This window comes from Candidatus Enterococcus moelleringii (assembly GCF_017377575.1).
In the GTDB taxonomy this organism is placed as follows: Bacteria; Bacillota; Bacilli; order Lactobacillales; family Enterococcaceae; genus Enterococcus_A; species Enterococcus_A moelleringii.
In genome coordinates, this window is the sequence record NZ_JAFREM010000014.1 from 1 (window position 1) to 57,671 (window position 57,671).

54 protein-coding genes and 1 pseudogene (1 of these 55 running past the window's edge) are annotated in these 57,671 nt (G+C 41.5%); 43 read left to right on the forward strand and 12 right to left on the reverse strand.

The window, feature by feature from the left end; all coding sequences use genetic code 11:
• The first annotated feature begins 78 nt into the window (after positions 1-78).
• The 7 genes from JZO70_RS08915 to JZO70_RS08945 are packed head-to-tail and all read left to right on the forward strand — an operon-like array spanning position 79 to position 4,833.
• Positions 79-489, forward strand: a complete 411-nt coding sequence (locus JZO70_RS08915; RefSeq protein WP_207673213.1) for a PTS sugar transporter subunit IIA — start codon at positions 79-81, stop codon at positions 487-489.
• Complete coding sequence (locus tag JZO70_RS08920; protein ID WP_207673214.1) at positions 490-960, forward strand: PTS sugar transporter subunit IIB; 471 nt, start codon at positions 490-492, stop codon at positions 958-960.
• 16 nt (positions 961-976) lie between these two features.
• On the forward strand, positions 977-1,741 hold the full coding sequence (locus tag JZO70_RS08925; RefSeq protein WP_207673215.1) for a PTS mannose/fructose/sorbose/N-acetylgalactosamine transporter subunit IIC: 765 nt from the start codon (positions 977-979) through the stop codon (positions 1,739-1,741).
• The gene (locus JZO70_RS08930) at positions 1,734-2,540 is read left to right on the forward strand and encodes a PTS system mannose/fructose/sorbose family transporter subunit IID (RefSeq protein WP_207673216.1); all 807 of its coding nucleotides are present in this window, start codon (positions 1,734-1,736) and stop codon (positions 2,538-2,540) included. Before JZO70_RS08925 ends, JZO70_RS08930 begins: the two co-directional genes overlap by 8 nt.
• 14 nt (positions 2,541-2,554) lie before the next feature.
• Positions 2,555-3,319, forward strand: coding sequence for an alpha/beta hydrolase (locus JZO70_RS08935; RefSeq protein ID WP_207673217.1), 765 nt, complete (start codon positions 2,555-2,557; stop codon positions 3,317-3,319).
• A gap of 19 nt (positions 3,320-3,338) precedes the next feature.
• A complete protein-coding gene (locus JZO70_RS08940) occupies positions 3,339-4,010 on the forward strand; it encodes an alpha/beta hydrolase-fold protein (protein ID WP_207673218.1) in 672 nt (223 codons plus the stop codon).
• A gap of 22 nt (positions 4,011-4,032) precedes the next feature.
• Positions 4,033-4,833: an SDR family oxidoreductase gene (locus JZO70_RS08945; protein WP_207673219.1), complete on the forward strand. Its 801-nt coding sequence runs from the start codon at positions 4,033-4,035 to the stop codon at positions 4,831-4,833.
• A 67-nt stretch (positions 4,834-4,900) separates the two neighbouring features.
• Here JZO70_RS08945 and JZO70_RS08950 read toward each other — a convergent pair whose 3' ends face one another.
• Positions 4,901-5,782 carry a MurR/RpiR family transcriptional regulator gene (locus JZO70_RS08950; RefSeq protein WP_207673220.1) on the reverse strand — a complete coding sequence of 294 codons (882 nt, stop codon included), beginning with the start codon at positions 5,780-5,782 and terminating at the stop codon, positions 4,901-4,903.
• Positions 5,783-5,958: 176 nt separating this feature from the next.
• Between JZO70_RS08950 and JZO70_RS08955 the strand changes: the two genes are divergently transcribed.
• Both JZO70_RS08955 and JZO70_RS08960 read left to right on the forward strand, forming a co-directional pair.
• Positions 5,959-7,803 (forward strand): beta-glucoside-specific PTS transporter subunit IIABC, encoded by a 1,845-nt coding sequence (locus JZO70_RS08955; protein WP_207673221.1) that lies wholly within the window; start codon positions 5,959-5,961, stop codon positions 7,801-7,803.
• Positions 7,804-7,819: 16 nt separating this feature from the next.
• A complete protein-coding gene (locus JZO70_RS08960) occupies positions 7,820-9,367 on the forward strand; it encodes a glycoside hydrolase family 1 protein (protein ID WP_347565117.1) in 1,548 nt (515 codons plus the stop codon).
• A 187-nt stretch (positions 9,368-9,554) separates the two neighbouring features.
• Here the strand turns inward: JZO70_RS08960 and JZO70_RS08965 are convergent, their stop codons facing one another.
• Positions 9,555-10,445, reverse strand: a complete 891-nt coding sequence (locus JZO70_RS08965) for a LysR family transcriptional regulator (protein ID WP_207673222.1) — start codon at positions 10,443-10,445, stop codon at positions 9,555-9,557.
• Positions 10,446-10,564: 119 nt separating this feature from the next.
• Between JZO70_RS08965 and JZO70_RS08970 the strand changes: the two genes are divergently transcribed.
• From JZO70_RS08970 to JZO70_RS09005, 8 genes are all read left to right on the forward strand, one after another.
• Positions 10,565-11,491: an oxidoreductase gene (locus JZO70_RS08970; protein ID WP_207673223.1), complete on the forward strand. Its 927-nt coding sequence runs from the start codon at positions 10,565-10,567 to the stop codon at positions 11,489-11,491.
• Between the two features lie 250 nt (positions 11,492-11,741).
• Positions 11,742-13,580: a beta-glucoside-specific PTS transporter subunit IIABC gene (locus JZO70_RS08975; protein WP_207673224.1), complete on the forward strand. Its 1,839-nt coding sequence runs from the start codon at positions 11,742-11,744 to the stop codon at positions 13,578-13,580.
• Positions 13,580-15,031 (forward strand): glycoside hydrolase family 1 protein, encoded by a 1,452-nt coding sequence (locus JZO70_RS08980; RefSeq protein WP_207673225.1) that lies wholly within the window; start codon positions 13,580-13,582, stop codon positions 15,029-15,031. The genes JZO70_RS08975 and JZO70_RS08980 overlap by 1 nt, the downstream gene beginning before the upstream one ends.
• 18 nt (positions 15,032-15,049) lie before the next feature.
• Complete coding sequence (locus JZO70_RS08985) at positions 15,050-15,916, forward strand: PRD domain-containing protein (protein ID WP_207673226.1); 867 nt, start codon at positions 15,050-15,052, stop codon at positions 15,914-15,916.
• A 158-nt stretch (positions 15,917-16,074) separates the two neighbouring features.
• Positions 16,075-16,776, forward strand: coding sequence for an AzlC family ABC transporter permease (locus JZO70_RS08990; RefSeq protein WP_207673227.1), 702 nt, complete (start codon positions 16,075-16,077; stop codon positions 16,774-16,776).
• Positions 16,773-17,102, forward strand: coding sequence for a branched-chain amino acid transporter permease (locus JZO70_RS08995; RefSeq protein WP_207673228.1), 330 nt, complete (start codon positions 16,773-16,775; stop codon positions 17,100-17,102). The genes JZO70_RS08990 and JZO70_RS08995 overlap by 4 nt, the downstream gene beginning before the upstream one ends.
• A 518-nt stretch (positions 17,103-17,620) precedes the next feature.
• Positions 17,621-17,905 (forward strand): hypothetical protein, encoded by a 285-nt coding sequence (locus JZO70_RS09000; RefSeq protein ID WP_207673229.1) that lies wholly within the window; start codon positions 17,621-17,623, stop codon positions 17,903-17,905.
• A 484-nt stretch (positions 17,906-18,389) separates the two neighbouring features.
• Positions 18,390-19,745 (forward strand): MATE family efflux transporter, encoded by a 1,356-nt coding sequence (locus JZO70_RS09005; RefSeq protein ID WP_207673230.1) that lies wholly within the window; start codon positions 18,390-18,392, stop codon positions 19,743-19,745.
• A gap of 396 nt (positions 19,746-20,141) precedes the next feature.
• Here JZO70_RS09005 and JZO70_RS09010 read toward each other — a convergent pair whose 3' ends face one another.
• The 3 genes from JZO70_RS09010 to JZO70_RS09020 form a co-directional block, all read right to left on the reverse strand.
• Positions 20,142-20,234 (reverse strand): type I toxin-antitoxin system Fst family toxin, encoded by a 93-nt coding sequence (locus tag JZO70_RS09010; RefSeq protein WP_207673231.1) that lies wholly within the window; start codon positions 20,232-20,234, stop codon positions 20,142-20,144.
• Positions 20,235-20,329: 95 nt separating this feature from the next.
• Entirely contained in the window at positions 20,330-20,920 is a 591-nt protein-coding gene (locus JZO70_RS09015; RefSeq protein WP_207673232.1) for a DUF2922 domain-containing protein, read from the reverse strand.
• 59 nt (positions 20,921-20,979) lie between these two features.
• Positions 20,980-21,366 (reverse strand): hypothetical protein, encoded by a 387-nt coding sequence (locus tag JZO70_RS09020; protein ID WP_207673233.1) that lies wholly within the window; start codon positions 21,364-21,366, stop codon positions 20,980-20,982.
• 236 nt (positions 21,367-21,602) lie between these two features.
• On the opposite strand from JZO70_RS09020, the gene JZO70_RS09025 reads away from it, so the two are divergent.
• Positions 21,603-22,733, forward strand: a complete 1,131-nt coding sequence (locus tag JZO70_RS09025; RefSeq protein ID WP_207673234.1) for a hypothetical protein — start codon at positions 21,603-21,605, stop codon at positions 22,731-22,733.
• Positions 22,734-23,114: 381 nt separating this feature from the next.
• Here the strand turns inward: JZO70_RS09025 and JZO70_RS09030 are convergent, their stop codons facing one another.
• Complete coding sequence (locus JZO70_RS09030) at positions 23,115-24,470, reverse strand: TGS domain-containing protein (RefSeq protein ID WP_207673235.1); 1,356 nt, start codon at positions 24,468-24,470, stop codon at positions 23,115-23,117.
• Positions 24,442-25,503, reverse strand: a complete 1,062-nt coding sequence (locus JZO70_RS09035; protein ID WP_207673236.1) for a hypothetical protein — start codon at positions 25,501-25,503, stop codon at positions 24,442-24,444. Before JZO70_RS09035 ends, JZO70_RS09030 begins: the two co-directional genes overlap by 29 nt.
• 580 nt (positions 25,504-26,083) lie before the next feature.
• On the opposite strand from JZO70_RS09035, the gene JZO70_RS09040 reads away from it, so the two are divergent.
• The 8 genes from JZO70_RS09040 (at position 26,084) to JZO70_RS09080 (ending at position 39,193) form a co-directional block, all read left to right on the forward strand.
• The gene (locus JZO70_RS09040; RefSeq protein WP_207673237.1) at positions 26,084-27,412 is read left to right on the forward strand and encodes a serine/threonine protein kinase; all 1,329 of its coding nucleotides are present in this window, start codon (positions 26,084-26,086) and stop codon (positions 27,410-27,412) included.
• A gap of 13 nt (positions 27,413-27,425) precedes the next feature.
• Positions 27,426-28,166, forward strand: coding sequence for a vWA domain-containing protein (locus JZO70_RS09045; RefSeq protein ID WP_207673238.1), 741 nt, complete (start codon positions 27,426-27,428; stop codon positions 28,164-28,166).
• A gap of 104 nt (positions 28,167-28,270) precedes the next feature.
• Complete coding sequence (locus tag JZO70_RS09050; RefSeq protein ID WP_207673239.1) at positions 28,271-29,272, forward strand: protein phosphatase 2C domain-containing protein; 1,002 nt, start codon at positions 28,271-28,273, stop codon at positions 29,270-29,272.
• Positions 29,273-29,292: 20 nt separating this feature from the next.
• Complete coding sequence (locus JZO70_RS09055) at positions 29,293-30,303, forward strand: DUF6273 domain-containing protein (RefSeq protein ID WP_207673240.1); 1,011 nt, start codon at positions 29,293-29,295, stop codon at positions 30,301-30,303.
• A gap of 2 nt (positions 30,304-30,305) precedes the next feature.
• Entirely contained in the window at positions 30,306-31,394 is a 1,089-nt protein-coding gene (gene grpE, locus JZO70_RS09060) for a nucleotide exchange factor GrpE (RefSeq protein ID WP_207673241.1), read from the forward strand.
• A 36-nt stretch (positions 31,395-31,430) separates the two neighbouring features.
• A complete protein-coding gene (locus JZO70_RS09065; protein WP_207673242.1) occupies positions 31,431-32,906 on the forward strand; it encodes an Hsp70 family protein in 1,476 nt (491 codons plus the stop codon).
• Positions 32,907-33,143: 237 nt separating this feature from the next.
• Positions 33,144-33,980 carry a transglutaminase domain-containing protein gene (locus JZO70_RS09070; protein ID WP_207673243.1) on the forward strand — a complete coding sequence of 279 codons (837 nt, stop codon included), beginning with the start codon at positions 33,144-33,146 and terminating at the stop codon, positions 33,978-33,980.
• Between the two features lie 2,318 nt (positions 33,981-36,298).
• On the forward strand, positions 36,299-39,193 hold the full coding sequence (locus JZO70_RS09080; RefSeq protein WP_207673244.1) for a homing endonuclease associated repeat-containing protein: 2,895 nt from the start codon (positions 36,299-36,301) through the stop codon (positions 39,191-39,193).
• A 189-nt stretch (positions 39,194-39,382) separates the two neighbouring features.
• On the opposite strand, the gene JZO70_RS09085 is transcribed toward JZO70_RS09080, so the two are convergent.
• On the reverse strand, positions 39,383-40,270 hold the full coding sequence (locus JZO70_RS09085; RefSeq protein ID WP_207673245.1) for a helix-turn-helix transcriptional regulator: 888 nt from the start codon (positions 40,268-40,270) through the stop codon (positions 39,383-39,385).
• 173 nt (positions 40,271-40,443) lie between these two features.
• Here JZO70_RS09085 and JZO70_RS09090 point away from each other — a divergent pair, with 173 nt between their 5' ends.
• Positions 40,444-41,046 carry a short chain dehydrogenase gene (locus JZO70_RS09090; RefSeq protein ID WP_207673246.1) on the forward strand — a complete coding sequence of 201 codons (603 nt, stop codon included), beginning with the start codon at positions 40,444-40,446 and terminating at the stop codon, positions 41,044-41,046.
• Positions 41,047-41,186: 140 nt separating this feature from the next.
• The gene (locus JZO70_RS09095) at positions 41,187-41,588 is read left to right on the forward strand and encodes a hypothetical protein (protein WP_207673247.1); all 402 of its coding nucleotides are present in this window, start codon (positions 41,187-41,189) and stop codon (positions 41,586-41,588) included.
• A gap of 59 nt (positions 41,589-41,647) precedes the next feature.
• Here JZO70_RS09095 and JZO70_RS09100 read toward each other — a convergent pair whose 3' ends face one another.
• A complete protein-coding gene (locus JZO70_RS09100) occupies positions 41,648-42,100 on the reverse strand; it encodes a GNAT family N-acetyltransferase (protein ID WP_207673248.1) in 453 nt (150 codons plus the stop codon).
• Positions 42,101-42,263: 163 nt separating this feature from the next.
• On the opposite strand from JZO70_RS09100, the gene JZO70_RS09105 reads away from it, so the two are divergent.
• From JZO70_RS09105 to JZO70_RS09130, 7 genes and pseudogenes are all read left to right on the forward strand, one after another.
• Positions 42,264-42,695, forward strand: a complete 432-nt coding sequence (locus tag JZO70_RS09105; protein WP_207673249.1) for a type II toxin-antitoxin system HicB family antitoxin — start codon at positions 42,264-42,266, stop codon at positions 42,693-42,695.
• A gap of 290 nt (positions 42,696-42,985) precedes the next feature.
• The gene (locus JZO70_RS09110) at positions 42,986-43,330 is read left to right on the forward strand and encodes a type II toxin-antitoxin system RelE/ParE family toxin (protein ID WP_207673250.1); all 345 of its coding nucleotides are present in this window, start codon (positions 42,986-42,988) and stop codon (positions 43,328-43,330) included.
• Entirely contained in the window at positions 43,323-43,619 is a 297-nt protein-coding gene (locus tag JZO70_RS09115) for a helix-turn-helix domain-containing protein (protein ID WP_242703869.1), read from the forward strand. Before JZO70_RS09110 ends, JZO70_RS09115 begins: the two co-directional genes overlap by 8 nt.
• Before the next feature lie 12 nt (positions 43,620-43,631).
• Positions 43,632-43,742, forward strand: a pseudogene (locus JZO70_RS22415) (type II toxin-antitoxin system HicB family antitoxin); the annotation flags it as partial.
• Positions 43,743-43,900: 158 nt separating this feature from the next.
• Entirely contained in the window at positions 43,901-44,092 is a 192-nt protein-coding gene (locus JZO70_RS09120; RefSeq protein ID WP_207673251.1) for a type II toxin-antitoxin system HicA family toxin, read from the forward strand.
• A gap of 21 nt (positions 44,093-44,113) precedes the next feature.
• Complete coding sequence (locus JZO70_RS09125) at positions 44,114-44,536, forward strand: hypothetical protein (RefSeq protein WP_242703870.1); 423 nt, start codon at positions 44,114-44,116, stop codon at positions 44,534-44,536.
• A gap of 60 nt (positions 44,537-44,596) precedes the next feature.
• Positions 44,597-44,806 carry a helix-turn-helix domain-containing protein gene (locus JZO70_RS09130; RefSeq protein ID WP_207673252.1) on the forward strand — a complete coding sequence of 70 codons (210 nt, stop codon included), beginning with the start codon at positions 44,597-44,599 and terminating at the stop codon, positions 44,804-44,806.
• Positions 44,807-44,842: 36 nt separating this feature from the next.
• Here the strand turns inward: JZO70_RS09130 and JZO70_RS09135 are convergent, their stop codons facing one another.
• On the reverse strand, positions 44,843-45,385 hold the full coding sequence (locus tag JZO70_RS09135) for a helix-turn-helix domain-containing protein (protein ID WP_207673253.1): 543 nt from the start codon (positions 45,383-45,385) through the stop codon (positions 44,843-44,845).
• Positions 45,386-45,562: 177 nt separating this feature from the next.
• Between JZO70_RS09135 and JZO70_RS09140 the strand changes: the two genes are divergently transcribed.
• The 4 genes from JZO70_RS09140 (at position 45,563) to ppnP (ending at position 50,068) form a co-directional block, all read left to right on the forward strand.
• Entirely contained in the window at positions 45,563-46,345 is a 783-nt protein-coding gene (locus tag JZO70_RS09140; protein ID WP_207673254.1) for a glycyl-radical enzyme activating protein, read from the forward strand.
• Positions 46,346-46,372: 27 nt separating this feature from the next.
• Positions 46,373-48,775, forward strand: a complete 2,403-nt coding sequence (hypD, locus tag JZO70_RS09145) for a trans-4-hydroxy-L-proline dehydratase (RefSeq protein WP_207673255.1) — start codon at positions 46,373-46,375, stop codon at positions 48,773-48,775.
• Between the two features lie 64 nt (positions 48,776-48,839).
• Entirely contained in the window at positions 48,840-49,724 is an 885-nt protein-coding gene (locus JZO70_RS09150; protein WP_207673256.1) for a sulfite exporter TauE/SafE family protein, read from the forward strand.
• A gap of 32 nt (positions 49,725-49,756) precedes the next feature.
• Positions 49,757-50,068 (forward strand): pyrimidine/purine nucleoside phosphorylase, encoded by a 312-nt coding sequence (gene ppnP, locus JZO70_RS09155; protein WP_207673257.1) that lies wholly within the window; start codon positions 49,757-49,759, stop codon positions 50,066-50,068.
• Positions 50,069-50,110: 42 nt separating this feature from the next.
• Here ppnP and JZO70_RS09160 read toward each other — a convergent pair whose 3' ends face one another.
• Both JZO70_RS09160 and JZO70_RS09165 read right to left on the reverse strand, forming a co-directional pair.
• Entirely contained in the window at positions 50,111-50,794 is a 684-nt protein-coding gene (locus tag JZO70_RS09160) for a response regulator (protein WP_207673258.1), read from the reverse strand.
• Positions 50,791-52,320: a Spo0B domain-containing protein gene (locus JZO70_RS09165; protein WP_207673259.1), complete on the reverse strand. Its 1,530-nt coding sequence runs from the start codon at positions 52,318-52,320 to the stop codon at positions 50,791-50,793. The genes JZO70_RS09160 and JZO70_RS09165 overlap by 4 nt, the downstream gene beginning before the upstream one ends.
• A 231-nt stretch (positions 52,321-52,551) precedes the next feature.
• Between JZO70_RS09165 and JZO70_RS09170 the strand changes: the two genes are divergently transcribed.
• The 4 genes from JZO70_RS09170 to JZO70_RS09185 form a co-directional block, all read left to right on the forward strand.
• Entirely contained in the window at positions 52,552-53,820 is a 1,269-nt protein-coding gene (locus JZO70_RS09170) for a 2-hydroxycarboxylate transporter family protein (RefSeq protein WP_242703873.1), read from the forward strand.
• 198 nt (positions 53,821-54,018) lie between these two features.
• Positions 54,019-55,194: an NAD(P)-dependent malic enzyme gene (locus JZO70_RS09175; protein WP_207673261.1), complete on the forward strand. Its 1,176-nt coding sequence runs from the start codon at positions 54,019-54,021 to the stop codon at positions 55,192-55,194.
• A gap of 150 nt (positions 55,195-55,344) precedes the next feature.
• Positions 55,345-56,769, forward strand: a complete 1,425-nt coding sequence (locus JZO70_RS09180; protein WP_207673262.1) for a DUF2142 domain-containing protein — start codon at positions 55,345-55,347, stop codon at positions 56,767-56,769.
• 414 nt (positions 56,770-57,183) lie between these two features.
• Positions 57,184-57,671 carry the 5' end (the start) of a hypothetical protein gene (locus tag JZO70_RS09185; protein WP_207673263.1) on the forward strand. Its footprint extends 670 nt past the window's final position, so 488 of the gene's 1,158 nt are visible here — the first part of the coding sequence; the start codon lies at positions 57,184-57,186; its stop codon lies beyond the right edge, outside the window.

A 57,671-nucleotide genomic window follows, 5' to 3' on the forward strand; every position in this document is an offset into this window, starting at 1 on the left:
ATGTCACAGCCTCTTTTTTTTTGGCATGAGAATTGCTTTTATAAAGATGAACAGAGAAATAGAAAGGAGTGTAGCAGATTGATAGGAATTATCGTTGTAACGCATGGTGATTTCGGCCAAGCAATGATCAAGAGTGCAGAGATGATCGTCGGCGAAGTCAAAGATGTAAAAACTTGTTCGTTAAGAAGAGACAGCAAAGCGGATGAATTTAATCAGATGCTGAAAAAGAATGTGGAAACCTTCGATCACTGTGAAGGTATCATTATTTTCTCCGATTTATTTGGCGGAACCCCTTCAAACATTTCCATGCTATTTAACAAGGATGTAAAGGTGCGCACAATTACAGGCCTTAACATGCCGATGCTGGTCACCTGTTTGATGGAAAGGGAAATGTTGGAATTAGATGATCTGGTTGAAGAAGTAATGAAGCAAGGACAAGAAGGAATTAAGAATACTACCGAATTAGTAAAAGAAAGAAGGAAAAATTAAATGGCTGATATCAAAATAACTAGAATCGATTTTCGTTTAATCCATGGTCAAGTAGTGACGAAATGGATGAAGTCTTACCCAGCTCAAAGGATTGTGATTGTCGACGATGTTTTAGCGGAAGACGAGTTCATGTCCGAGATCTATATGATGGCAGCACCAGCTGGAGTAAAAGTGAATATTTTCTCTTGTGAAGAAGCAAAGGAAAAGCTGGAAGCAATGGACCAAAGCGTGTTTTTATTATTCAAAAATTTAGTCAGCTTCCAAAAGGTATTCAATGACGGATTACAGATTGAGAAACTGGTTGTGGGCGGAGTGCCGAGTGAACCAGGGACACGCTTAGTTTTCAGTGGTGTTTATTTAGACGATAAGGATTTTGAAATCTTGGATGATATCACTAAACGAGGGATAAGCGTGACCTTTGCTTCAACACCTGATGACAGCTCACTAAATTATTCACAAATAAGAAAATAGAGGAGGAGTTTTAAAAATGGATGCACGAACGGTTATTTTAGCAGCGGCAATGGCATTTTTATACTGGTTTGGGAAATCATATATTGGCTATTCTGCTGCACCGATTGTCGGAGCGCCCTTTATTATGGGCTTGGTCGCTGGAATCATCCACGGAGATGTCCAGCAGGGGATTATGATTTCTGGCTCGATTATGTTGATTTACTTAGGGGTTATTTCACCAGGCGGGCAATTGCCTTCAGACAGTGCACTAGCAGCGGCTTGTGTATTGCCAATTGCTCTAAACACTGGTATATCTACCGAAGTTGCGGTAACCTTGGCAGTTCCTTTAGGTATCTTAGGGGCATTCTTGTATAATTCGAAAAAAATCTTGAACGTTTGGTTTGTGGAACGTGCCGATAAACGGGTTGAGGAAGCTGATATCAAAGGATTGTGGCGTTATGCGACACTTTATCCTCTTCTACTAGGAATTCCAGTGTTCTTCTTACCAGTATTTTTAGTTGGATTATTTGGACAAGACATTGTTCAACCAGTACTAAATGCTATTCCTGAATGGTTGATGCATGGGCTAGAAGCAGCTGGTGGAATGCTGCCTGCAATTGGGTTTGCAATGATTTTATACATGTTAGGCAGAGCAAAATATATTCCTTTCTTCATCATCGGATTTTACATGGTACAGATTCTTGAAGTATCTACACTAGTATCAGCAATCATTGCTGCAAGTGTTGCCTTTCTAGTTGTTGTTCTACGAAGAGAGTTTAAGGAGGACCTGCAAAATGAGTAATGAAAAACAAGTAATCACAGATAAAGATATTAAAAGAGCTTACCTTAGATGGTGGTTGTCAGCTGAAACCAGTGCTAATTATGAAAGAATGCAGGGACTCTCTTGGTGCGCGAGTTTAGCACCAATATTACAAAAACTCTATCCTAAAAAAGAAGATCTAGTTAGCGCGCTGAAACGACATGCGGCCTTTTTCAATACACAAGCTATGTGGGGAAGTTTGATTTTCGGCAGTACCATCGCCTTAGAGGAACAAAAAGCCTCAAGTGGAACCATTCCTGACGAGATGATTACAAGTTATAAGACTGGGTTAATGGGGCCAGTTGCTGGACTTGGAGATACGATTGACTACGCAACGATTTTTACAATTATGTCTGCGATTTTCTGTAGTATTGCCACCGAAACAGGAAGTATTGTTGCTCCATTATTGATGCTGCTATTTTCAATTTTCCACTTCTTTGAAGGATATTTCTTTAATCAAATCGGCTATAAAACAGGTAGAAGTTCGATTCAAAAGATTATGAAATCAGGTGTTCTGAAGGAAGCAGTTACGGGTGCAACGATCATGGGATTTATGATGATGGGTTCACTCTCCTCAAGTTTAGTTAGGGTTCAGACAGTCTTTGAAACAGAGGGATTTAATTTACAAGAAACGTTGGATGGGATTGCTCCAGGAATCCTGCAAATTATTTTAGTCTTCATTATCTATGGGTTGATGAAAAGAAAACAAATTACACCTGCAAAAATTGTAGTCGGTATTATCGTGGTATCAGTCTTGCTGTCACTAATCGGAGTTTTATAGGAGGGAGTAAATTAATGGGTTTTATGAAAGTCGAGTTCTATTCTGAAGCTTTAGAACAAACGGTGCCAATTAACGTGGCACTCCCAAAGATTAATAAAGACAATCTCAACAAAAAATACCAGGTTTTATATCTTCTGCATGGAGCCAGTGATGACTACAGCAAATGGGCCCGGCGTGTACCAATTGAGCGAGTGACCCGGGAAAAAGAATTGATTGTAGTCATGGCAGATGCCGGCTTAAGCTTTTATTCCAATACAGCTGACAGCTATAATTACTGGGATTTCTTTTCCTCGGAGCTAATTAATTTTGTCGATGGGCATTTTCCAACTGTTTCCGACAGAGAACATCGTATGGTAGCGGGACTATCCATGGGCGGCTTCGGCAGTCTAAAGCTAGGCATCTTAAATCCAGAAAAATTCTCAAAAATTGGCAGCTTCTCGGGGGCCGCTATGCCAGACGAACTATATACCAACTCATTTTCTGAGCATAAATTTATTCAAACCAAAAACACCGCAGCTAACTTTATTGAGAACGGCTTTGGGCCAGCTAGTGAATTTAACGAGTCGGCGAATGATCTGCTTTATCAACTAAAAAAAGCCAAGGACTTGCCCAAAATGTATATAAGTTGTGGAGATAGTGATTTCTTAATTGAGATGAATCGGGCCTTCCACCAGACATTGAACGAAATGGAAATCCCTCACACCTATGAGGAGTGGCCGGGAGATCATGACTGGGACTTCTGGGAAGAAAGCCTGAAACGATTCGTCAAAACAATCTAAGCAGGGGGGAATAAAGACGATGTACGCAAATTACTTTTTTTACTCCACAACGTTAGGGCGAGATGTCTCACAAGATATCTTTATTCCAGAGAATGTTGAGGATTTGGAACAAAAAAATATTGTCTATCTGCTCCATGACAGTGGCAAAATCTATAGTCAAATTGCCAGAGATTATCAGCTAGATAACCTCCTGTCACAAGCAGTAGTAGTAATTCCAGAGGGCGGAAGCAGCTTCTTTCTAGATTTAAAATACGACAAGAAATACGAGAGCTTTTTATCTGACGAGCTGCCAAAACAATTAGAAAGTGCTTTTTTACCTCTAGGTTTGAAAGACTATACTGTTCATTTAGTGGGAATCGGTTCAGGCGGCTTTGGAGCATTGAACTTGATGTTCAATCCTAAACTGACTATTACAAGTACAACCAGTATTTTTGGCAAACATGATCTAGAAGCAAATCTCAAAACATATCCAAAATTACGTAATGGATTGATTGAAAAACCAGATTTGTTGGAAAAAATGACGGACAGACAAACAGCTGCAAGTGTCTCGTTGTTCTCGGATGAAGAAAACAAGTACGATCAACACTTGACCGAACAACTCGTACAAAACAAGGTATCGGCTACCATCCATACCGAGTATCAAAACACAACTCAAGACATCAATCGTATCTTAAAGCAGCTGCAATTCTAATTTGAAAACAGGAGGTGATTTCTTGAAGGACTGGATTAATTTAGAAAAAGCCGTTGTCATCGTCACAGGCGGATCTTCAGGCATCGGTGAGAGCCTGACTATCGGCTTAAGCGAATTAGGAGCAGCAGTAATTAATGTGGATATTAAACCGTGTGAAAATCAGCATCCTAATGTTCACTTCATCGAAACCGATGTATCCAATAAAAGTTCAATTGAACAGATGGTGACGGAAGTGGTAGCGAAGTTTGGCCGAATAGATAGCCTGATCAACAATGCAGGAATCAATCTGCCAGCCTTACTGGTAGATGCCAAACAACCAACAAGCCAATACGAGTTAAGTGAAGAAATCGTGGATAAGTTATACGCCATAAATCAAAAAAGTGTCTTTTTAGTCAGTCAAGCAGTTACCCGCGTGATGCTGCGGCAGGAAAAAGGCGTCATCATCAATATGTCTTCTGAAAGTGGACTAGAAGGCTCTGAAGGTCAAAGTTTTTACGCGGCAACCAAAGCAGCGATCAACAGCTTTACCCGATCATGGGCAAAAGAACTAGGTAAAAAGGGCATTAGAGTAGTCGGAATTGCTCCGGGAATTATGGAAGCAACAGGCTTACGAACACAAAGCTACGAAGAAGCATTATCTTACACTAGGGGGATTACGGTGGAACAATTAAGAGCCAACTATAGCAATGTCGGACAAATCCCTCTTGGCAGGAGTGGAAAGCTGAAAGAAGTAGCCGACTTAGCTTGCTTCTTATTATCTGATCGAGCCAGCTACCTGACAGGTGTGACGATTAATATATCAGGTGGAAAATCTAGAGGATAAAATAAGGCAATGAAACGACCGAAGAGTTCGTTTCATTGCCTTTTTTGCATGTCTCTTCTCATCAGCTTTACACATCTTCCACCAACGGTCGGACCTTCGAACGAAAATCAGTAGCTCTCATTTTCCGTTGAATCGTCTGCTCGATATTCTGATCGTAGTTTCGGGCGAAGAGGCCAGCGTATAGGATATCTAAAATCATAAGAATTGATACCCGTGAGGAGAAGGTGCTGATTTTTGAGAACATTTTTTCCCGCGTAACGATTTTAAGGGTTAAATCGCATAAATCGCTGATACTGTTGTGCCCAACGCTGGTAATACAGATCATCGGTGATCCAGTTTGTTTCAGCACTTGACAATATTCGATAATTTCTTTTGTCTCCCCAGTATAAGAAATAATTAGCGAAGCTCGTTCAGGGTTTGAATTGGTTGACCGAACCATCAGTTCCTGATGATTCTCAGCAATAGAAACTTCCTTATTGATTCGTCGCATATCCAGCATAAAATTATAGGCAAGGTGCTGGTTTACGCCAGAACCGTAAATGTCGATAAACTTGGCCTTGTCCAATAGTTCGATGGCTTTCTCGTAGATGGCTTCATCCACTAGCGAATCGGTTTCCTTAATCGCATCCGTAATCAGTAGAGACAAGTTGGAAGAAATTTCAGGAATACTATTGTCTTTTTTAAATGGGAAATTCGCATCGACAGCCAATAAAGGTGCTTCACTAGCTCGTACCGCCGACAAAAATTCAATTTTAAAATCGTTATAGCCTTGGAAGCCTAATTTTTGTGCTAATCGAACAACAGTCGATGGACTGGTAAAGGTTTTTTGTGCAATGTCTTTAGTGGTGGCATTGATAATGTCGTTGGGATTATCCAGCAAATGCTTTATAATAATATTTTCAGAATTAGAGAAAAAGTGACTTTGATTCATTTTATTTAATATATCCATGAGAACACCCCCAGCTCATTATAGCATTTTTTTCTTCCAAAAATGAAACGCCTTTGCAGGATTAAATCTAAAAAGCAAAAAGTATGAAACGCTGCTCCAATAACGATGGAAGCCCTTTACTTAAAGTGTGTTCCGGTCAATAATGAGAGCATATTAAGAAGGGCGGAGACTTAAAAATGAAAAATGAAGAACTAGCTAAAAAGATATTATCTCTAGTTGGTGGCGAGCAAAATGTTCAGTCAGTTGTTCATTGTGCGACAAGATTACGTTTCAAACTGAAGGACGAGGACAAAGCACAAACAGAAGAACTGAACAACCTGGAGGGTGTAATCACGGTCATGCAAAGCGGCGGTCAGTACCAGGTAGTCGTAGGAAACAATGTTCCTTATGTGTACAAAGCTTTATTGAAGGTTAGCAACTTAAACAGTGAGGCAGGCAGCAACGATTCAGCAGATGATGAAGGAAAAAGTGTCTTCAGCAGAATCATCGATGTCATTTCAGCAATCTTCACTCCGATTTTAGGGGCAATGATTGGCAGTGGAATCATCAAAGGTCTGCTGATGGTTGGGACAATGTTCTTAGGCATGGATGCTGCTTCAGGGACGTATCGAATTTTAGCGGCGGCTTCAAATGCTATTTTTTACTTCTTGCCAATTATTTTAGCCTACACAGCTGCTAAGAAATTCGGAGCAAATCCAATTATCGCAATGGTTATCGGTGGGGCACTGATCTATCCAGATATGCTTGCAGCCTTCACAGAAGGAAGCTCCCTGTACTTTCTTGGTATTCCGGTAATTTTGATTAATTACAGCTCATCGGTTATCCCGACAATTTTAGGAACCTGGGTGCTATCGCGAGTAGAAGCAATCTTGGAAAGATTCATTCCAGATATCATTAAGAGCTTTGTGATTCCATTGATTTCGTTACTAATCGTTGTACCAATTGTTTTCCTAGTAGTTGGACCGATTGGCAACTATGTTGGATTAGGAATTGCTGGGGCTTATAAAGCGATTTATTCATTCAATCCGGTGATTGCTGGCTTTGTCTTAGGTGGTTTGTATCAAGCTTTTGTTGTATTCGGTGTTCATTGGGCGATTGCTCCGGTTCAAATCAACAACGTTGCGGTTTACGGCTTTGATACGATTACTGCGATGTATTTACCATCAAAATACGCGCAAGCTGGTGCTACTTTGGCAATCGGCTTAAAGACAAAAAATAAAAAGTTGAAATCCGAAGCTCTGGCAACAGCAGCGACCACGGCAATTTTTGGAATAACTGAGCCAGCGGTATATGGTTTTACCTTGAAATACAAGAAAACCTTTATCATTGCTTCCTTGGCCTCAGCAGTAGGTGGTGCTTTAGCAGGATTATTCCGCTCAGCCGCTAGTGCCTATGGTGTGTCTAATGCCTTAACCTTGCCGGTCTTTTTAGAGCACGGCTTAGTGGGAATGCTTGTGGCGATTATTGCAGCCTTTGTCATCTCCTTAGTGTTGACTTTCCTGTTTGGCTATAGCGATGCGCCAGAAGTAACTGTCGATGAAAAGGAAGAGATCGTTTTAACTAAAACAGCTGTCAGCGGTGAATTAATGGCGCCTGTCAAAGGTGCTATTGTCCCTCTAGCAAACGTAAAGGATGAGCTATTTTCAACTGAAGCAATGGGCAAGACCTTGGCGATTGAACCAACAGAAGGCAAAGTTTTTTCGCCCGGTAAAGGGGTAGTTTCTATGCTTTATCCATCGAAGCATGCAATTGGTTTGCTGCTGGATAATGGACTGGAAATCTTGATCCATATCGGCATTGATACCGTCCAACTTCAAGGCGAGCATTTTACGTCATTAGTCAAGGAAGGCGATGCTATCGAAAAAGGACAATTACTAATTGAGTTCGATGTAGCAGCGATAAAAAAAGCCGGCTATCCGGTCACCACTATGATGGTTATTACGAATGCTACTTCTGAAGTAGTCGAAGTAAATAAGACTGATCAAGTTGACATCACCGATGCAGTATTGCAAATAAATTAGAAGGCAGGCTATCAGCGTGAATAAACAATTTCCAGATACATTTTTATGGGGCGGCGCAACTGCTGCTAACCAATATGAAGGCGGCTATACTGAAAGTGGTCGAGGACTGGCAGCTTCTGATATGATTACCAGCGGGAATTATGAATCTCCCCGGAAGATTTACTACGCTATGCCGGATGGACAAGAAGGTTATATTACATTAGGAGAATCGCTGCCGGAAGGTGCCGAGCCAATACTAAAGGATCATCAGTTTTATCCTAGTCATCAGGCAACTGATTTTTATCATCATTTTCAAGAAGACATTGCTTTGATGGCGGAGATGGGCTTTAATTGCTACCGTATGTCGATCTCCTGGACGCGAATTTTCCCAAATGGCGATGAAGATCAGCCAAATGAGGAAGGCTTAGCCTTTTATGATCAAGTCTTTGATGAATGCTTAAAGCATGGCATTGAACCAATTGTTACAATTTTACACTTTGACATGCCTCTGGGCTTGGCGAAAAAATATGGTGGCTGGTTGAACCGCAAGATAATCGATTTTTACCTCAAATATTGCGAAGTATTGTTTACCCGCTATAAAAACAAAGTGAAGTATTGGATCACTGTCAATGAAATAAATGTATTAGGCGGCTTTTGGACGTTGGGAACTTATAAAAAGGATAAGGTTCAAAAAGAAATCAATGGTCCGGTGATCCCTACCAATAACTATTTGCCAGAAGAGGCAGCCGAAAAATATCAAGCCCTGCATCACCTGATGGTTGCCAGCAGTTATGCCAACAAAATAGCCCATGAGATCAATCCAGAAAATAAAATTGGCAGCATGCTGGCTTTGTCTGGAATTTATCCTAAGACCTGTCATCCTGATGATGTACTGGGTGCCTACCAATTTCGCAGAAGAGCGTTGCTTTTCTCGGATGTCATGATGAGAGGCTATTATCCGGCTTACGCAAAAAGTATTTTTGATGAATATGACTTCCAGCTGATCATGACTGAAGAAGATCAGAAAGTATTGAAGAATTATCCGTCAGACTTTTTAGCCTTCAGTTATTATCGGACGACCGTTTTTGATAAAGATGCTGAAACGACTACCACAACCGGCGGACAGCAGGGACAGCCAAACCCTTATCTGGAAAAAACACCCTGGGGCTGGCCGATTGATGCCACTGGATTCCGCTTTGTACTGAATGAATTATACGACCGTTATCAGAAACCCCTGTTGTGTGTGGAAAACGGGATGGGTAATATTGATACGATCGAAAACGGCACAATTCATGATGATTACCGGATTGATTATTTGAGAAATCATATCGCTGCCATGCGAGATGCCGTGACGATCGATGGTGTCGACCTAATGGGTTATACGCCATGGGGCTGTATTGATTTAGTATCAGCTGGAACTGGCGAAATGCAAAAGCGCTACGGTTTTGTCTATGTAGATGTTGATGACAACGGAAATGGGACTTTAAATAGAATCAAAAAGGATTCCTTTTACTGGTATCAAAAGGTAATTGAAACCAACGGTGCACAGCTGCCGGAATTAGTTTTTGCCAACGAAAGAAAATAGTCACCTACTAGAAGCAGAAGATCGAGCCAGCTATCTAACAGGTGTGATGATTAATATTTCGGGCGGGAAATCTAGGGGGTAAGTGAATAGCTTACAATCAATGTGCATTGCCAGCCAATATTCAAAAAATGGAAAAAGCATTCTCGCAGTTGGAACTGTAAGAATGCTTTTTTTGTTCGAGACTAACTCATGTCGTTTTTTCAGTATACAAAAACTTCAACTTCCTTATCTCCTCAAAAAGATAAGTCAGTGGCTCATCAATCAACAAATCCTTTCGATAGGTTAAATTAATCTCTTTATTGAAATTCAAATCTTCCACCGGCTTGATAGTGACTTTTTCCGATTCCCCTTGAAGCATAGAACCAGCAATCAAGGAAATGCCCAGTTGCCTTTCTGAATAAGCGAGACAAGCATAATGACTGACCAGTTCGCAAATGATATTGGGTACTACTTTGGCCTTTTGCAGCTCTTTATTGATAAAGTCGCCAATCAGCAGATTCTTAGCTAACAAAATAAGAGGCATGTTATTTAAATCTTCCAAATGAATTTCTGGTTTTTCTGAAAGCTCAAAATTATTGGGAATAATAGCAAATAGTTCATCGGTAAATAATGGCTCGGTTACTAAATCGCTGCTGGCTGAATGAGAATAAATAACACCAACATCCAATTGTCGATCGGAAACTTTCGCGATTGTTTGCGAGGTTGAGTGCTCAGAAATACATAGTGAAGTATCGGGATAGGCATCAGTAAATTTTTCAAAAGGGGTCATAACTAAATGGCTGCCAGAGACTCCTAAGCGGATTTGATCTCGTTGTTCGGTTTGGAAATACTTCATCTCAAGAATCGTGCTGTCAAGCTCCTTTTGAATAGCATAGGCATGCTGCAAAAAGACCTGACCTGCTTTAGTCAGTTGAATTCTTCGACCAGCTTTGCGAAAAAGTGTAACGCCCAGCTTGTTTTCCAGCAGCTTCATTTGTTGACTTAAAGAAGGCTGTGAAATGGATAGACGTTCAGCGGCTCGGCCATAATGCAGCTCATTTGCTAACATAATGAAGGATTCGATTTGTCGAATGTTCATAATAATCCACCTCCTAATAGGTTATTTCTATTGTAATCATAGGTTTTATCCTATTGATTGTCAAAGCGAAGTTACATAGTATGGTGACACAAACGACAATTCAGATAGGAAGCGATGGGATGGAGATAGCAATTGCTGGAGCTGGAGCAATGGGCAGCCGTTTTGGCTATATGCTGCAAAAAGCGGGCAATCAAGTAACGTTTATTGATGAATGGAAGGAACATATAGATAAAATAAATCGCGATGGACTGCTGGTAGAGACAGAAAGCAGCAAAGAATATTGTCAGATACCAGCCGTTTTTCCAACTGAGGCTGCAGGAAAGTTTGATCTTATCATCTTATTCACTAAAGCCATGCAGCTGGAGGATATGTTGCAGAAAATCAACCACCTGCTGTATAAAGACACCGCAATACTGTGTTTAGCCAATGGCTTAGGCAACCTGGAAATCATTGAAAAATACAGTGGGGATAGCGCAATTTATATTGGCGTCACCCTATGGTCTAGTGAATTAGAAGCAGCTGGACATATTCGTGCCACCGGTTCTGGCTCAATAGAATTGCAGCCTATAAATGAAACGTCTAAGGAACGAACATTGGAACTGTTGGCTACGTTAAATCTTGCCGGGCTTAATGCAGATCTCAGCGAAGATGTACTGCTGTCTATCTGGAAGAAAGCCGCATTCAATAGTGTCTTGAATACCTATTGTGCCATTTTAGATTGCAATGTTGGTGAATTCGGTGCAAGCCCTCAGGCAATGATACTAACTGAAAAAGTTGTAGCCGAATTTGTACAAGTTGCTGAAAAAGTGGGTGTTCCACTTACAGCTGATTCAGTCCTAGAAACGGTCAGAAATGTTTTTTCTCCGGAAGAAAGCGGACATCACTATCCGTCGATGCACCAGGATCTGGCAAAAGGAAGAAAGACAGAAGTGGATTATCTAAATGGAGCAGTAGCGAAAATTGGTGCCAAGGCAGGTGTTAACACACCGGTCAACAGTCTCTTAACTGCTATTATCCATGCGCAAGAAGATATCAAGGGCTTATAGGCTCATTAGATTTGTAGAATAAAATAACAGAGTAAAGTAGTCTTTTAGTATTTGGTAAAAAAAGTTTTAGAATGTTGTTGACGTTTACAAAAAAATGTTCTATTCTTTAGTTAATCAAATATCAGGCATGTAACTGGTAAAGCAGGCAGAACCGAAACAGACTAGTGTTATCATTAGTCTCTTTCGGTTCTTTTTTTTAGCCTTGATCACACTAAGAAACCTGCAAAAAATTAAATTGGAGGAAAAAGTTATGAATGAGAAAAAGGTTGCTGAGCAGATACTAAAAGCTGTGGGGGGCGACAAGAATGTTTCCCACTTAGAACATTGTTCAACGAGACTAAGATTTACCTTAGTCAACGATGATCAGGTGAACGTTGAAGAGTTAAAGCAGATTCCAGAAGTTTTGGGTGTCAACCAGACGGCACAATGTCAGGTAATTATCGGGAATTCGGTAGTGGAAGTCTACAATGAATTGAAAAAAATGCTGACACAGAAAGATCCCAGCGCAGACAATAAAAAGGATAAGAAGCTAGGCACCGTTCTTTTAGATTTTGTCATCAGTATTTTTCAGCCGCTGATTCCTGCAATTGCCGGCGGCGGAATTCTTAAATCCGTTTTGATGCTTTTGAATATGCTGGGGGTATTGGAAAGCACCACTCAAACCTATCAGATTTTAAACTTTGTCGGGGATGCACCACTGTATTTCCTGCCGTTGTTAGTAGCGATTACCACCGCCAATAAATTAAAAGTGAACTCCTTGGTAGCGGTATCTGCTGTAGGTGGTCTGCTGATTCCTGGGTTGGCAGCCATGTTAGGAGAAGGCGCAGCATTGTTTTCTTTCCAGCTGCAAAATGTCAACTATACGTATCAAGTATTTCCGGCGATTCTATGTATTCTTTGTTACGCCCAGTTAGAAAAGTTCTTTACCAAAATCAGTCCTAAGGTGATTCGGACTTTCTTTGTTCCGATGATGAGTTTATTGATTGTGGTGCCGTTGACTTTATTGGTGCTTGGCCCATTGGGATACAACTTCGGTCAAGGTTTTGCCAGCATTATCATCGCCATCTTCGAACGTTTCGGCTGGATTGCCGTAGCCATTCTAGCAGCTTTCTTGCCATTCATGGTAGTAACGGGAATGCACAAGGCGATGCTGCCTTATGTGATTACTTCATTAGGTCAATCAGGCAGTGAATTGATTTATTGTTCGGCTTCTTTAGCTCATAACATTGCGGAAGCAGGCGGCTGTTTTGCCGTGGCACTTCGGACAAAAGATAAGGGGTTAAAAGCAACAGCCATCTCATCTGGTATTTCTGCATTATTCGGAATTACGGAACCAGCCCTTTACGGTGTGACCATTTTGCACAAACGAGCATTGTACGGGGTAATGATTGGTAGCTTTATTGGAGGAGCCTACCTTGGAATCACAGCAGTTGAAGCTTATGTTGCGGTGGGTCCTGGTTTAGCAAGTCTATCCATGTTTATTTCGGAAACGTTACCGAATAACTTAATGAATGCGGTCATCGGACTAGTCATCTCCTTTGTTGCATCATTCGCAGCAGTAGCCGTGATTTGGAAAGAAAGTACAGTGGAAGAAGCCGTTAAGGATCCAGCAGAAGAATTAGCTTGTGATGAAATTTTAACCGCACCACTGGAAGGTCAAGTGATCCCGATTTCTGAAGTAAAGGATGAAGTTTTCTCCAATAAGTTATTAGGAGATGGTTTTGCGATTATTCCTACAAAAGGGGAAGTCTATGCGCCGGCTGACGGGGTGATTGAAATGATCTACGATACCAAGCATTCACTAGGTTTGAAAACCGCTAGCGGTGTGGAGATTTTGTTCCATATCGGTATTGATACTGTCAATCTGAAGGGTGAGCATTTTGAACCGATGGTTGAAGTGAAGCAGCAGGTGAAGCAAGGGGACTTGCTGTTGAAGTTTGATTTAGAAAAAATTGTCGCTGCTGGTTTTGATCCTGTGAGCGTCGTAGTGATTACTAATCCTAAGAAGGTTCAATTGAACTTTTCAAATACAGACCAAGTGAAAAAAATGGATTCTGTTTTAACGTTGAGTGAAGGAGTAGGAGTTTAATGTCATTTAGAGAAGATTTTTTATGGGGCGGCGCGATTGCGGCCAATCAAGTAGAAGGTGCCTGGAATCTTGACGGTAAAGGTATGTCGGTGGCAGATATTGCCAGCTTTAAACCCAATCTTAGTATTGAAGATTATGCTGGACATAATACGATTACCAATCAGATGATTGCTGATGCGATAGAAGACCAGACTACCAGCATTTACCCAAAACGCAGAGGGATCGATTTTTACCATCATTATCCAGAAGATATTGCGTTATTTGCAGAAATGGGCTTTAAAACACTGCGGCTTTCAATTGCTTGGAGCCGCATCTTTCCCAACGGCGAAGAAGAAGTGCCCAACGAAAAAGGATTAGCGTTCTACGAAAATGTATTCAAGGAATTGAAGAAATGCAATATCGAACCGATCGTCACCTTATCTCATTACGAAATGCCGCTGGCACTTAGTACTAAATACAATGGCTGGGTAGATCGACGACTAATTGACTGCTTTGTGAACTATGCCAAAGTTTGCTTTGAACGGTTTGGAAAATATGTCAAATACTGGCTTACTTTTAACGAAATCGACAGTGTCGGTCGCCATCCTTTTACAACGGCTGGGATTATTCCAGAAAATTGCGGCGATCGTTTGGAGCAAGCGGTGTATCAAGCGCTGCATCATCAATATGTCGCAGCTGCTTTAGCAACAAAAGACTGCCATGAATTAATTCCCGGCAGTCAGATGGGGTGTATGTTGACCAAGCTGACTACTTATCCCAACACCTGTCATCCGGCTGATGTCGAGCTGGCATTATTAAGCAACTTGAACAACCATGCTCATGCCGATATTCAAATTTGCGGCGAATATCCACCTTTGTATCAGGCACAGCTGAAGGCAAAAGGCATTCAGCTGACTATGGAACCGGATGATCTAAAGATACTAAAAGCACATACGGCAGACTACTTAGCTTTCAGCTATTATATGTCCCGCACAGAGTCGGCGGATCCTGAAAAAGAAATCACCTCCGGCAATACCGTTACCGGAGTGAAAAATCCTTATCTGGAATCCACCGAATGGGGCTGGCAAATTGATCCAGTCGGTTTACGGGTTTCCTTGCTGGAATTGTATGATCGCTATCGCGTACCGCTGATTATTGTCGAAAACGGGATGGGTGCCAAGGACACTGTTGAAGAAGATGGCAGTATTCACGATCCTTACCGCATCAACTATTTCCGCGAGCACCTTTCGGAAATGAAAAAGGCAGTTGAGATGGGTGTGGATTTGTTCGGCTATACCAGCTGGGCACCGATTGATCTTATCAGCGTGTCAACGTCACAAATGAGTAAACGTTATGGCTTTATCTATGTCGATCAAGAGGACGACGGCAGCGGAAGTCTTAAACGAAGCAAGAAAGATTCATTTTATTGGTATAAACAAGTCATTGCCTCCAACGGGGAGGACTTAGAGTAAAAAATAGGAGCGGTTCTTATGTTCATAAAAAAGGTACTAAATGCGAATTCAATTTTAGCAGAGGACCAAGATCGCAAGGAATTTGTCTATTTTGGCAAAGGAATCGGTTATGGGAAAAAGGCTGGCGATCAGGTTCTGAAGGATAATGTGAATCAGGTTTTTATCCCAATCGACAACAATCAAACCAAAGAATACCTCTATTTGCTGGATTCGATTCCACCAGTCTTTTTGGAGATCACACAAGAAATCGTAAAACATGCGGAAGAGGAACTAGGTACAAAATTGAACCTAAGTATTTATTTCACCCTCAGCGATCATTTGAATTTCGCAGTTGAACGTCTGAAGAATGATATCAATATTACCAATCGGGTATTTTGGGAGATTAAGAACTACTATCCTAAAGAGTTCAGTATCGGTGAATATGCAATCAAGCTGTTAAAACGCCATTTAGGAGTTGTTTTGCCTAAAGAAGAAGCAGCCAATATTGCATTTCATTTGATCAATGCCCAAACCGAGGAAAATCAGACAAAAGACGGGATGAATTATGCCAAGCTGATTGGCGGGATTGTCAATTTTGTCCGCTATTCTCTAGGAACAACCATTGATACCGAGAGTGTCCATTACCAGCGATTCATCACCCACGTGAAATTCTTTGTGGAACGCTATTTTGAAGATTCAATGCTGAATGAAGAGAACGATGCCCTGTTTGAACAAATTGTGCTGTTATACCCGAAAGCGATGGAGGTGGCTTTTAACGTAAAGGACTACATTGAAAAAATCTACTCTAACAAGCTGACGAAGGATGAACTAACCTATTTAGCTGTTCACATTAACCGCCTGTTAACCTATGACGAAATCGATCGCGCGAAAGACCATAACGAGTAGGAACAACCCAAGGATTTTTCCTTGGGTTGTTTCAATAGTATAGACTTTGAAATCAGCGGTGCCCTATGATTCACAATTTTTATTGCACCGATAGGTTTTGACTTATTGATCTTAATAACGTTTTTAGTATGATTGTTGATGAAAGAAGGGATCGAAAAATGACTGATACAAAAAACCGCGCGCTAAAAACCGCATTTCCACTAACTGTACCTATCATGGCTGCCTTTGCCTTTCTGGGTCTTTCTTATGGGATCTTGATGAACCAGGCCGGCTTCAACTTTGTCTATCCGTTTGTCTGCAGCTTGTTGATCTTTGCCGGTTCGATTGAGTTCATGACGATTGGCATGCTGGCTACCACGTTCGATCCAATCAATGTGCTGCTGCTGACATTAATCGTTAATGCGCGACATGTTTTTTATGGGATTTCCAGCTTGGAGCGATTTAAAAGCTGTGACTGGAAAAAGTGGTATCTGATTTTTGGCATGTGTGATGGTACCTTTTCGATTCTTTCAAATGCCGAAATACCGGATGATGTGGATAAGGATTGGTTTATGTTTTTTGTGACAGGCTTGATTCATTTGTACTGGGTGATTGCGGCAACCATCGGCGGAATAGTCGGTTCCTTTATTACTGTAGAGATCAACGGATTAAGTTTTGTCATGACAGCCTTGTTTATTGTGCTGTTTCTTGATCGGGTGTTTAAGGAAGAAGATCATTTCAGCAGCTTAGCCGGGGTAGTCATCAGTATCATCTGCCTAATCATTTTTGGCAGTGAGCACTTTATCTTGCCGACGATGCTGATGCTGCTGATAGTTATCATTGGAAAGACAAAACAAAAAAGGAGGGAACGATTGGTTTGAGTCTAATACAGCAAGCACTGACGATTTCGATGGTGGTTCTAGGAACACTCATCACAAGAGGCCTTTCCTTTTTTATGTTCCCAGCCAATCGCAAAACGCCGGAGATTATTATCCAAGTGGGAGAGTTGCTGCCGGCAGCGATTCTAGGTATGTTAGTCATTTATTCTTTGAGAAATGTCAACGTAGCAGATCTGACGGAGCTTTTGCCAACAATTCTTGCCGCAGCGATTGTTGTCGTTGTACACACTGTGAAAAGAAACATGATGCTTTCGGTTTTCTCAGGGACATTTGTTTACATTGTTTTGGTCAATTTTGTCTTGGTATGATAGTAACACAGTTAGAAAACTAATATTTTATATACTTAAGGATTGTGGCATGCTATGAGGGTAAGATCTAACTAGTTTGTTAAATAGCGACGTACAGCTGATTGAATTAGTTCATAGTTCAGACAGAGTATTAAAGAGTTCAAGTAGAGCTGAACAATGAAATGAGTCAATGATTATTCGTATTCCTTGATTGTCGCTTCGCGAAGCAAAAAGGATATTTTTGTAATGTTAGTATCAGCTTATAGGAAGATTATGGAAACCATACATCCTCTTGTCCAACGAAGCAAATAGAAAACATTTGGATGCATCTATCCAATAACTTTTAAAAAAACATTCCCTCGGTATAATAAGGACATATCAACGAGAAGTTCTCCTGTCGAAGCCAATCAGACAACGTAATTAGCAGATGATTTAAGCTAAGCATCTGACAACTTTCAGCTTCTCCGTATTCACTCTATTAGAAAACTACCAACCAGTGCTTGAAGCAGCAGTCAATAAAGCTAAAGGAGATGTTTTAAATGTCGATTAATCAAGAATCCGCTCATGCAGAATTCTGGCAAGACGTCCCTTACGAAACTAAAACTGGCGAATTACTTACGATCGCCAATAATCTGAATTGGAGCCTTGAGGAGCTTGCTGCAAAAATGAATATTTCCTCTGAACAATTAGTAAACATTATTTCGATGGAAGAAGTAGATGATGCTCTGGCAACAAAGGCTCTAGTAGATCTATTTCCTCTTCTAGATACACGAGTAAAAGAGCAGCGCCGTAATATCGAACGACGTAAAGGAACGCACCTTTGAAAATTGGACGCAACGTAAAATCACCTAAAGTAGTTATTGAACATTTCAAATCGACGAGACTCATTCTACCCAGTACAAAGAAACCAATAACAGCAAGCAAAAAGCCTGAGTTCACTTAGGCTCAGACTGGAGACAAACTAATAAATAAGGTAAAGCACTGTATATCAGGAGTATAAATATACAGTGTTTCATTTTTACTTCTTACTCTGGTATAATAAAATAAATCAAAATTTTGGAAATCAGTTAAACATGATGAGATGACAGAGTTTGAAAATGGGGTGTTATAGTGTCGGCAGTTCTGTAAAGCATTCGATAAGAATATTTCAACAGCATTAGCTGTTGTTGTTTTTGTTGTGCCTTGCAGAATATGCTTATACTGACGCATCATCGTATAGATAATGTGCTCTATATTGGCATGGCCTTAGGCTGTGCCTTTTTTGTTGCTCTCTGCAAGAGCCTATTTGAAAAATGGAGGATTACTGCAATGAACAATCAAGAAAATGCGCTAGCCCAGAAATTTACAACATTTTCGCTGCTGCGCTTTGCTATGCCAACAATAATTATGATGGTGTTTATGGGGCTGTATCAGGTTATAGATGCCATGTTTATTTCAAACTATGTGAATACGGATGGCCTGTCAGCTATCAATATCGTAACACCTGTCATATCATTTTTTTATGGGTTGGGAACCATGTTCGCCACCGGCGGCAGTGCCATCATCGCAAAAAAAATGGGCGAGAGAAAGGATTTGGAGGCCAAGCAAAACTTTACGGCCATTGTTCTTATCGCGGTAACAATTGGAATTGCATTCGCACTTTTGAGCACGATTTTCATGGATAACCTTATCTTCGCTTTGGGTGGCAGCGAACAAATCCTGCCGTATGCCCGCGAATATTTGGGCATTCTCATTCTATTTGCGCCAGCTTTACTGCTGCAGATCCTGTTTCAAAACCTCTTTGTAACAGCTGGAAAGCCCAATTTGGGTCTTTGGCTGATGGTGGGTGCCGGAGTGACAAATATTGTGCTGGATTACATTTTCATGGTGCAGCTGCATATGGGGATGGCCGGAGCCGCGATTGCAACAGGCATCGGGTACAGCATTGCAACCATTGCGGGGATCATTGTATTCTCAAAACGAAAAGGCACCCTGCATTTTGTAAAGCCGCTCATAAAGCTAAAAGAATGGGGGCAATCCTGCTATAACGGCTCGTCTGAAATGGTGCGGGAACTGGCGCAAGGAATTACATCAGCCATCTTTAATATCGTAATGATGCGGCTGGCAGGGGAACAAGGCGTTGCCGCACTTGCCGTTTTGATATACACCCAATTTTTATTTGTCGGGGTCATTGTCGGCTTTTCCATGGGTGTATCCCCATTGGTGAGTTACCAGTACGGGGCGCAAAGCAAAAGGGAGCTACGCCGGTTACTGAAACTATGCCTGTTTTGGGTATCGTTCATATCTGTGCTTTTATTCATCGTTTGCCAACTATGCGCGGGAGTAATGACAGGCTTTTTCGTGCCACGGGATTCCGAGGTGTACCGGCTGGCGGTAGACGGTTTCAAGATTTATGCGTTTGTCTATTTGTTTAATGGAATCGGCATGTTCACTTCCACATTATTCACGGCTCTTTCCAACGGCAAGATATCCGCCATCCTTTCCTTTATCCGGACGTTTGCATTGCTTACCGTTTTTTTGTTGGTGTTTCCGAATATATGGGGGATAACAGGTATATGGTTGGCTCCACCAACAGCCGAGTTCATATCATCAATTTTGGCGATTGCATTGTTGGTGAAATACAGATCCAAGTATTTTGACGGAAAAATAGCCTCTGATTTGTAGATTTTTTGAGCACAAACCCGACAACTTCCCGTTTGTCGATTACAAAATTGTATATTAAGAGAGTCGTGATTTTGGGATTATCGCGACTCTTTTGTGTTGTATGTATACCCTAAAAACCATCAAGGAGTTTGTCTACAGTCTGAGCCTGAGTTTACTTAGGCTTTTCGTTTTCCATCAAAAATTACTCCATCCTTCCCGTATAAACGAATAAACAAAGATCACCTAAAAATCCCCTTAACCGAGGGAGTACTTCCTCCCAGCTCAAGCTTTCTATCATATCTCCTCCCAAACTTTCACCATTCACCTTAACTCACTCACTCACCATTTCTCATTATTCAATTTTCAAAGATCAAATGGATCACCTGCGAAGTGCCCAAGCTCCACAGGTGTCCGGCGTCAAGGATCATGATCGTCTAACCAATGCTTGAACCATGCGGTAACCAGTCCAACAATGATTGGTGCTACGATATATTGCAAAACGAATTGCACTTCACCACCTCCTTTCAAGGAGAGGGATCATGATCCTGACAAGATGTAACCCCTACGCTAACAATCGATCGAACTAGCGTTGACTTGCGGGCGGATTAGTCGGGATTTTTCTTCTGTTTTTCCTGCGCTTTTCTTCGATTTCTTCTGCGCCGCAGTATTTCTGAGATGCGGTAGTTAGAAGTTGACGGTGTTTCAGACAGTGATTCAGTTGATTCCTCCAATACGTTTGGTGTTTCTGGTGGGGCTGTGATGCCTTTTTTTTGCTGGTCAAGAGAGACTTGGGGTACTGCTGGAATTGCTTGATAGGTACTGCGTTTCTTCAACTCCGCTACTTTTTCTGCATCAATTTCGGCAACGGATGGTTCTTCGATGGATGCTGCAGGCAGATCTACTACAGGAGCCGGCACTGGATGAGGGAACATCGATTGATTTAGGACGATCGGTGCATGTTCTTCACTGAACAACTCGTCGCCGGAAAAAATCGGTGTTTCGATGGTTTCTACATATTTGGCACTAACGACTTTCTGGAACAAGCCAACACCATCTTTTTCAAAGATCGTTAAGGTGGTTAACAGCTCTAGCGATTCTTTGATCTCAGCTGGACTCAGATCGGTATTCGGATCTTTGATGGTAAGGGTGTGCTTGTTGCCAACACTGTTTAAAAAGCCGCTGACTAGCTTGATCATTCAAATTTCTCCTTTCATAGTTTTTAGCGTAGGGGACTGGGCAATAAAAAACGAACAGGTCAGGTGGTTGCGACATCAATTGGCAATAATTTGGCAAGGGGCGACAGGATCATGGACTTGGCCTTTTCGATAAAATTACGCAGCGGGAACAAGCGCAACTTTACTTTCTTCCACTCCGACGTTTCGAAGTAATCACGGAAGTAAAAAAGAAAATGCTTCAAGGCTTTGTTTACTTTGGATCGCATAAATAGGTAATGAACTAATTCTTTTAGTACCAGCGCAAACTCCTCCGCACCCAGCGGGTAACGAACTCGTAAGGCTAGTAATAACTGAACGGTGGTATCGCTGTCGCGCGTCTCCTCGTAAAAATCTATCATGCGCTGCTCGATGGTAGTGATTGATAAGTTAAAAATTTGGTTGGGTGTGAAGGGTTGCTCTGACATCATACATCTCTCCTTATTTCGTATTTGCTAAACAGCTTAATTAATAGTTCGTTTTTGAGTTGTTGGATGGCTGCGCAGTCTATACAAAACTGTAAAAAGCAGGATAGGCAGTTTCCTTATAATAAAAGTCTATTGATCCCAAAAATTAGTCAGTTGATAAAGCACCTTCACCTATAGAAAAGCACTAACTGGAGATGGTAAAATTTAAGTATCGAAACTCTTCCGGGGGAGGTACGCTAATGAAAAGTTTATTTATCGAGCAGTTGAAGAACGCTGAAGAACACCGATTTTTCTCTGGGGAAGGGATTATTAAACTAATCCCTAAAGAAGAGGTACTCAATAAAAATTGGTTGATCACTGATTATGATGGATATACTGGATTAGGCGAAGATTTCAAACGGGTCGAAAAAGAATCCACCAACGGAGATCGTTATATGTGGTTCACAGGAGAAGAACTGCTGGGGCAAATAGAGGACATATATATTTATGAGGGTGTTCTTACAGGATTCTCGCCTAGTTTGCTTCTGGAGGATATTTTGACCTTTGGTTGTTTCCCATCATGGGAAGGATACAAACGAGATATAGATATTCCTTACATCCAGCATCCTTTAGGAGAAATCGAACTTCGGGTGGATGATTCAGCTTATTATATTGTTGTTTCTGACGACAAAAAGCTGCTTCAAGCTGTGGAAAGTCAGTGCAAAGTTTTTAATTATGATGAGAGGTTTAAGAAAAGAATCAAACGTCGTTTCGGAAAGCAAGCCCATCAACAACGGACACCGACCGGGGTAGGCAACTGGTGGTTGGAATTTGAGGGTAAGCCGATCAGATTTGAAGTTTTGGATGGCACTCAATCATTTCTTCGTTACTGGTCAGACAGACATCCTGAGTGGGTGGATGAATTAGAAGGTAGAATTATTTTTGTACCAGATACTAATGAACTGAGATCAGGTGGAACGCTGCAAATCAAGTGCGACTTGCCAATGGGCTCTTACGAACTGGTAGATGTAATAAGCGATGAGTGGAACCAAGGCAATCAATATCAAATTCAACAATCCAATAAAAATCTAAATTTTGGAGTAGCCCAGTATTACGAGGAAAGATTGTTTACAAGGAACAGTACTTCGCTTTCTGAAAATGAATCTGCTTTGGATATATCCAGCAACAAATTTCCTTCTTACTTCATCGAAGGTGAGGAAAATTGGCGTGAGTTGAAATTTGTTCTATCATGGGGGCACTTGAAGGACAAAGAATCGTTGGTTATTAATTTTGCTGCTGATTTTGAGCGGGAAGAAATTGCATACGAATATTCTGTTGGTTCAGATGACAAGTTGTTTACTATCTATACGGATTTGGAGTATTACTCTTGATTAGAGTTAGAATGGTAATTAGCATGCCGGTTACAAGGGGGCTAGCGGGTTAATATAGGACTGGGACCTACCACCAAGCGTTGCCGATGAGTCTGGTGATCGAGATTCGTTCTAGTTTTTAAACGGTAGAACTATATGAGAAATCAATGAATCCCTAGCTAATTCTATGTTGTATAATTAGCTAGGGTGCCTTATCTACAAAGTTTACTATATCTTATAAATAATGAACTGCACTTTTGTGAGAGTTTTATCTTCTTTGTTAAAAGATTTAAAGCGATCTCTAGTCGTATGTCACACTCGTCGGGAACGTGCGTTCTCTAATCGTCGAGTTAATTGAATAGAATCGGACAATTAAAAGATACACAGATTTTGAATGGAAAATTATGAATTCAACGTTCGTTCAAAATAATCTGCTAATGCTGCCAAAGCTTTTTTTGTCCGCACCTTAGTTATCCAGGCAGGAGTAACCTGAGGTTCAGCATCAGTGTTTATTTTAACTGTCCAATTTTCTATCAAAGGGGTGCTAAGATCAATGGGATTTTCTGAACCATTGATTGTTGCATTAACAGCATGGAAACCAATATATTCATGAATACGGAAAGCCGCATCTAAAATAGTTGAACCTTCATGCATCTCCACTTTCAAGCCATCTGGCAGAAAAATATTAATAGTATTACTATCACTTTTGGAATTAGAGACAGTCTCAAGCGGTGCTTTTAATAAGCCTCGTTGTGTTTCTAAGTAATGATTTTCGCCCTCAACAATAAGCCTATAGTATAGTCCGAAAGAATCTTCCACTAGAAAGAATGATTCTTCTAAATCAGGGTCATGTTGATCGGGTAAAGTGAAGAAGTTGAGAATATGCCAAGATTTACTGGCTAATTTCTCTTGAAACAATTTTAAAAAAATGGGCATAGTATTCCATACGAATTCTTCTTTTATTACTACTTTTATATCGCAAGTGGGTATATAAATTATTTTAGATTGAGCTTTTTTTTGAGCTTCTGAAAATTGTTTTATTGTAATAGGCAGTGTTTTAAACATGGTAATTTTATGAACTTCGGTAGATTTTTCTAATTTTGAGAGTAAGCTCTTTGCTTTCTGAATAGCCCAGGTGTTTGAACTCAATAGATTATTCTGTTTAGTTGCAAGGCGCTGATATTCAAGAGGATTTTCGACGTAAAAGAAAGCGTCCTCAATTCTGCTCACAAAAAACTCACTATTCCTTTTGGTTGCTATTTTCAAGTATACGTTTTTCGTATGTTCTATCTTTGCTATCTGTCTATCGCTATCGAACATATCCATCGTTCTTAGATTATCTAAACGTGATGCCAGCACAATGTAGTCCGTACGCCCGTGGTTCATCTTATTAATTTTCTTAGGATCTTTATTCAAAATTAGTATTTCTTCTGCTAATTTCGGGTAATAATTTTGACGTATTTCATCTTCGGTAGCAGTACCTTTTCGAACTACATCTTTTAGCATTGCTAGTAAGATATATTCAGGTTCAAAGCCAGCCTGTGCTAGTATCAGACCGGCTCTCAAACCATGACAGAAAATTGACTCTCCAGTCAGTCTTTTTTGGTAATGGTGGTCCTCGCCAAAAACAAATGTTTTATAAAGAATAGATGTGTAGTTATTTCTGCGTTTCAAAACGGTCCTAATGTCTTTAAAAAGGGACTGGGAATCTTCAGTAGACCACATGTAATTAATTCCATTGTCGCGGTTCATATTCATAATACTTAATTCCTTCGCTATTTTGATTTGGATCATTGCTATTCTGATTTGAACCATAACTCGTTCGTTTTACCATTAAATACCAATTGCCATCTCGTTCTTTATCAACCTTGCCATAGGTGTAAATGTGCTTCTCGAGCCAACCTTCCACAATCTTTTCTAGGCTCGAAGTAACAATAATTGTTTTTTCGTCTTTTCCCAATAGCGAATTTTCACCAATGCTATTAAGATAGTCTAGCAGTTCAACGATTCTCTCACCCTCATTCCTTAAATTAATATTGTTTTTCTTAAAGATTAAATGTCTTGATGCTTCGAAAGCCTCTAAACGGAACCTCGATAATCCAATAAATCCAATACATGGTTCATGAAGAACACCTTCTGAGACGGAGTTTATTGTGCCTAATCCACCTATATAGGATTTCTTTTCTTTTATGTTAGGAGGATTTGGAAGAATGATCTTGGCTTGATCATGATTACCAAAGTATAGATTGATATAAATCTCAGATTTGGTAATCTCAACATTGCCCTCGTATCTACCACTGAGATTATAGTCATTTGCAAATCTCTTTGCCTCACTCATAAAGTCTTCATAATTTTCTTTAGGCCTAAAATCCGATAAATTAGATTCCATAATGCCCATTAATGCATCCACCCTTAATTTATTGTTCTCCTTATATACAAAAGCCATCCCGCATCTCAAATCTCTTTTTTCGTTAGTTTTATCTGCTGCACTGTTTGAGTCATAATAGTACATATAAAAAGATCCTGTGTATTGATCTAGCTGGTGGTCTTCAGGTAAATATGCCTCGGCTAATTTGCTCAACAACAGGTCATTAAACTTAAGGTTTTTGCCAGATAGATCACTGACTTTTTTTAGGTCTCCGATAGTTGGCAATGATTTCTCTTGCTTCCAATTATGCACTTTGCTCTTCGATACCTCTAGTTCTTTAGCTATGGTGTCTAGGTTTTCATTCGGGAATAAAAAATTTAGATTCTCCTTAAAATTCTTTTTAATTTCATCTGTATCAATCATTAGATGTACCCTCCTTTTCACGCAAATAGTAAATCTGACTCGAATTCCATAAAAATGGAAAAAGGGAATGACGCGTTCCATTTTTTCAACACTTATTCCAAAAAACAAAACGGGGAATCTGTTGACTTTTTTTGGAACAAGCTTTAATATTTAAAACAACCAATAGAAAATGCTTTATATAGATGGTGTTATTTTATGTCGATCACGTTTTTTAAAATAAATGCAAAGGCCCCTTTTTCTATATTTTAACATGACGTATACTGAAGCACAAGCTTCTTAAACGCAAATAAGCATGCTTTACAGCAAACATATCTCCCCTTAGCTCTATGGAATTCTTTTTTGATAAGTATGCGATTCCTCCCGCCTAACATAAGTTAAACCTCAAGGGAGAAATAGCACTTATATAGTCTGTTGTTAGTAAGTTTAATCCATGAGCTGTCTTCACTGACAAATGCGAGAGTAAACCTAGCCAACTAAAAACCCCCTAAGAACAAATTCATGTACTTAAGTCAACCTGACAATCCCCAAAACATATCAACCGTCTTTAATATGCCCGTTTAATGAAGGAGGGACATAGTTAATGGCTCAAAATTCAATATTGAAAAAATCACAAAAGGTAAATTTAGCAGATGGACATACCGTAACTGTTGTTAAAGAAATTGGTAGAGGAGGACAAGGAGTCGTCTATAAGGTGGTAGACAAGACAAAAAAAGAGCTGGCTTTAAAATGGTACTACGGCGACTTAATCAAACAGCCTAAAGTTTTTTACAACAACCTCAAAGAAAATACCAAGACGGGGTCTCCGTCGCCTGCATTTCTTTGGCCAGTAGAAATCACCAATTGGTATAAAGGGACATTCGGCTATGTTATGCCGATATTGCCCAATAATTATCGGAAGTTTTCTGATTTCTTGTTGGCTAAAGTTAGGTTTGCGAGTTATAGCTCTATGGTGGATGCTGCATTAAATATAGTTGCAGCTTTCAAAGATCTGCACAATAAGGGGTATAATTACCAAGATTTAAATGATGGGAATTTTTTTATCAATCCGCAAACTGGCGAAGTACTAATTGGTGATAACGACAATGTTATGGGGCATGGACAATCATCCGGTGTTTTAGGGAAGTCCAGATATATGGCTCCTGAGGTGGTTCGTAGAGACAAGACTCCCAGTAAGTTGACCGATCGCTTTTCCCTGTCAATTATTTTGTTTATGCTATTGGTAGGCGATCACCCACTTGAAGGTACCCGAACTAGAACTGACATATTTACGATTACTCAAGACAAGAAATTTTTTGGTATAGAACCATTGTTTATTTTTGATGAACACGACTCATCGAATCGACCTGTCAAAAATTTACACATTAATGCGATCGCTTGTTGGCCGTGTCTTCCGGATTTCATTAGAAAAGCATTTGTCGAATCATTCAGCCAAGAGTGTTTGTTGCAGGAAAAAGGACGGCTGCTTGAACAACAATGGATTCACTTGTTATTGCGACTTAAGAGTTCAATTGTAAGATGTCCTGAATGTAATGCAGAAATATTTTTGGACGTTAAAGAACAAGCCATTTGCCCAGATTGCCAAAGTAAAATTCAGGTTGTCGGGTATTTGGAGTTTGCAAAGAAGCGTTCCAATATTGAGATATGCGTCCCAATATTTGAGGGAATTTGTTTGTATGAATATCAAATAAGCGTTGCTTCAGATGATTACCAGACCGAGGTTGCAACCATATTAGCCAAACCCGGCAAGTTTGGTTTAAAGAATAATTCGAATTTCAACTGGACGATTACGGCTCCGAGTGGAAAAACAAGTATTAAACAAAAGGGAGAGGTTGCTATTTTAGGATTGGGCTTCAAAATCGACTTTGGCAATGATTGCATTGCTGAAGTATTTTCAACTAGCAAATTTTAAGGAGGAGAAAATTATGGGTATGTTAAATAAAGCAGAGGTTCAGCGTCGTATGTGTCCAGTTATTTTCTTGCTTGATGTATCAGGAAGTATGTCAGGTGCGCCAATTGGAGCGGTCAACGCTGCTATTGAAGGTGTCTTGCCGGAGCTAATCTCGATGAATGATGACAACGCAGACACGGAAATCGAAGTGGCAATTATGGCTTTCGAGAGTCATAGTCGCTGGGTAACAGGGGCTGGTTTAGTTAATCCGAAAGACTATGCGTGGAATGATTTGAATGCAGGTGGTGGGACTTCAATGGGTGTAGCCTTCAAGGAACTCGAAAAACAATTATCAGTCAGCAATGGCTTCATGAAGCGAGCAAGTGGATCGGTTGCTCCAGTTCTGTTTCTGTTAACGGATGCGGCACCTACTGATGATTATAAAACTCCTTTATCAAGCTTGAAGAATAATAATTGGTATAAAGTCGCTGCCAAGGTAGCGATTGGCTACGGAGATTCAAACGATGCGATTCTCGCGGAGTTTACAGGTACCCCAGAAACCGTCTTGCATACGAATAATCCTCAGGACCTAAAAAATATGATTCATTTTGTGACTATCACCTCTAGTATGGTGGCATCCAAAGTTCAAGTTGCAGTTGGAAAAGACAAAGGTCTTTCAAATGCAGATCCAAATGATATGACCAATAAGGTCGGAGATGCATTGAAACAGATGCCGCCCAAACTTAATAACGTTGATCCGGACGATAGCTGGTAAATTACTAGAAGGCGAAATAATTAGTCTTTGGCAGACGATAAAAACAGAAGATAAAAAGTTAGGTATCGGAAGGATTGAAAACAGAAAGGAGGTGTTTTTCCATCGTGGATTTTCGAATGTTTACTGCATCCAACCCAGGGCCGAAATACGCCAAAAAGAAGTGGGCGTGTCAAGATAATTCGGGAAAAAAAGACCTTGCTTATGTAAAAGCTATCGCCGTTGCTGATGGTCATGGTAGTTCCGACTGCTTTCGCAGTGAGCTGGGGTCTTCGATTGCAATACGAGCATTTTTTAACGAAGTGGAAATATTTTGTGGAAAGGAATGTGATGATCCAGGTTTATCAAAATTCAGTGAAACAGGGATAAATAATTTTAAATACGCCGTTTGGTGTGAATGGAAAAAATTAATTAAGGAGGATTGGGAGAAGCGCTTAATAAATCAGGTGCTTGGAGAAAATGAACTACGTTTCGAATTTGTAAGTGAAAAGTATAAGGATCGCTTCAGCTCTGAAGATCCTGATATTGTGGAAAGATATTTGTATACCGCCTACGGTACTACTCTGTTATGTGCGGTAGTAATAGAGAGCCAAATACTGCTGATTCAAATAGGCGATGGTACTTGTGTAATGCTGCAAAAAAACGGGGAATACAGTACGCCTATTCCATATGACGAAGATAATTTTCTTAACGTGACAGCATCGCTGTGTGAAGAGGGGGCAAACCGCAAAATTCGTCACAAGGTGATTGATTGTAATCCTGACTCTTTGACTATGCCCGTAGCAATTTTTTTAAGCACGGACGGAATAGATGATTGCTATCCAGTTTATCACAATGAACATTATCTATATCGCCTATACTCGATCATCATCGAGAACATCTTAGCCATAGGTTTTTCTAAAACTGAGGCGGAAATAGAGGGTGACCTACTAATTGGTATGACCGAAAAAGGTAGCCAAGATGATATTTCTTTAGCTTACTTGATTAGTGAGAATATGGAAAGATTACGTGAAGCCTACGAATATATTAACCCCTCTTTCAAAGTTGCGGGCAATTTAGATAATCATTTAGATGTCGATGAGAACTCTCAGGATGAGGTACAAGAATAAGGAAATTGGAGCTGATACGCATGAAATATTTGAATAATCAGGCTATGGGTACTGCGGTAAAGGAGGCTATTTCTCTTTGCGGTATTAAAGTGTTGGCTGATACAAATAAATTTCAAGCGGCTATCAGAGATTTTCTTCCTGGAAGTTTACTAAAAAATGAGCGACATCTGCTTGTATTCTCAATTGAGATTGGAGTAGGAAGGAGACTGCTAGAGACTGTTAACAAGCCAATATCTGATCAAAAGAGAACACTTTGGATTGTTGACAGCCTCTTAACAGTAGAATACGGTTTTATGGATATACGCAGTAAGGAGATCCTCCACGCCTTTATGCTTGCGCTGGGTTGGCCATTGAGGCTGTTGCTAAATGATGAAAACACCTTTTCCAAGAGTTATCTATTGGGTACTACTACTGACAAATTTACTAAAAATACAATTGTCACTTTCGGTAAATACAGCTGGTTAGTCTTGCATGTAACTAACAATGCCGCATTACTAGTTACTAAAAATATTACGGATATTGGGATACCTTATAATAAAGCTGAAAATATAGAAAAAACCACGTGGGAAACCTGTTCACTACGAGAATGGCTTAACACTGAATTTCTTCAGAGATTTTCGGAAGAGGAAGTGGGTAAAATAGTAGAAAGCGAAATAAAAGAAGAAAATCCCTGGCCTCATACATCTGGAGGGTATCAGACAAAGGATAAGGTATTCTTATTGAGCGTCTCAGAAGTTATTCGATACTTTGGTGATAGCGGCTTCTTTAATAAGGGGGCAGTAAGTACCGAGGTTTGTACTATTAATGACGAATTCAATCTAGATCGTCAAGCAGCATATAAAACCGAAAATACTTGGTGGTGGCTACGTTCGCCGGGTGATTCAAACAATAAAGTTGCTTACATAAACGCTGAAGGAGTTATTAATTTAAACGGTGAAGTGGCTTTCGATGACGGCGGGTTCAGTTGTGTAGGAGTTCGACCAGGTGTGCGACCAGCTATCTGGTTAAGTAAAACCGTATGGGAGGTATAAGGATGATTAAGACAGAAAGCATTGGGATTTATGACGTTGCCTGTAAGTATAGAAAGACATTATCACAAAACAGGTCAGTTCACAATTATGGTCGGAGGTACGGTAATGATTATAGTCGACAGTATGGGTGTGCATATAGTTCTAATTATAGGTATGAAAATCGTGATCAGATTGTTTTAGAAAAGTACTATCTTCATATAATAAATACAGCAATCTACGAATTAGTCGTTAAACGTAACTGCTCATTATTATCATACTTGTGTGCGCTGAACAATATACAAGTAGATGTAGTTAACTTCGACATTGAATACACCAAACAAGTTAGTTGCTACAATGCCTATGACCTACTTCCTGTTGTCAGTGGGTTGAACAACGCCCTTTCAAAGGACCTTAAGGAGTGTTTACGGCGATATAAAAATGAGTACGAAGAGAATATGTTTCAAGGAAAGGACTTTAGTTCCAAATATGATTATGCTTCTCAAATTAAGAAAATGTTAAAATTCTTGGATGAAAACATTGGTGAAGTATTATCAAGGAATAAAGAGGTACAGGGTAGCGAAAATTCCGAAGAACTCAAGATGGATACTGGTGTAGAAACTATAGACAAGGTGTACGATCCCAAATTAGCGGAATGGCTGAATCAATTTGCTGAAAACCGTCAAGCAGGCGATGCAAAATTATCCGAAGAAGTGAAGCGAGTTCAACTAGTAGTTCAAGATGAACTTAATCAGATCATGTTGCTGCGTGAAGATATTGAGTTCAATATTCTGCAAGAACCAATAAATCAGTTGATTTCACTGTTTAGTTTGTTCAGTGACAGCATAGAGTACCATTCTAATAATGAAAGGACCGATAGTAGCTATACTAATCTAATTGAAAGTGGAGTAGACTTCTTAGAAAACATCTTACAGTCACTTGCAATGATGGGGGTCACTATCATAAACGATGCTCAAAAGCCCTTTAATCCTGCTAGGCACAAAAGTATTTCCGCGACGCAACCGACTAGATCATCTACGGTGACGAAAGTAGTGAAGATTGGCTTCGAATACAAAGGCAAAGTGTTTGAAAAAGCAAAGGTAGAAATTATCTAGGTTCAGTGGTTCGTATAAGAATAGGAGGAATTGTGTATGAAGATCGGGATCGACTTTGGGACAAGTTTTTCAATGCCGGCGGTTGTGGTTAATGGTGCACCGCGTACATTGCTGCCAAATGGTGAATACGCTATACCTTCAGTGTTTTATTACGACACTGAGGTCGGGGTTCAAATTGGTAAGGCTGCTGAAGATAATGCTGATTTCCAGCCGCTTAACGTTAAGCGTGATATAAAGATGGAACTTAGTACAAATTGTGCTGCCTTCGTAGCTGACGGCATGACTTTCAGTGCAAAGCAAATCATTAACTACATCTTTGAAGAAATTAGAAAGGTTTCTTTAAATGAAAGCAAGCGAAGAGAATTGGTCTCTCAAAAGATCGATGGGGCTGTGATCTCAGTTCCGGTGGCATTTACACTTAGAGAACTCAATTTAATTCGTGAAGCAGCGGAAAGTCCTAATTCAGATGGTAAAGATGTTCTAAATGTACTAGGCTTTATCCGTGAGCCCGTTGCAGCAGCTATATCGTATTTTAATGCTCCTAATTCTGAAGATAACAAAACAATTTTAGTATACGATCTAGGAGGAGGGACTTGTGACGTTGCAATCGTACGCTCCAGCAAGAACGCATCTGAATGGTACACAGTCATTGATTCAGATATGGACCGCATCGGTGGCCGTGAATGGGACAAAGCTCTTATAAAATTAATAAAGCAAAAGTATCAAGAGAAGACCGGACATTTAGATTTCGATGCAGAAATGGAGAATAAAATTCTTAAACAAGCAATAAATGTTAAGCATATTCTTTCAGACCAGCGTGTTGCTCGTGCTTCTGTAACTTTATCTGGAAAAACTTATTCATGTGTAATCACCGTTGAAGAATTTGAACGAGCTACTGCCAATATTTTACAGAGCACAATGCAGTTAGTAAATAAATTGATTGAGAAATGCAATGTTCCGATTGATTATATTGTCTGTGTGGGTGGCAGTTCAAACATGCCTCAGATAAGGAAGAATTTTGAAAGCAGCTATCCTGAAATTCCAGTAAAATTGTATGAACCAGAGAAAGCTATTGCTTATGGTGCAGCCATATACGCTGAACACTTGACGGAGAAGAATTTTTTGAGTGATATATGTAAGTTTTCCTACGGAGCGCTCTATTTAGATAGTCTTAGTAGATATCAAGGTAAAAAACGAGAGATAATAAACAATATTATCTATAAAGGAACCCAGCTTCCTGCTTCTAGCGAGTCAACTTCCTATCATATCAGAAGCGGCAGATACACGATTGAACTTCCAATATATGAGTCTGAAAAGACAGAGCGTATTTATTTACCTACTGAAGGAACTCATATTGGTGATATCCTCATTGAATGCAGTGAAAATAGTAAAGAGAGTGATGCTACACTTCTGAAAATGGCGATTGACCCGAATGGGTTAATGACTTTGAACGCAATTGAAGTAAGAACTGGGGATCAAGTAACTGCTGAAATTAGATTGAATGATTTTTAGTGAGGTGCTTTTTGTATGATACATTGCAAATCGAAATTTTACCGGACTAGATTGAGTACTTCTGCAGACATATTACTATATGACAATATTTTGAATACGTTAGCAGCTAGACAAACTGAAGTAACCGTAAGTTCGGAACTAAGGTCAGTTAGTGTTTGTACACTTGAGACCTTAGTTCTGTATGTGAGATTGGACAACCCGGGCTTGTTTTATGTGAACTTTCAAGAATTCTATATTGTGCATAAAGGGACAAATACAACCATTGTTTTCTCTTACTTCTGTTCTTTGCTGCAGGTTAAAGAAACTGAGGAAGAACTAAATCAGCAGATCAAAGATATTCTCTCTTTAATTAATGAATCCCCTACAGAGGCATACAATAGAGAACTTGCCATTCATGACTACTTAATTTCAAATGTAAACTATGAGGACTGCAATACATCCAATCATATGAAATATTCAGCGGTAGGGGCATTACTGAATGGAAAGGCTGTATGTGCAGGATTCGCAATGGCATTTAAACTACTGTGTGATGCGGCGGGGCTTTCGTGCATAATCCTACGAGGAAAAGCGAAAAATTCTGCTAGTGCTGAAAATCACTTATGGAATATTGTAAAACTCAACGGGAAGTGTTATCACATTGATGTTACCTGGGATAGTAGTTTCGCAATTGAAGAAGCTCTCAATCGCGCTTGTTTTAATCTCACTGATCAAGACATCGCTCGGGACCATACGTGGGACAGAGAGCTATTACCAAAATGCTTCTCTCTGGAAGATAACTATTTTGTTCGTTCAGGTCTGTTTTTCACTAATAGCAAAGCGCTGAAGCGACATTTTATTAGTGGGTTAAAAAAAGGAGAACGGACATTTTCAGTGAAAATTAATCATAAATTTGAAGATGAAGTGCACATTAATCGTATCTTTCAAGAAGCGGTGGACTCGCTATTCATAAGAGGCTCACTGGGTTATTCATACCGCTACAACTATGACTCCAATCGTAAGGTTGTCCATGTCTCATTTCAGCTAGCATTTGATAATTATAAGCAGCAAGAACGTAAGCGATGGAAGACTAACTAAGATAGCTTTTAGGCCTGTCTATATGTAATGGGAGGGATAGCAATGTTTAAATTAATAAGGTATATATTGTTTCTGGTCTTAACTGTCGGCTGTTTTGGCTATTGTGCCTATTACTTATTTGAATACAACCTATGGATTAATGCACTGTCTGCATCAAACGCTCGTTCAATTCTTTTTATACAATTTGGCATGGTTGGTTACACCTTATTCTCATCCTTATTATTAAGGAATAAGCTGCCCTTAGGTATAGTGATAATTTATCCTTTTTTAACTTTGCTTATTACTAATACTTACTATAAAATTCCGCTATATGTATTTGATTATGATCATGTGGAAATGTTGCTGTCGTGTTTGGGAGTTATTATTATTCAAGTTTTATTCTTTCTTTTGTGGTTCGCATTGGGCCTAGTTATTTGTGGATTAGTAACTTTGTTTTTCAGCGAGATTCTCCCAAATTAATATTGAGTGGTTTAGTGAGACTCGAATATTAAAAAGATAAAGTAAGTGATAAAAAGGGTTCATTACAGGAAGTCGTGAGGTGTGGGAAAGGGTATCATATTTAACAATCACAGCGGTAGTTTGTTTGGCGTTGCTAGGGTTAGAGGGGTGTACTCAAGGAAAAATGAACTGACTTTCATAGTACACGCCTTACCCACAATCGGAACTATGAATATAATGATAGTAATTTGGATAGCCGATTGGGAAGTGTTATCCGTTAGTATAAGTATTTTTGGAATTCTTCTTAAATTCTTAATTCTAAGTTTTATGCCAACCTTAGCTATTCGATTATCTTATAATGATGTGGTATTTCTTCAGAAAACAACAGTGGACTCAGTGTTATACAGGCCGTAAAAAAGGAATTTCAGTTTATAAAAAGACTCTCACGCCAGAAAAAGAATGAAAGAGGTGCGATTATTATGAGAAGAATGAAGGTGAATTCCTCAACTGAAGGCTGTAATAAAGAACCTGAAAATTTCGCAGATTACAAACGAATTTATATGATAAGAGGGGCATATTCCTTGTTGTTGCTTGAAGTAATAATTTTCCTATTATTTTGGATTTTTTGGTAAGAGTACGGGTCTATTCAAATGATGAGAAAAGCTAGCTAGTTTGATACACAGGAAGAACTGTAATTGAATATGGGTTCTGCGAAAATAGTTAGTGTAGGTTTAATACGTGATGGTAAATTTTTTTATGAAAGGTTGGACAGGTAGTTTTGATTACTAAGATAAAGAAAAGGTATTCTAGCAAGCTAACTATACATGGTAGGATACCTTTTTTGCTATGCATGGTTGGTAAGGGCTGTCGGATGATCAAGTATAAGCTTGTTCAAACCTTTCCAGTAGCTAATCGCAGATTTTTCAGGAGAGATTATTCCAAAAAATATCCTTTTTATAACATCTAAAGAACAGCCTCAAAAAATCAACCGCATCTCAATTTCCTATTTTCCCTATCTCGTCAATGAAGTATAATTAATGATGTATTCAACAATTTCTTAAATAAGTAACCAAATGTGAAACTAGTAATTACAGATGGTCTGTTTGCACCTTGTATGAATAGAAAATTCTCGAAATTTTTATTCCCATTTCCAAAGATTGAAACGCTTTAAATTGGAATTGTTTTACAAGTTACTGGCTTTACTTCTTCGTGAAGAATGAGCAACGAAAAATGATTAGAAATAGACCAAGAAAAAACATCTGAACTAGGTCGACCTCCGACTATGGACGAGTTTAGTTAAGATTCATTGGCAAGAAGAAGGTATGGCACTTGGAAGAAGTTCCTATCCAGTGCGGGTCTGTGACTGTTTATCTATAGAAACAGCCTAAATAATGGCGAGTTGATCGAATTAGTCCAGGCCGAACCTTTGATCCAACTATATCCTATGACAAGCAGAAAGCTACTGCTGTATGGTGGGTTCCTGCTTCATCCTTATTCCTTGAGAAAATCGTTCAAGTTAAACTAGATCGGGGAAGAATTACCATGAAATTCAGTGTAAAGGATCTTTACGGCTATCTAAAAAGAACCATCGTGAATTTTGTGGTTTTCCCTGATGAGGGAATGAAGTATAATGAAGCAATCAAAGGTGGAAATTCTACATAGCACTGGGACAGAACCTGGTGGATAAAGAACGTAAGAAGAAATGTGCGCCTGCAAGAATCTGGTGATGGCACCATCGCCGTGTGCAGACAAAGCGACGGAAAAAAGTGGCGTGCCACTAAAAAAAGCAGCATTCCAAGAAAAAAAGTAAATGAGTCCGATGGAACACCCACTACATATCAATTGACTCATCGTTCATTTACAGCAAGGAGAAGGGATAAATGGACAAAGAAAAGCTAAAGGGTCGGGTCTACCTATCACCAGTTATCAGTGCTGATGAGCTGGTAGAGATGATCAACAAAAGAGCCGCGGAGTTAGGTCGGGTACCTGAAAAGGAGGAATTCGAGTTTGCTCAGGTGGTCAAAATAAAATATGGCAGCTGGCGAAGATGCCTATCAATCATCGAGTTAGATCCTAAGTATTCCCTCAGTGATGAAGAGCTGTTGGAATTGGTTCAGGCCAAAGCCGCGGAAATAGGGCGCACGCCGGAGCGAACCGAGTTTGAATATGGCTCGTTAATCAGACCCCGCTTTGGCAGCTGGAAAAAATTCGTACTGCAAGCCGGACTTGAACCGCCGATACCTAAACCAAAGATAACCAATGAAGAATTGATTGAACAGGTTCAAAAACAAGCGGCGGAACTGGGGCGTACGCCGACTGCACCTGAGTTTAAGAACAGGAAAACGGCTCAAAAAAGATTTGGCAGCTGGAACAACTTCATACTAAGTGCAGGGCTGAAAACAAATGATCGGAAACTAAAGATCACCAACGAAGAGTTTATTGAGCGGGTTCAGAAGCAGGCGCAGGAATTGGGCCGCACGCCGTTAAGATCTGAGTTTGAAAAAGGAGACGTAGCGGCTAGTCGCTTTGGCAACTGGACTAATTTTTTGCGGAGTGCGGGTTTAGAGCCGAAAAATCCACGGTTGAGCAATGAAGAGCTGATCGCGCGCGTTCAAGCCAGAGCGGCGGAGCTGGGGCGCACCCCCTTGAAGACTGAATTCTTCCACAATGAAGCGGCTATTAATAGGTTTGGCAGCTGGGCAAACTTTTTGCAAAGTGCGAGTTTGGAACACGAAGGCCAATACATGAGCAAGAAAGAGCTGGTCAAACGCTTAAAAGAGCAAAAGGCCGAACTGGGACGGACACCCCATAAAGCAGAGTTCAAACACAGTAGTACCGCGGATAAAAGATTCGGCAGCTGGAAAGCATTTCTGAGTTATGCAGGCTTGGGGCCAAAAAGGCTGCGTAATGAAACGTTAATCAAACGGGTCCAGGAAAAAGCCGAGCAGCTGGGTCGTTCGCCGAAAATGAAAGAATTCCCGCTGTATCGCCAAGCCATCAAACGGTTCGGCAGCTGGACGAACTTTTTGGAAACTGCCGGCTTAGAGGTCCGCAAGGTGAACCGCATCAGCAACGAAGAATTAGTGGCAGCCATTCACGAAAAGGTGGCGGAATTGGGGCGCACACCGACGCAACAGGAATTTGACTACGGGACGTTGGCCTCCAGTCGCTACGGTACTTGGTACGAATTTATAAAAAGCGTTGGTCTGGAGCCGGTGAGGGCTAGAAATGTTTTTACCAATGAAGAGTTGATTGAAATGGTTCAACAGCAGGCGGCAGAACTAGGGTATACGCCAAATGGCCCTGAATTTAAGTTTGGATCGATGGCGTCGCAGCGTTTTGGCAGTTGGGCCAAATTTGTCGAAAGCGCTGGTCTGGAAGTGCGTCGAACGAAGAATGTGATGAAAAATGAAGAGTTGATCGAATTGGTTCATGTGATAGCGGAAGACTTAGGTCGCACCCCAGTTAGAGAAGAATTTCCGTATACTTCCCTGACAATCACTAGATTTGGGAGCTGGACTAAATTTTTGGAAAGTGCTGGGTTGGAACAGTATACTGCCAAAAACCGGATGAAGAACGAAGAGCTGATCGAATTAGTGCAAGCAAGGGCCACCGAGTTAGGCCATGCACCAACTAAGGATGAATTTGCCTACACTGCTTTAGCGAAAACTCGATATGGTACTTGGAACAACTTCATCGAAAGTGCCGGACTGGAGCCCAATAACCCGAGATATAATTTAAGCGAAACGCAGCTGATGGAATTGATTCAAGCACAGGCGAAGAAATTGCGCCGCACACCTTTTCGTAAAGAGTTTAAGTACAGCACGTATGCGGTGAAAAAATTTGGCAGCTGGGATGAATTTATTGAAAGTGCTGGCCTGGAAAAGCGTAAAGCAATGAGTGGCTTAAGCGATAAACGGTTGCTCAGATTAGTTCGAGCACAAGCAAAGGATGAAGGGCGTGTCCCAACCAAACGATCATTCCCCTATGGTGCAATGGCCGCCAGCCGATATGGCAGCTGGAGTAATTTCTTGAAGGCAGCTGGGTTGAAAACGTGGAAGCATGGACCAGTGATTAGCAATGAAGAGTTAATCGAGGGTGTCCAAGCAATGGCCGCCGAGCTAGGCCGTATCCCTACCAATAAAGAGTTTAAGCAGAAGCATACAGCGGTCAGCCGATATGGCAGCTGGAATGAATTCTTGTGTCAGGCAGGCTTGAAGCCGAAAAGAAGTGAAACGACGCTAAGCAACGAAAAGTTGATCAGCCTCATTCAAGAATTAGCTGCTAAGCTAGGTCATGTGCCTAGCGCCGAAGAATTTTTGCATACCAAAGGTGCAACTTACCGATTTGGTGGTTGGATTAAATTCTTACAGGAGGCTGGTTTTGATTTGAGTAAATTCGACCGACGTCTAAGTAACCAAGAGTTGATTGAATTGGTTCAGCTGAAAGCCGCAGAATTGGGCCGCTCCCCGATAGTCAGAGAGTTCCAGTATGGCCAAATGGCCGCCAGCCGATATGGCACTTGGGGCAAATTTATGGAAAGCGCTGGTCTGAAATCCTTTAAGGCTAGATTAAGCTATAGCGAGTTGATCGAATTACTTCTAGAAAGAACAGCTGAATTAGGTCGAGTGCCTAAGAAAGAAGAATTTGAATTCAGTAAAAGGGCCATCAACAAATTTGGTTCTTGGAACACCTTCTTAGTGGACGCCGGCTTGGAGGGCGAGCAGACGAAGCCCACTAGCAATAATAACCCGTTGGATTTGTGGTTTTTGTAAAATTTGGAAGTCGGCGTTGAAAGTCGCGGGTCAGCTGTACGTTTGAAGGAAGCCTTATATAATAGAAGCAAAAATTCCAACAGTATGGATTGTGTTGGACCAGAAAAGTCATGGGAACAGGGTGCTTTGCACCAGTCCCACGACTTATTTGTTTTTCTATTTGATGCAATATTGGGCTGAGCAACTTTCTTAATAGGAAAAACTTTTGGCGCGGCGCTGATTTTCCAGTAATTTTAATAAGCCGATAATGATTCCAATAATAGTAATCGCGCTTAGCAGGAGGACCACACTGACAAGCAGCAGGATTGGCCAAGGAGATTCCAATGCTGTGGTCACCGGTTGAACCAACAGTCTGTTTGCCAGGGCTGGAATGTCTAATTGCTGCAGGCGATGCAGGGCTTCAAGGATTTCCTTTTCCGTAACCTCGCTACCTAAGGAGAAGGCAAATTCGCCGGCGGCTTGATTTGCGACGGCAATTTTAGCAGCGATCAGATTGCCGATCCCTAAGTAACCAATTCCAAGATTGGCAAAGATCACCAATCCCAACGCCAGGTTGCCAAAAGAGAGCAGACCGAGTGAAAGATGACCAAGGCTGACTAAACCGGCAGTAATCCCACCGACAGAAATAGCTCCCAGTGACAGGACCCCAATCGAGAAAAGACCGCGACTAAAAATGCCAACTGACAGAATCCCCGTCGAGAAAAAACCGCAGCTGATCACGCCCTTCGCCTTGGGCATTTGACGTAAAATGGCATAATAGCTTTGTCGCAGACCATACGTCCGAAGCAACTCCGGAATATTGGGGATGACAATATGCAAAATCGGCAGCAGCGCAATCACAAGCGGACTTTTGTACTCGAAGTAGGTAACCGGCTCCCGTTCATTTAATAAGTCATCAATCGTCGTTTCTAAAAGCTGCGCAATTTTTTTCAAGGTCTCAATGTCCGGCTGCCCATTTCCCCGCTCCCATTTTGAAACCGTCTTATCTGAAACGTACAAGATACTGGCCAACTGCTTTTGGGTCAGGTCATGTTTTAACCGATAGTGTTTAAGTTTTCTTGCTAAAAAGGTCTCCATAAAAATCCTCTCCTACCATAAGCTGTTTTGTGGGGCTTCTATTCTTTAAGCATAGCAAATTTTCATCATAATGGTAGAAAAACCTGCACAAATGCGACTCTACTTTGCGTAGAATGTTGGTTTTACAGGCTTTTCGTGCTATTCTGGAAAAAAGAAAAGAAGGATGTGTTTGGATGCGGATTTTAGTGGTAGGCGGAAATGGCACCATCGGCCAAGCGGTGGTGGCGAAGCTGCGGGAAGAAAATTATGAAGTACTGACTGCTGGACGAACCAGTGGTGATGTACAGGTGGACATTACTTCAACTGAAAGCATTGAGCAAATGTTTCAAAAAATCGGTAATTTAGACGGGATTATTTCAACTGCTGGCGCGGCGAAAAAAGTGTTAGTGGAAGAGATGACGCCGGAAGATAATCTAGTGGCGGTGCAAAGCAAGCTGCTGGGTCAGATCAATTTAGCGTTGATTGGGCAAAAATACTTGCGTAATAACGGCAGTATTACGTTGACCACCGGCGTGATGAAGGACGACCCGATTGCGGCGGGCGCTTCTTCGGCAATGGCAAATGGTGGGGTGGCTGCTTTTGTTAAAGCTGCAGCGATTGATTACACCCGCGGGATTCGGATTAATTGTGTCAGCCCAAATGTCTTAGAAGAGTCTTTTGAAAGATTGAAGGAGTCTTTTAAAGGTTTTGTACCAGTGCCGGTGGATCGGGTGGCAACGGCGTATTTGAAGAGTGTGGCTGGTAAGCAGACCGGGCAGGAGTACAAAGTTTATTAGTTGGCCAGATCTGAGACTTGAGATAATAGCAGCAAAGGAAAACGTAGCTAAATTTCCATAATGACCTTCAAGTTCCGACTAAAGGCGGATAAGGAATTTTCTAATAAGAGGTATAATAAAAGAAAACGGAGGCGAAGGTTATGAAAAAGTTAGGGATTATTTGGTTATTGGGAATTACGCTATTATTATCCGGCTGTTTTGCTGCGGCAAAGGAAGTAAAAGAAGAGGTTGATAAGCAATTAAATAAAGGCATCGGTGAAGTGACTTTATTAACACCTGAGATTACACCGGAAGACAATACCTTACGATTTAAGGTAACAGACTTTGATGAAGAGAAAACTACCTTCGTCTATGTAGCCAATCAAAAAGTGATGGAAGAAAAGTTGAAGAACGATCAAGAGTATACGATTGACATCGAAGGGCTGGAGGACGCTCATCCAACCGATTACAAACCAAAAGTGCATTTTGTGCAAACGGAGAACGATTCGGAAGCGGGCGAAGAATCGACCATGTTTAAAGAGGTTCGGTATACAGTAGAATAAAAAGCAAAAGCTGAGAAAGCTGCCTGAGGAATCAGACAATTTTCTCAGCTTTTTTTGGTTTAAACGTGTGTTTCATAAATCCGGCTTTTTTCGCCCCAAGGATGAAAGCCGTCGCCAATGTAAGTGAAGTTCATTTTCTCGTAAAGGCCAACATGATCGGTGCATAGATAAAGTTTTTGATAGCCGAGTTTTTGGCTATCTTTTTTGATTTGATCGATAATCAAGCGGCTCAAATTTTTCCCGCGATAGGCTTCATCAATAAATAGGGCACATAACCAAGGCATCAAATCCATTCGACTGATAAAATCGTTAGGGATTAAGCCGGCACAACCAATAATTGTCCCCTCATCTTTTAAGGCATACCACATAGGTAAAGCAAGTTTTTCTGTTGTCGCGTGATCTAGGCAATCGCGATAGAGTTCGTTGGTTTCGTCATTGGCCCATTGCAGTTGTAAATATTCAGTGAGTTCATTTTTTAATTCAGGGGATTCTCGTAAATTTAGAAGTTCCATTCTAGCACCTGCTTATTTAGTAGTAGTAAAGTGTGTTTTTTATCATTGTAGTGTGTAGGCTTGGGAAAAGCAATGAAGTATTGAATTGCTGCTGCTGGTTGAAAAGGATACGTGCTGCACGTATAATTGTAGTAAGAGAATTTTGATATGGAAGCGAAATAGCATGTTACTTACTTATCCAGCAGTTTTTTTTATGACTGATGATGATTCTATTCCGTTTTACATTGTATTTCCTGATGTTGAAGGGGTGGGAACACAAGGAAAAAGCATCACTGATGGGATGGAAATGGCCAGTGATTATTTAGGGTTGATGCTGGCAGATTTACTAGAGCAAAACGAAAAATTGCCGAAGCCCTCTAAAGTGAATTCGATCGATGTTCCTCAAGTGGCTTCTGAGATAGAAGTGGACTATATCCCTGAAGAAAGTTTCGTCACCTTAGTATCAGTCAACTTGAGTGAGTATTTAGAAATGAATGAGCTCAAGAAAAAGACCTTGACGATTCCCAAATGGGCAGATAAATTAGGGATGGATTTGAAAATCAACTTTTCTCAGACTTTAGTAGAAGCAATCGTAGAAAAAGCGCAACAACAATAATGATCGTACGACCGGATAATTGAGCCAGGTGCTGAATTATTCGGTTTTTTTGCGAGATTTGATAATAATACAACTAAAATGCGTAAGTTAATATAAAAGGGGAATATTCTATGGGTATGGAAAGTTTTCGTAATATGCATTTTTGTAATTGGCATAAGTAGTCTAGGAAAATAAAATCTTCAAAAGGAATTAGCAGCGTATGTTAAAGCAGAAAAAATATTGCCCAAGTGTAGCACCTGTGCTACACTTGAGGTGGCCTAGGAGGTCTACAAAATGAGTGAGCGGAAAAAATGAACAGACCAGTATTTGATTGGGGAGAAGAGTTTGAGGATTTTTTGAGGTCATTGAATGTTAAAGATGAAGCAAAAATAAGAACATTGATAGATCGTGTGGAAGCAACAGACTTACAGGATTCAATTCGCAAAGAACGTGTAAAAAAACTTAGCAAAAACATTTATGAATTACGCTCTCAAACAGATGAGCATTGGCTTAGAGGATGTTATTTCCAAATTCAAGGAAATAGTTATTGGATCACACACGGTTTTAGCAAGAAGAATAATAAGACGCCGAAAAGAGAGATAAAGAGAGCTGAGACGATTCGTACCACTTATTTTAGGAGGAAAACTGATGAGTAAAAACAGTGAAGCCATCAAAAAGCGGATGGCGGAAAGTGAAGAATTTCGACAAGAATTCATTAAAGAGGTTCAACGACTTGATTTAGCTGATCTGGTTTTTCAATTGCGGGAACAGACTGGTTTAAACCAAACTGAATTTGCTAAAAAAGTAAAAAAATCTAGATCAACCATTGCCCGGATCGAAAGTGCGCGTGTAGAACCAACAATTTCATTGCTCAATGACTTGGCACAAGCATTTGATCTAAATTTGGAAATAAAATTTGTGAAAAAAGAAAAACAAAACAGCTGATAATAAGGGGTATTACAGCAATCTCTGACGATTCCTAAATGGGCGGATAAATTGGGGATGGATTTGAAAATCAACTTTTCACAGACTTTAGTAGAAGCGATTGTGGAAAAAGCCCAGCGATAATAATTGAATTGCCGAATAATTGAGCCAGGTGCTGAATTATTCGGTTTTTTTTGAGCAGAAAAGGAATGAAATGCGTAAGTTAATATAAAGGGGGGGAATAACGAATGAGTATATAAAAGTATATATTTTTATGATGAAATGAAAAGGAGGAATACCTTATGCCGATGTCAGGTAAAGATCTTTTGCGTTTAGCCGGGAAGAGTGGTTGGAGGGTAATTCGCCAAAAAGGTTCGCATGTCCGAGTGGAGCATATTGAAACGAAGCTAAAGACGGCTATCGTTGTTCACTCGAATAAGGACTTGCCTAAAGGAACTGAACAAGCATTGGTGAAACGGCTGGGGCTGAATTGATTATTTTCAAGGAAAGGACATATGATGGAAAAACAAGAATTCGTTTATGCTATGCGCATTAGCAAGCTGGCCGAAAATGACTATTTTATCGACTATCCCTTTGAGGGAATGGCGATCAATGCATCAGCTGAAACGCTGAATGAAGCGGTGGAATTAGCCAAAAGTTCGCTGGAATTTACCTTATTTGATTTGTATGAAGCCAAAGAACCATTTCCAGAAATGGCTGAACAGGCGTTGGCCGATTTGGAGAAAGGTAAAGGGGCAAATCAATACATCACCTTGATTGCCACTAACCTCACGGCTATTTTGAAAAGATTCAGCGAAGAGCCAGTGAAGCGAATGGTATCCATCAAAAAATACCAGGATTTCTATTTGAAGAACAACGACATAAGTATTTCCAAATATGTGCAGGAAAAAATTGACCAGGATATACAAAGAACTTAAGTGGTGGCTATATATAATAGAAGGAAACGGAATAACAATTTGAGATCGAGGAGAGAAATAATGAGCAAAAACAGTGACGAAAGCCGGAAGATTGAGCTAGCTGACCGAATCTCCCGGGCACGAGAAGATGCAGGATTGAGCATCGAGGATTTTGCTAAAGAACTGAAGCTGTCCGTATCCAATACTGTCTCATTGGAAAGAGGTCAGATGGTGCTGACGGATTCACTATTGAAGCGTATTTCTGAAGTGCTGAATACAAAATTTGAATAAACAGCAAGAGCCTTCTGGATGTCCAGAAGGCTCATTTTAATAATCACTTGGATAATGCACCACGATAAATTTCACCACGCGGTTGGTTTGGTTGTCCCAATTGTGATCCAGCGTGGAGAAATAGTGGGCGGAATCGCCGGGATACAGCTGATAGCTTTTTCCGTCTAGATTTAAGGTCAGAATCCCTTCCAAAATGTACACGAATTCTTCTCCATGGTGGGGATAGGAATCGGGAAATTCTCGTTCTTCGTGGGGCATGATTTCAATCAGCTTAGGCGCCATTTCCTTGTCCTCGGGTACCGGACTCAATTGTTTATAAATCATATTATTTAAAATACGCAGGACTGGCTGATCATAGCCGCGAATAATCGGTTCGACTTCTTGTTCATCATCAAAAAAGTAATTGATCTTTACTTCAAAAATATCGGCAATCGTTGATAGATGTTCCACGGCAATCGTGGTGATCCCCCGTTCAAACTGTGACAGAAATCCGGTGGACAATCCAGTGGATTCCGACAGCTGCTTCAAGGTTAGTCCCCGCTCGGTGCGTAGGGCTTTGACTTTTTCCCCAATATTCATTGTTCTCCTCCTCGAAGTTCTTATAATAATTATAACGCAAAATGCAGCAAAAGCCTATCTGGTCATGCTCGTGAACCGCGGCGAAAAAACCCGAAGTAAAATTCATAATAATGAAGAAATCGCTTGCAATCTTTTTGGATTGTGATTATAATTACAAGTGAGTAGGAGGGGGATAAAGTGAAGAAACGACCCACAGTTTTTAACATTCAAAAGTTTTCCACTCATGACGGTCCCGGCATTCGGACGACGATTTTTTTCAAGGGCTGTCCTATTAGATGTGAGTGGTGTCACAATCCTGAAAGCCAGGTATTTGCGCCAGAGATAATGCTGAATAAATACGGCAAGGAAGAGCTGATCGGCAAAGACTATTCAATTCGTGAATTAGTCAAAAAAATCCAAGCAGATCAAATTTTCTACGACCAATCCGGCGGCGGCGTAACCTTTTCCGGCGGGGAAGTAATGGCTCAGGACATGGATTACGTAGTGGAGCTAGCCAAAGAGTGTCAGCGCATGGGAATTTCGGTCACGATCGATACTTGCGGGGTAGCACCGAGAGAAAATTACGAGAAGATTTTGCCTTATGCGGATTTATTTTTGTACGACCTAAAGTTCATTGATTCACAATTTCACCGTGAATTTACCGGGATCGGCAATGAGTTGGTTTTAGAGAATCTGCGTTATCTTTCTCAGCAAAAGGCTGCGATTGACTTGCGTCTGATTTTACTGGAGGAGATCAATGCCGACGAGGAAACAGCGGAAGCAATTATTGATTGGCTGGACAAAGAGAATATTCACGTAGATGAAATTTCTTTGTTGCCATATCATGATTTTGGCCGGGACAAGTACAAACGTTTGAACAGAGAATGCACACAAAACTTTATCAAACCATCCGATGAACAAGTGGAAACGATCCAAAAGGTTTATGAGTCAGCTGGTTATCAAGTTTCAATTGGCGGATAAAGGGTAGATTAAAAGGAGGAAAATAAATTGACTGAATTAACACTGGAACCAACGCGTAGAGGAAGTACAGAGCGGATCAAGGAATTGCGGGAAATTAGTGAAAAGGGTTGTGAACCGCGGATTTCGATGGAGCGGGCGGTACTGTTAACCGAAGCCTACAAGCAATGGGAAGGCAAAGTGTCCGCGCCGGTTTTACGGGGCTTGGCCTTTAAGCACATCATGGAAAACCGCACCAATTACATTGAAAAGGGCAGTCTGATTTTAGGAGAAAAGGGTCATGCTCCTTGGGCGGCGCCAACTTTCCCTGAATTATGCTGTCATACGATGGACGATTTCGAAAACATGAACAATCGGGAAAAAGTGTTCTTTAAGGTTTCGGAAGAGGATCGCAAAATTCAAGAGGAAGTGATTATTCCTTACTGGCACGAGCGGGCGATGATGACGCGGATGAATAAATTGTTGCCAGAAGAGTGGCATCTATTATTTGATGGCGGTTTGTATACTGAATTCTTGATGCAGCGGGGGCCGGGGCATACCGTGGCAGACGGCAAAATGTATCAAAAAGGTTTTGCTGATTTTATTGCGGATATTGAGCGAGAAATTGAAAACTTGGATTACAACAATGACATGGAAGCCTTGAACAAGCGGGAAGAGCTGGAAGGCATGAAGCTGGTGTGCGAAGCGATGATTATCTTCGGTAAACGCTATGCGCAGCAGTGTCGTGAAATGGCGGAAACGGAAACTGATCCGCAATGGAAACAGGATTTGCTGGACTTAGCTGAAGTCTGTGATGTAGTTCCAGAGCATGCGCCGCAAACCTTCCGTCAGGCAATTCAAATGTACTGGTTTGTCCATATTGGGATCACGGTGGAAATGAACAACTGGGATGCTTATTCGCCAGGGAAATTGGATCAGCATTTGGAACCATTTTATGAAAAAGACATTGATGAAGGCCGATTGACCCGTGAGGAAGCTCGTGAGTTGCTGGAAAACTTGTGGATTCAGTTTAACAATCAACCAGCACCGCCAAAAGTGGGTATTACCTTGAAAGAAAGCGGCACTTACACCGACTTCTGTAACTTGAATACCGGTGCATTGCGGCCAGATGGTACTAGCGGTGTCAGCGAGGTCAGCTATTTGATTCTTGAAGTTATGGACGAAATGAAATTATTGCAGCCGAGCTCCAATGTGCAAATTTCGAAAAAATCGCCAGAAAAATTCCTGCGTGAAGCGTTGAAGGTTTCTCGTAAAGGCTGGGGCCAACCGGCGTTATACAATTCAGAAGCGATTTTGAGTGAGTTGGCTTATTTAGGCAAATCGGTGGATGATGCCCGTGAGAGCGGCATTTGTTCTGGCTGTGTGGAAGTGGGCGTGGCTGGTAAAGAGGCTTACGTGCTGACAGGGTATTTGAACATTCCGAAGATTTTCGAATTGGCGATGCATCGCGGTTACGATCATTATTCCGGCAAACAAGTCGGCATCGATGTGGGCGATTTCCGGGAAATGACCAGCTATGAAGAAGTCTACAAAGCCTTTTATGAAGAGCTGCAATATGTGGTGGACGTGAAGGTGGCCGGCAACAACATGATCGAGCGGATGTACATGGAATTCATGCCCGTACCGCTGCTTTCCGTGATGAGCGACGACTGTATCAAGGCCGGAAAGGATTACAATGCCGGCGGGGCTCGTTACAATACCAGCTACATTCAGTGTGTGGGAATTGCGACAATCACCGATTCATTGGCAGCGATCAAGCACAATGTATTTGAAGAAAAAACCATGACTATGGATGAATTGATCGCGGCTTGTAACGACGATTTCGAAGGCCACGATGATATTTACGACATGGTTTATAATGAAACGCCGAAATACGGCAATGACGATGATTATGCCGATGACTTATTGAAAAATGTCGCCGAATCACTGCAGGATGTGATTGCAGGTCGGCCAACACCAAAAGGCTCGAAAACGGTAGTGGAATTCTTGCCGACAACTTGTCACGTGTACTTTGGTCAAGTGATGGAAGCTTCACCAAACGGCCGTCACAAAGGCATTCCGTTGCCTGATGGCATTTCGCCAGAAAAAGGCGCGGACCGCAATGGACCGACAGCCGTAATTAAATCGGCATCTAAAATCGACCAAACCAAGACTGGCGGGGCATTGCTGAATCAGAAATTTACCCCAAGTGTGGTAGCGGGAGAACAAGGAATTACCAACATGGCATCCTTGGTACGCAGTTACTTTGCTTTGGATGGACACCATATCCAGTTTAACGTAGTCAATCGGGAAGTGCTGTTGAAGGCGCAAAAACATCCGAAGGAATACGAAAATCTGATTGTGCGGGTAGCCGGCTACAGCGACTACTTCAACAATTTGGAAAAAGCGTTGCAGGACGAAATTATCGCCCGGACGGAACAAGCTTTCGGTTAAAAAATTTGATCCTAGAAAGGACGCGGGAGTTTCTTTCTAGGATCTATTTTAAAGGAGAAGAAGTATGAAAGAAATCGTTTTAGGCGTATTGGTTGTGTTTATCCTGTTGCACATCGGTGTTTTAGGACGGGATCTGTTGAAAAACAAGGAGGATCTGGGCAGCGGAAGTATGCCGGTTTCCATCGGGATTGGGTTTATCACTGACTTTTTGGACACGTTGGGAATTGGTGCATTTGCGCCGACGACTTTGTTAATGAACGTGACCAAGCAGCTGGATGATGACCGCAAGGTGCCGGGCACTTTGAATGTCAGTCATGCATTGTCGTGTTTGTTGGAAGCAATTATTTTTATTACGGTGGTGAAGGTGGAGCCGCTGACCTTGTTCTCGCTGGTGGCTGCGGCGACGGTAGGTTCGTGGATTGGTTCGAAATACGTCACCAAACTGCCAGAGCAAAAGGTTCAATTTGTAATGGGCTGTGCGTTGATTTTGACGGCGATTTTGATGGCCTTGAAGCAATCGGGCTTAATCAACATTTTAGGTGAAGGTAATGTGGCGACTGGTTTGACAGGAATCAAATTGATTATCGGAATTGTCGGGAACTTTGGCTTAGGTGCTTTAATGACCATGGGTGTGGGACTTTATGCGCCGTGTATGGCGATGGTTTACATGCTGGGCTTGAGTCCGCTAGTGGCCTTTCCGATCATGTCGGCCTCTTGCGGGGCATTGATGCCAGTGGCTAGTATCAACTTTATTCACACCGGTGAGTATGCAAGGAAAGTCAGCTTAGGGATTACCATCGGCGGGATTGTCGGCGTCATTATTGCGGCGAAATTCGTGACGGGTCTAGATATTACCGTGCTGACTTGGATCGTTATTGTGGTGATCATTTACTCTGGTTTCACCTATATTCAAAAAAGTCGCAACATGGCGCGAGTACAAAAAACATAATTGTGAGCAAATGAAAAACGGAGGCTGATAAATTGTTAAAACAAGTCAATGCAGTGAAAAAGGCCAACATTTATTTTGATGGGAAAGTAACCAGTCGAACGTTGATCCAAGCAGATGGAAGCAAGGTGACACTGGGATTTATGTTGGCTGGTGAATATACCTTTGGCACCAATGAAGCCGAACTAATGACGGTACTTCAGGGGGGAATGAGCGTGCTGCTGCCGGGTGAAACGGCATGGCGCAGGATCGCTGAAGGGGAAGAGTTCAGCGTTCCGAAAAACAGCGAGTTTCAAGTGAAAGTAGATAAATACGTGGATTACAGCTGCTCCTACATTACGGAATAGCTGACAACGGCCCAGACTTGGGGAAGAAGTCTGGGCCGTTTTTTATTTAATATAACGAAAAGCTTTATAAGGTCGGCCGACTTTAGTGTAAATTGTTTCGCTTTTCAACTGGCCTAGGTTTTCTAAATAGTGAATGTATTTCCGCACCGAAACGTGGGATAAGCCGCATTTTTCCGCCAGCTCTTGAATGGTGAAGGGCTGGTGGATTTCGTCGATCACTTTAAAAATATGATCCATTGTCTGGTTGGATAGGCCTTTGTCCAGTTCAATCGCAGGTGGTGCTGCATCTTTGGGCGCTTGCTGCGACGAATTAAGCAAACGGTCAATCGTGTCTTGGCTGACTTGACTGGAATCCAGCTGGCGTCTTTTGTCTTGAAACTGCTGGATACTTTGTTGGAAACGTTCAAAGGTAAAGGGCTTGATCAAGTAGTCAATCGCACCTAGATGAAGCCCAGTCTGGACGCTGTTGGTTTCGTTGGCGGCAGTGATTAAAATAACTTCAACCTCGGTGCGATTGGCTCGCAGCTGGGTCAAAAAATCTAAGCCGTTGCCTTCTTTTAAATGAATATCCAGTAAAATCAAATCCACTTGTTTTTCGGACAAGCGCTGTTGCGCATCGTCAACGGTATCGGCGGAGTAAATTTCTTCAAAGATAGCCAGCTTTTCCAAATAATTGCGATGGATAAATTCCACCATCGGATCGTCTTCAATAATTAGTACGTTCATGTCGGGCTCCCTTCGTAAGCAGTGGTGATGTGGATAATCAGCTGTTCTTCGGTGATATCCAGCCAAAATTCTCCCTGGGCATCCTTTAACAGCTGTTGGAAATAATTTTCCTTAAACACCAGCTCCAGCGAATCGCTTTTTTCTTCTTTTAAAGCTAAGCGATAGGTGGTAGTTAACTGCTGGTTGCGATACTCGATGGACATCGCTAATTCTTCCGGCAGCCAGCGTTGCAGCAGGGCGTGATGAATGTAGCGATAAATATTGATAATGTTCGTTGTCTGTTCTTGATCAGCCGCTTCTGGGATTTCCGGTGCAATTTCGATCAGCAGCTGAGTTTTTCGTTCAGCAAATTTTTCCCGTTCGCCGATGAAAAATCCCGCCAACATGGGATTGCGCACGAGAATCGATAGACGATGAGAAAATTCCTTTTCCGGCTGTAAAATATCGCCTAAATAGATTTTCAGTTCATTATAAGCTTCTAAATCCACCAAACCGTAAATGACATGGAGCTTGTTCATGAATTCGTGGGACTGACTTTGCAGAGCCGTTGCGTATGCTGTGGTGTTCGCCAGTTGATCGGTGACGAACAAGGATTCAGTAGCATTACGCAGAAAGACAATCGAACCGATGCGGCGTTTGTTTACCATAATTGGTGCCGCCGAAAAGAGATAGTCTTGGCCGTTTTGACGATACAACTGTTCCACTGAGCGCTCAAAATCAATTTGTTCTTTGTCTTGCAGCAGCTGGCTGATTGGTTGACCAGCTAAATCGGTAGGCTGGTTGGTCAACTGCTGGTACATGTCGTTAGCGGCAATATTGGCTAAAGTCACGATCCCTTCCGTGTTTACCACCACCACCGCATCCTTGGTTTCATTCAGCATGGCGTTACGTTCTTCCAGCAGGCTGGAAATTTCTCGCGGCTCCAAATTCAGCAGTTGTTTCTTTAAATAGTAGGCAACTAGTAAAGCCACAATCAAACCGGCGCCGACACTAACGATTAAGGCCAGCGTATAGCGGCTGCGGGAATTTTCGACTAAGGTGCTTAAAGAATCTAAGCGAATCCCCAAAGCGATCACACCGATTTGCTTGTTTCCTTCATATACAGGTACAAACCCCCGCAGTGAACTGCCTAGTGTGCCTTCGCTAATGGAAATATGATTCTTCCCTTGGAGCGCCGGCGCTTCATCGCCGCCTTTGAAGGGCTGCCCGATTTGGCTTTCATCCGGGTGAGTCAGGCGGATGCCTTCCATATTCATCACCACTACAAAATCCAACCCGTGAATCGCAGCGACTTCTTTGGTATATTCTTCTACTGTATCTGAGGGCGTGTCTTCATTGAGTACTTGAAGAACCCCCGGCTCAATCGCCAGTTGCCGGCCCACTGACAGCAGCAGCTCTTCTTCCTTCTTTTGAACCATTTGGGCATCCTGATACAAAATAAGTCCATATAAGATGGTGTTAGTGATTAATAAGGTTGCCACGAAAATGATCGACAGCAACGTCCATAGCCTAAGTCCTTTTTTCATCGTAAACTCCTCCACTTTGAGTATAGCACAGACTTTTTTTCCGCTGAGTACTTAAATTACTTACCTTACTTAAATTAGTTAAATAATCTATTTTAAATGCTCAGCAGGGGGTAAACTGAAACCGTAAACAAAACAAGGAGGCAAACATAAATGGAAAAGAAGATCGAAAAAGCACAACCGGTATTACCCATTAAGCCGAAGCTGAAGGGTAAGAAATTTCTTGAAAAATGGATGGACGTCAAGGTAGGTTCGATGCCACTTCCAGTATACGCAGCTATGGCTACGGTAATTATTGCCACCGGCCTGATGCAGCAATTGCCGGTCAACATGCTAGGCGGCTTCGCAGTTATTTTGACGCTAGGATGGTTGTTAGGAACAATCGGCGCCAACATTCCTTTTGTGAAAAATTTCGGTGGTCCAGCTATTTTATCTTTGTTAGTGCCATCTATTTTAGTCTTTTTCAACTTAATCAATCAAAACATTTTGGATTCGGCAGATTTGTTAATGAAGCAAGCGAACTTTTTATACTTCTATATTGCTTGTCTAGTCTGCGGCAGTATTTTGGGGATGAACCGCAAGATGCTGGTTCAAGGCTTGATGCGCATGATTATTCCAATGACCGTTGGCATGCTTTGTGCTATGGGTGTAGGAACGTTAGTTGGTGTATTAGTGGGATTTGATTGGCAACATGCCTTGTTCTTCATCGTAACGCCAGTATTAGCCGGCGGAATCGGCGAAGGCATCCTGCCATTGTCGCTAGGCTACAGTGCGATTACCGGCATCGGCAGCGAACAGCTGGTAGCACAATTAATTCCAGCAACAATTATTGGTAATTTCTTCGCGATTATGTGTTCAGCGTTACTTTCTCGTTTAGGGGAAAAACGTCCGCATCTTTCTGGTCAAGGTCAATTGATCAAAATGAAGGGCGCCGACGATATGGCGGACGCGTTAAAAGAAGACAACTCGCCAATTGATGTAAAAATGATGGGTGCGGGTGTAATGACAGCATGTACCTTGTTCATCGCCGGCGGTTTGCTGGAGCATTTAACTGGCTTCCCGGGACCTGTGTTAATGATCGTCTTGGCTTCATTCTTGAAATACTTGAACATCGTTCCTAAAGAAACGCAACGTGGTTCAAAACAATTGTACAAATTTATTTCCGGCAACTTCACCTTCCCATTGATGGCAGGTCTTGGCTTGTTGTACATCCCGTTGAAAGACGTGATTGGAACGTTGAGCTGGCAGTATTTTGTAGTCGTGATCAGTGTAGTATTCACGATTATTGCAACCGGATTTGTAGTTTCTCGCTTCATGAACATGAACCCAGTCGAAGCAGCCATCGTTTCAGCTTGCCAAAGCGGCATGGGCGGAACTGGTGACGTAGCGATTTTAAGTACAGCAAACCGCATGAACCTGATGCCATTTGCACAAGTTGCGACTCGTTTAGGCGGCGCGATTACCGTAATCAGTATGACCGCGATCTTGCGGATGATTTTTTAAAGATAGTTAGTTAAACAAGAGTAAAATAGGAAAAAGGGATGCCAGTTCTGCTTTTGGCAGTTTAGCAAAAGCAGAACAAGTATCAAAGAATTTTAGCAGAAACATCAAAAGGGACGTGTAGCAGAATGGTATACGGCCTGAAAATCAAACTATTTTTTGGAAAAAAATAATACCTTAAAATGAAGAAGGAGCGAAATAATGAGCAGAGATGTAAGAGAAATAGCGTTAGAGCAAGCAAAACAAAATGGTGGTAAATTAGAGGTTGTTTCTAAGGTCAGCATCGAAAATAAACAAGACTTGAGCATTGCCTACACGCCGGGAGTTGCGGCGGTTTCCTCAGCAATTGCGGAAGACAAAAACTTGGCTTATGAATTAACAACTAAGAAAAACACCGTGGCGGTTGTCAGTGACGGCTCAGCGGTTCTAGGCCTAGGTAATATCGGCGCCGAAGCAGCAATGCCGGTAATGGAAGGCAAGTCTGCCTTGTTTAAACGCTTCGCTGGTGTGGATTCTGTGCCGATCGTCTTAGACACACAGGACACGGAAGAAATTATTCAAATCGTTAAAGCCATCGCACCAACTTTTGGTGGGATTAACTTGGAAGACATCAGCGCGCCTCGTTGTTTTGAAATCGAACAGCGTTTGATCGAAGAATGCGACATCCCCGTTTTCCATGATGACCAGCATGGTACGGCGATTGTAGTTTTGGCGGCGTTGTTCAACAGCTTGAAATTAATTGGCAAGAGTATTGATGAGGTTCAGATTGTGGTCAATGGCGGCGGGTCAGCTGGTTTGTCAGTCACCCGGAAATTCTTGGCAGCTGGCGCGAAAAATGTGATGGTGGTAGACAAAGTGGGGATCATTAACGAACAGGACAGTGATCAATTGCCTCCTCACCATGCAGAAATCGCCAAGCTGACCAATCGCGAAAAACGCTCTGGAACATTAGTGGATGCTTTGCAAGGCGCGGATGTCTTCGTCGGTGTTTCGGCTCCTGGCGTGTTAAAACCAGAATGGATTCAACGCATGGCAGACAAACCAGTCATTTTCGCCATGGCTAACCCAACGCCGGAGATTTTCCCGGATGAAGCTTTAGAAGCTGGTGCCTACATTGTCGGCACAGGCCGCAGCGACTTCCCGAATCAGATCAACAACGTATTGGCTTTCCCTGGAATCTTCCGCGGTGCGTTGGATGCTCGGGCGAAGAAAATCACGGTGGATATGCAAATTGCGGCCGCGCGCGGCATTGCTAGTCTGATTACGGATGAAGATTTAAGTACCACCAACATCATCCCGGATGCTTTCCAGCCTGGTGTGGCCCAAGTGGTTGCCGAAGCGGTGAGTGATGCAGTGCTTGAGAAGGTTGGGGTTTAGGAAATTACGATAGCTTATCAGAGAGACGCGAGGTTTGGGCGTCTCTCTTTCCTTTGGTCAAAATTTCCCCTTAATAAATAGAAGAAATCCGGTCAAAATAGCAGAAAGTATGATAAATTAGACGTAGACCAATTGAGTGAGGAGATAATTATGACCACCACACAACTTCGATCGGAGAAAAAGCATCCTGAACCGATCTTTCATAAAATAAAGAATATACAATTTCCAACGTTCTTCTTTTTGATTTTTGCCATCTTTTTTGGGGTTACCTTTATTAAGACCATTCCGCCGTTGCAGGCACCGGATGAAGTTGGGCATTTAGTGAAGGCTCATGCGTTGTCGGAATTTAAAGTGCGCCCGGAGACGCGGACGGGGAAAGAGCCGCGAAAGAGTGACCAGACTTGGGGTTTTTACGGCTTTGAGGTGCCGGATGAAATTTATCGCATGAACGAATACGCCATTGATAAATGGGGCGAAAATGAAAAGTACCCTTATATGACTAAATCAGACGGAGATACTTCCGACAAATTTATCGGAACTGGCGGAATGACTAACTACAGCTTCGTCAATTACATTCCACAAATTTCGGCGATCTGGGTGGGCAATATGCTCAATAAGCGACCGTTGGATCAATATTATTTGGCCCGTTATTTTAATTTGTTTGCTTATATTATCGTGATTTTTGCGGCATTAGCGATCTTCCCGTTTTCTAAGTGGGGCGGGGCAGTGGCAGCATTGAATCCGATGGCGTTGTTTTTGGCTTCGACGGTTTCCGGGGATGCCATGATTATCGCTGGCGGCTTTTTCTTCACCTCCTGGATTTTACATTTGCGAGGGAAGAAGCGTATCAGTTCACCGGCCATGCTGGTAAGTACGATCATGATGATCGGTCTAGTTTTAATGAAGCCGACGATGATTGTGCTGGGCTTGCTGTTCTTCTTATTGCCAAATAGAGCGCTGAATGTCAGAAGGAAAGTTGCTTGGGGGATATTGATTTTAGTTCTATCCGTTGGCTTTTACCTTTTGTGGAACAATTTCATGGTTGACCAGCAAATTCTTTACCGCGATTTTGCTGATCCGGCGAAGCAAGTGTCGGCCTTCTTTAAAGATCCATCGGTTTTCTTCACCAACTTTTATGAGAACTATGTGTTGGGGCTAAAAGGCGATTATATTACCCGGTCAGCAGTGGCTGATTTTGGTTTGTTGGATGCACCAATGGCGACTCATTGGATCATTTTCTATTTTTGCTTGTTGATCGTAGCTTCCTTGCTGAAGGAGGAAGACGGTGACTTTCTGGTCCTTTACCAAAAGGGGATTGTAGTCTTATTGCTGGTTGCTTATACGGTGCTAACGTTCTTTGCTTTGTACCAGATCTGGAATCCGGTTAATGCTAAGAAGACAATTGAAGGGCTGCAGGGACGTTACTTTATTCCGGCTGCTTTAACGATGGTTCCGCTGTTTAGCAGCCGCGGAAAAGGCTTAGATGTCAGCAAGCGTTCTATGAATGTGGTGTTTAGTATCAGCCTGGTGATCCTGTTCGCTGTTGCTTTGACAGTGCTGAAGGATCGTTACTAAATTTTTGAATGAGCAGTCTGTCTTCATGGAAAATGAAGTACAGGCTGTTCTTTTTTGCATTTGCTTACTTTTGGTGAGCAAAACAGAATTGTTGTGAAAAATAAGAAGATTAGGCTGTATTAAATTGCTTATTTGTTGTATTATTATTTTATAACCAATGTCATTGATTGAAGTGTTTTAGAATTTATGAGGAAATATAGGTAGTTGTGTTTGGCTGGAAAGCGGCCTAGCAGTATAAAATGCAACTATAATAGAAGAAAAGTGTTTTTGCAGGTATCAAATTCCATTGTTTTTATTCTTTCGTCGGCTGCGGGTGTATCAAGTGTGTCAAATTGTTGCGTTCGTTTGACGGGAAAGGTAAAATAAAGCAACAACAATAAAAGCGCTGACAAGCGCAATTTTGGAGGAGATAACATGAAAAAAGGGTTTTCTTATGTTTTCGTTGGGGCAGCACTTGCTATGTGCGGCGCCGTAATGGTCCATGGGGATGCTGCTGAAGCATCTACTTTGTATCGTGCGTACAATCCGAATACTGGGGAGCATTTGTACACACAAAATCACAATGAAATTCCATTTGTTGTCAACGCAGGTTGGCAAGATGAAGGAACAGCTTGGACTGCTCCAGACAAAGGCGTTGAGGTGCATCGTTTGTTTAACCCGAACAACGGGGGCGATCATTTCTATACCTTAGATACGAATGAACGGGATCATTTAACTAGAGTCGGTTGGACTTATGAAGGTCTTTCATGGCACTCAGGTGGACAAATTCCGGTGTATCGTTTGTACAATCCAAATGCTAAATCAGGAACGCACCACTATACAACTGATGGCAATGAACGCAATCACTTAGTAGGTCTGGGCTGGCGCTCGGAAGGTACTGCATTCTATGCGACTTCAGTCGG

Coding starts and splice junctions, on each gene's coding strand:
- JZO70_RS08920 (WP_207673214.1), top strand. CDS start 490: ATGGCTGATATCAAAATAACTAGAATCGATTTTCGTTTAATCCATGGT.
- JZO70_RS08925 (WP_207673215.1), top strand. CDS start 977: ATGGATGCACGAACGGTTATTTTAGCAGCGGCAATGGCATTTTTATAC.
- JZO70_RS08930 (WP_207673216.1), top strand. CDS start 1,734: ATGAGTAATGAAAAACAAGTAATCACAGATAAAGATATTAAAAGAGCT.
- JZO70_RS08935 (WP_207673217.1), top strand. CDS start 2,555: ATGGGTTTTATGAAAGTCGAGTTCTATTCTGAAGCTTTAGAACAAACG.
- JZO70_RS08940 (WP_207673218.1), top strand. CDS start 3,339: ATGTACGCAAATTACTTTTTTTACTCCACAACGTTAGGGCGAGATGTC.
- JZO70_RS08950 (WP_207673220.1), bottom strand. CDS start 5,782: ATGGATATATTAAATAAAATGAATCAAAGTCACTTTTTCTCTAATTCT.
- JZO70_RS08955 (WP_207673221.1), top strand. CDS start 5,959: ATGAAAAATGAAGAACTAGCTAAAAAGATATTATCTCTAGTTGGTGGC.
- JZO70_RS08965 (WP_207673222.1), bottom strand. CDS start 10,445: ATGAACATTCGACAAATCGAATCCTTCATTATGTTAGCAAATGAGCTG.
- JZO70_RS08970 (WP_207673223.1), top strand. CDS start 10,565: ATGGAGATAGCAATTGCTGGAGCTGGAGCAATGGGCAGCCGTTTTGGC.
- JZO70_RS08975 (WP_207673224.1), top strand. CDS start 11,742: ATGAATGAGAAAAAGGTTGCTGAGCAGATACTAAAAGCTGTGGGGGGC.
- JZO70_RS08980 (WP_207673225.1), top strand. CDS start 13,580: ATGTCATTTAGAGAAGATTTTTTATGGGGCGGCGCGATTGCGGCCAAT.
- JZO70_RS08985 (WP_207673226.1), top strand. CDS start 15,050: ATGTTCATAAAAAAGGTACTAAATGCGAATTCAATTTTAGCAGAGGAC.
- JZO70_RS08990 (WP_207673227.1), top strand. CDS start 16,075: ATGACTGATACAAAAAACCGCGCGCTAAAAACCGCATTTCCACTAACT.
- JZO70_RS09000 (WP_207673229.1), top strand. CDS start 17,621: ATGTCGATTAATCAAGAATCCGCTCATGCAGAATTCTGGCAAGACGTC.
- JZO70_RS09005 (WP_207673230.1), top strand. CDS start 18,390: ATGAACAATCAAGAAAATGCGCTAGCCCAGAAATTTACAACATTTTCG.
- JZO70_RS09015 (WP_207673232.1), bottom strand. CDS start 20,920: ATGATCAAGCTAGTCAGCGGCTTTTTAAACAGTGTTGGCAACAAGCAC.
- JZO70_RS09020 (WP_207673233.1), bottom strand. CDS start 21,366: ATGATGTCAGAGCAACCCTTCACACCCAACCAAATTTTTAACTTATCA.
- JZO70_RS09025 (WP_207673234.1), top strand. CDS start 21,603: ATGAAAAGTTTATTTATCGAGCAGTTGAAGAACGCTGAAGAACACCGA.
- JZO70_RS09030 (WP_207673235.1), bottom strand. CDS start 24,470: ATGAATATGAACCGCGACAATGGAATTAATTACATGTGGTCTACTGAA.
- JZO70_RS09035 (WP_207673236.1), bottom strand. CDS start 25,503: ATGATTGATACAGATGAAATTAAAAAGAATTTTAAGGAGAATCTAAAT.
- JZO70_RS09040 (WP_207673237.1), top strand. CDS start 26,084: ATGGCTCAAAATTCAATATTGAAAAAATCACAAAAGGTAAATTTAGCA.
- JZO70_RS09045 (WP_207673238.1), top strand. CDS start 27,426: ATGGGTATGTTAAATAAAGCAGAGGTTCAGCGTCGTATGTGTCCAGTT.
- JZO70_RS09055 (WP_207673240.1), top strand. CDS start 29,293: ATGAAATATTTGAATAATCAGGCTATGGGTACTGCGGTAAAGGAGGCT.
- grpE (WP_207673241.1), top strand. CDS start 30,306: ATGATTAAGACAGAAAGCATTGGGATTTATGACGTTGCCTGTAAGTAT.
- JZO70_RS09065 (WP_207673242.1), top strand. CDS start 31,431: ATGAAGATCGGGATCGACTTTGGGACAAGTTTTTCAATGCCGGCGGTT.
- JZO70_RS09080 (WP_207673244.1), top strand. CDS start 36,299: ATGGACAAAGAAAAGCTAAAGGGTCGGGTCTACCTATCACCAGTTATC.
- JZO70_RS09085 (WP_207673245.1), bottom strand. CDS start 40,270: ATGGAGACCTTTTTAGCAAGAAAACTTAAACACTATCGGTTAAAACAT.
- JZO70_RS09090 (WP_207673246.1), top strand. CDS start 40,444: ATGCGGATTTTAGTGGTAGGCGGAAATGGCACCATCGGCCAAGCGGTG.
- JZO70_RS09095 (WP_207673247.1), top strand. CDS start 41,187: ATGAAAAAGTTAGGGATTATTTGGTTATTGGGAATTACGCTATTATTA.
- JZO70_RS09100 (WP_207673248.1), bottom strand. CDS start 42,100: ATGGAACTTCTAAATTTACGAGAATCCCCTGAATTAAAAAATGAACTC.
- JZO70_RS09105 (WP_207673249.1), top strand. CDS start 42,264: ATGTTACTTACTTATCCAGCAGTTTTTTTTATGACTGATGATGATTCT.
- JZO70_RS09110 (WP_207673250.1), top strand. CDS start 42,986: ATGAACAGACCAGTATTTGATTGGGGAGAAGAGTTTGAGGATTTTTTG.
- JZO70_RS09115 (WP_242703869.1), top strand. CDS start 43,323: ATGAGTAAAAACAGTGAAGCCATCAAAAAGCGGATGGCGGAAAGTGAA.
- JZO70_RS09120 (WP_207673251.1), top strand. CDS start 43,901: ATGCCGATGTCAGGTAAAGATCTTTTGCGTTTAGCCGGGAAGAGTGGT.
- JZO70_RS09125 (WP_242703870.1), top strand. CDS start 44,114: ATGATGGAAAAACAAGAATTCGTTTATGCTATGCGCATTAGCAAGCTG.
- JZO70_RS09130 (WP_207673252.1), top strand. CDS start 44,597: ATGAGCAAAAACAGTGACGAAAGCCGGAAGATTGAGCTAGCTGACCGA.
- JZO70_RS09135 (WP_207673253.1), bottom strand. CDS start 45,385: ATGAATATTGGGGAAAAAGTCAAAGCCCTACGCACCGAGCGGGGACTA.
- JZO70_RS09150 (WP_207673256.1), top strand. CDS start 48,840: ATGAAAGAAATCGTTTTAGGCGTATTGGTTGTGTTTATCCTGTTGCAC.
- JZO70_RS09160 (WP_207673258.1), bottom strand. CDS start 50,794: ATGAACGTACTAATTATTGAAGACGATCCGATGGTGGAATTTATCCAT.
- JZO70_RS09165 (WP_207673259.1), bottom strand. CDS start 52,320: ATGAAAAAAGGACTTAGGCTATGGACGTTGCTGTCGATCATTTTCGTG.
- JZO70_RS09170 (WP_242703873.1), top strand. CDS start 52,552: ATGGACGTCAAGGTAGGTTCGATGCCACTTCCAGTATACGCAGCTATG.
- JZO70_RS09175 (WP_207673261.1), top strand. CDS start 54,019: ATGAGCAGAGATGTAAGAGAAATAGCGTTAGAGCAAGCAAAACAAAAT.
- JZO70_RS09180 (WP_207673262.1), top strand. CDS start 55,345: ATGACCACCACACAACTTCGATCGGAGAAAAAGCATCCTGAACCGATC.